The sequence below is a fragment of the Actinomadura litoris genome (assembly GCF_009733595.1).
Classification (GTDB): Bacteria; Actinomycetota; Actinomycetes; order Streptosporangiales; family Streptosporangiaceae; genus Spirillospora; species Spirillospora litoris.
The window spans coordinates 346,406-403,144 of the sequence record NZ_WOFH01000005.1; the positions used below are offsets into that span (position 1 = coordinate 346,406).

General features: G+C 68.4%; 48 protein-coding genes, 1 tRNA gene and 2 pseudogenes. 23 read left to right on the forward strand and 28 right to left on the reverse strand.

Annotated elements, in window-relative coordinates:
* Positions 1-67 precede the first annotated feature (67 nt).
* The 4 genes from GNZ18_RS16345 to GNZ18_RS16360 all read left to right on the forward strand — a co-directional run bounded on the left by GNZ18_RS16345 (position 68) and on the right by GNZ18_RS16360 (position 3,758).
* Positions 68-604, forward strand: coding sequence for an RNA polymerase sigma factor (locus GNZ18_RS16345; RefSeq protein WP_156217310.1), 537 nt, complete (start codon positions 68-70; stop codon positions 602-604).
* Positions 597-1,781 (forward strand): CU044_5270 family protein, encoded by a 1,185-nt coding sequence (locus tag GNZ18_RS16350; RefSeq protein WP_156217311.1) that lies wholly within the window; start codon positions 597-599, stop codon positions 1,779-1,781. Before GNZ18_RS16345 ends, GNZ18_RS16350 begins: the two co-directional genes overlap by 8 nt.
* Positions 1,782-1,908: 127 nt before the next feature.
* Complete coding sequence (locus tag GNZ18_RS16355; RefSeq protein ID WP_156217312.1) at positions 1,909-2,556, forward strand: RNA polymerase sigma factor; 648 nt, start codon at positions 1,909-1,911, stop codon at positions 2,554-2,556.
* Positions 2,553-3,758 (forward strand): hypothetical protein, encoded by a 1,206-nt coding sequence (locus tag GNZ18_RS16360; protein WP_156217313.1) that lies wholly within the window; start codon positions 2,553-2,555, stop codon positions 3,756-3,758. Before GNZ18_RS16355 ends, GNZ18_RS16360 begins: the two co-directional genes overlap by 4 nt.
* A gap of 110 nt (positions 3,759-3,868) precedes the next feature.
* Here GNZ18_RS16360 and GNZ18_RS16365 read toward each other — a convergent pair whose 3' ends face one another.
* Positions 3,869-4,576: a TetR/AcrR family transcriptional regulator gene (locus tag GNZ18_RS16365; protein WP_156217314.1), complete on the reverse strand. Its 708-nt coding sequence runs from the start codon at positions 4,574-4,576 to the stop codon at positions 3,869-3,871.
* Positions 4,577-4,690: 114 nt separating this feature from the next.
* On the opposite strand from GNZ18_RS16365, the gene GNZ18_RS16370 reads away from it, so the two are divergent.
* The 3 genes from GNZ18_RS16370 (at position 4,691) to GNZ18_RS16380 (ending at position 7,950) form a co-directional block, all read left to right on the forward strand.
* The gene (locus GNZ18_RS16370; RefSeq protein WP_156217315.1) at positions 4,691-6,187 is read left to right on the forward strand and encodes an MFS transporter; all 1,497 of its coding nucleotides are present in this window, start codon (positions 4,691-4,693) and stop codon (positions 6,185-6,187) included.
* A gap of 85 nt (positions 6,188-6,272) precedes the next feature.
* The gene (locus tag GNZ18_RS16375; RefSeq protein WP_312874564.1) at positions 6,273-6,863 is read left to right on the forward strand and encodes an RNA polymerase sigma factor; all 591 of its coding nucleotides are present in this window, start codon (positions 6,273-6,275) and stop codon (positions 6,861-6,863) included.
* 1 nt (position 6,864) lies between these two features.
* Positions 6,865-7,950 (forward strand): CU044_5270 family protein, encoded by a 1,086-nt coding sequence (locus GNZ18_RS16380; RefSeq protein WP_156217316.1) that lies wholly within the window; start codon positions 6,865-6,867, stop codon positions 7,948-7,950.
* Positions 7,951-7,953: 3 nt separating this feature from the next.
* Here GNZ18_RS16380 and GNZ18_RS16385 read toward each other — a convergent pair whose 3' ends face one another.
* Complete coding sequence (locus GNZ18_RS16385; protein ID WP_156217317.1) at positions 7,954-9,507, reverse strand: 3-hydroxyacyl-CoA dehydrogenase; 1,554 nt, start codon at positions 9,505-9,507, stop codon at positions 7,954-7,956.
* A 126-nt stretch (positions 9,508-9,633) separates the two neighbouring features.
* Between GNZ18_RS16385 and GNZ18_RS16390 the strand changes: the two genes are divergently transcribed.
* The gene (locus GNZ18_RS16390; protein WP_156217318.1) at positions 9,634-10,842 is read left to right on the forward strand and encodes an acetyl-CoA C-acetyltransferase; all 1,209 of its coding nucleotides are present in this window, start codon (positions 9,634-9,636) and stop codon (positions 10,840-10,842) included.
* A 7-nt stretch (positions 10,843-10,849) separates the two neighbouring features.
* Here GNZ18_RS16390 and GNZ18_RS16395 read toward each other — a convergent pair whose 3' ends face one another.
* Positions 10,850-11,464 carry a TIGR03086 family metal-binding protein gene (locus tag GNZ18_RS16395; RefSeq protein WP_312874565.1) on the reverse strand — a complete coding sequence of 205 codons (615 nt, stop codon included), beginning with the start codon at positions 11,462-11,464 and terminating at the stop codon, positions 10,850-10,852.
* Between the two features lie 250 nt (positions 11,465-11,714).
* Here GNZ18_RS16395 and GNZ18_RS16400 point away from each other — a divergent pair, with 250 nt between their 5' ends.
* Together GNZ18_RS16400 and GNZ18_RS16405 are read left to right on the forward strand one after the other, a co-directional pair.
* Entirely contained in the window at positions 11,715-13,865 is a 2,151-nt protein-coding gene (locus GNZ18_RS16400) for a (Fe-S)-binding protein (protein WP_308165805.1), read from the forward strand.
* Between the two features lie 123 nt (positions 13,866-13,988).
* Complete coding sequence (locus GNZ18_RS16405; RefSeq protein ID WP_156217320.1) at positions 13,989-14,744, forward strand: ZIP family metal transporter; 756 nt, start codon at positions 13,989-13,991, stop codon at positions 14,742-14,744.
* A gap of 74 nt (positions 14,745-14,818) precedes the next feature.
* Here GNZ18_RS16405 and GNZ18_RS16410 read toward each other — a convergent pair whose 3' ends face one another.
* From GNZ18_RS16410 to dcd, 4 genes and pseudogenes are all read right to left on the reverse strand, one after another.
* Entirely contained in the window at positions 14,819-15,697 is an 879-nt protein-coding gene (locus tag GNZ18_RS16410; RefSeq protein ID WP_156217321.1) for a glycine betaine ABC transporter substrate-binding protein, read from the reverse strand.
* Positions 15,698-15,777: 80 nt separating this feature from the next.
* Positions 15,778-16,485, reverse strand: a pseudogene (locus tag GNZ18_RS16415) (ABC transporter permease); the annotation flags it as partial.
* 145 nt (positions 16,486-16,630) lie between these two features.
* Complete coding sequence (locus GNZ18_RS16420) at positions 16,631-17,845, reverse strand: quaternary amine ABC transporter ATP-binding protein (RefSeq protein ID WP_312874566.1); 1,215 nt, start codon at positions 17,843-17,845, stop codon at positions 16,631-16,633.
* A 159-nt stretch (positions 17,846-18,004) separates the two neighbouring features.
* A complete protein-coding gene (dcd, locus tag GNZ18_RS16425) occupies positions 18,005-18,580 on the reverse strand; it encodes a dCTP deaminase (RefSeq protein WP_214615488.1) in 576 nt (191 codons plus the stop codon).
* 88 nt (positions 18,581-18,668) lie between these two features.
* Between dcd and GNZ18_RS16430 the strand changes: the two genes are divergently transcribed.
* Positions 18,669-18,739, forward strand: a tRNA-Gly gene (locus tag GNZ18_RS16430).
* A 90-nt stretch (positions 18,740-18,829) separates the two neighbouring features.
* Here GNZ18_RS16430 and GNZ18_RS16435 read toward each other — a convergent pair.
* From GNZ18_RS16435 to GNZ18_RS16470, 9 genes are all read right to left on the reverse strand, one after another.
* A complete protein-coding gene (locus GNZ18_RS16435) occupies positions 18,830-20,173 on the reverse strand; it encodes a tyrosine-type recombinase/integrase (RefSeq protein WP_156217325.1) in 1,344 nt (447 codons plus the stop codon).
* Positions 20,173-20,430 carry an excisionase family DNA-binding protein gene (locus GNZ18_RS16440; RefSeq protein WP_156217326.1) on the reverse strand — a complete coding sequence of 86 codons (258 nt, stop codon included), beginning with the start codon at positions 20,428-20,430 and terminating at the stop codon, positions 20,173-20,175. The genes GNZ18_RS16435 and GNZ18_RS16440 overlap by 1 nt, the downstream gene beginning before the upstream one ends.
* Positions 20,427-21,782, reverse strand: a complete 1,356-nt coding sequence (locus GNZ18_RS16445) for a replication initiator (protein WP_156217590.1) — start codon at positions 21,780-21,782, stop codon at positions 20,427-20,429. Before GNZ18_RS16445 ends, GNZ18_RS16440 begins: the two co-directional genes overlap by 4 nt.
* Before the next feature lie 141 nt (positions 21,783-21,923).
* Positions 21,924-22,079, reverse strand: coding sequence for a hypothetical protein (locus tag GNZ18_RS40840; RefSeq protein WP_173390784.1), 156 nt, complete (start codon positions 22,077-22,079; stop codon positions 21,924-21,926).
* A gap of 186 nt (positions 22,080-22,265) precedes the next feature.
* Positions 22,266-22,673, reverse strand: coding sequence for a hypothetical protein (locus GNZ18_RS16450; protein ID WP_156217327.1), 408 nt, complete (start codon positions 22,671-22,673; stop codon positions 22,266-22,268).
* A gap of 19 nt (positions 22,674-22,692) precedes the next feature.
* Entirely contained in the window at positions 22,693-23,517 is an 825-nt protein-coding gene (locus GNZ18_RS16455) for a DUF2637 domain-containing protein (RefSeq protein ID WP_156217328.1), read from the reverse strand.
* A complete protein-coding gene (locus tag GNZ18_RS16460) occupies positions 23,514-23,807 on the reverse strand; it encodes a hypothetical protein (protein WP_156217329.1) in 294 nt (97 codons plus the stop codon). Before GNZ18_RS16460 ends, GNZ18_RS16455 begins: the two co-directional genes overlap by 4 nt.
* A 91-nt stretch (positions 23,808-23,898) precedes the next feature.
* Positions 23,899-25,236: an FtsK/SpoIIIE domain-containing protein gene (locus GNZ18_RS16465; protein WP_156217330.1), complete on the reverse strand. Its 1,338-nt coding sequence runs from the start codon at positions 25,234-25,236 to the stop codon at positions 23,899-23,901.
* A 15-nt stretch (positions 25,237-25,251) separates the two neighbouring features.
* On the reverse strand, positions 25,252-25,623 hold the full coding sequence (locus GNZ18_RS16470; RefSeq protein ID WP_214615596.1) for an SCO3933 family regulatory protein: 372 nt from the start codon (positions 25,621-25,623) through the stop codon (positions 25,252-25,254).
* Between the two features lie 137 nt (positions 25,624-25,760).
* Between GNZ18_RS16470 and GNZ18_RS16475 the strand changes: the two genes are divergently transcribed.
* From GNZ18_RS16475 to GNZ18_RS16485, 3 genes are all read left to right on the forward strand, one after another.
* On the forward strand, positions 25,761-26,156 hold the full coding sequence (locus tag GNZ18_RS16475; RefSeq protein ID WP_214615597.1) for a winged helix-turn-helix domain-containing protein: 396 nt from the start codon (positions 25,761-25,763) through the stop codon (positions 26,154-26,156).
* A gap of 270 nt (positions 26,157-26,426) precedes the next feature.
* Positions 26,427-27,461: a P-loop nucleotide/nucleoside kinase family protein gene (locus GNZ18_RS16480; RefSeq protein WP_156217331.1), complete on the forward strand. Its 1,035-nt coding sequence runs from the start codon at positions 26,427-26,429 to the stop codon at positions 27,459-27,461.
* Positions 27,458-28,048, forward strand: coding sequence for a guanylate kinase (locus GNZ18_RS16485; protein WP_156217332.1), 591 nt, complete (start codon positions 27,458-27,460; stop codon positions 28,046-28,048). The genes GNZ18_RS16480 and GNZ18_RS16485 overlap by 4 nt, the downstream gene beginning before the upstream one ends.
* Positions 28,049-28,715: 667 nt before the next feature.
* Here the strand turns inward: GNZ18_RS16485 and GNZ18_RS16490 are convergent.
* The gene (locus tag GNZ18_RS16490; RefSeq protein WP_156217333.1) at positions 28,716-28,955 is read right to left on the reverse strand and encodes a hypothetical protein; all 240 of its coding nucleotides are present in this window, start codon (positions 28,953-28,955) and stop codon (positions 28,716-28,718) included.
* A 148-nt stretch (positions 28,956-29,103) separates the two neighbouring features.
* Here GNZ18_RS16490 and GNZ18_RS16495 point away from each other — a divergent pair, with 148 nt between their 5' ends.
* Positions 29,104-30,036, forward strand: a complete 933-nt coding sequence (locus GNZ18_RS16495) for an AAA family ATPase (RefSeq protein WP_156217334.1) — start codon at positions 29,104-29,106, stop codon at positions 30,034-30,036.
* 199 nt (positions 30,037-30,235) lie between these two features.
* Here the strand turns inward: GNZ18_RS16495 and GNZ18_RS16500 are convergent, their stop codons facing one another.
* The 5 genes from GNZ18_RS16500 to GNZ18_RS16520 all read right to left on the reverse strand — a co-directional run bounded on the left by GNZ18_RS16500 (position 30,236) and on the right by GNZ18_RS16520 (position 39,069).
* On the reverse strand, positions 30,236-33,292 hold the full coding sequence (locus GNZ18_RS16500; RefSeq protein ID WP_156217335.1) for a type I restriction endonuclease subunit R: 3,057 nt from the start codon (positions 33,290-33,292) through the stop codon (positions 30,236-30,238).
* Positions 33,289-34,524 (reverse strand): restriction endonuclease subunit S, encoded by a 1,236-nt coding sequence (locus tag GNZ18_RS16505; RefSeq protein WP_216651317.1) that lies wholly within the window; start codon positions 34,522-34,524, stop codon positions 33,289-33,291. The genes GNZ18_RS16500 and GNZ18_RS16505 overlap by 4 nt, the downstream gene beginning before the upstream one ends.
* Positions 34,521-36,101 carry a type I restriction-modification system subunit M gene (locus GNZ18_RS16510; RefSeq protein ID WP_156217336.1) on the reverse strand — a complete coding sequence of 527 codons (1,581 nt, stop codon included), beginning with the start codon at positions 36,099-36,101 and terminating at the stop codon, positions 34,521-34,523. Before GNZ18_RS16510 ends, GNZ18_RS16505 begins: the two co-directional genes overlap by 4 nt.
* A gap of 1,220 nt (positions 36,102-37,321) precedes the next feature.
* Positions 37,322-38,671, reverse strand: a complete 1,350-nt coding sequence (locus GNZ18_RS41220) for a tyrosine-type recombinase/integrase (RefSeq protein ID WP_156217337.1) — start codon at positions 38,669-38,671, stop codon at positions 37,322-37,324.
* Positions 38,671-39,069: an excisionase family DNA-binding protein gene (locus tag GNZ18_RS16520; protein ID WP_246249887.1), complete on the reverse strand. Its 399-nt coding sequence runs from the start codon at positions 39,067-39,069 to the stop codon at positions 38,671-38,673. The genes GNZ18_RS41220 and GNZ18_RS16520 overlap by 1 nt, the downstream gene beginning before the upstream one ends.
* Positions 39,070-39,186: 117 nt before the next feature.
* Here GNZ18_RS16520 and GNZ18_RS16525 point away from each other — a divergent pair, with 117 nt between their 5' ends.
* Entirely contained in the window at positions 39,187-39,966 is a 780-nt protein-coding gene (locus tag GNZ18_RS16525) for an aminotransferase class IV family protein (RefSeq protein WP_156217338.1), read from the forward strand.
* Positions 39,967-39,993: 27 nt separating this feature from the next.
* Positions 39,994-40,988: pseudogene (locus GNZ18_RS16530) on the forward strand (SUMF1/EgtB/PvdO family nonheme iron enzyme).
* Between the two features lie 1,051 nt (positions 40,989-42,039).
* Here the strand turns inward: GNZ18_RS16530 and GNZ18_RS41225 are convergent.
* Positions 42,040-42,213, reverse strand: coding sequence for a hypothetical protein (locus GNZ18_RS41225; RefSeq protein WP_216651319.1), 174 nt, complete (start codon positions 42,211-42,213; stop codon positions 42,040-42,042).
* 951 nt (positions 42,214-43,164) lie between these two features.
* Entirely contained in the window at positions 43,165-44,289 is a 1,125-nt protein-coding gene (locus tag GNZ18_RS16540; protein WP_246249888.1) for an MFS transporter, read from the reverse strand.
* Positions 44,290-44,501: 212 nt separating this feature from the next.
* Between GNZ18_RS16540 and GNZ18_RS16545 the strand changes: the two genes are divergently transcribed.
* Positions 44,502-44,873 carry a MerR family transcriptional regulator gene (locus tag GNZ18_RS16545; RefSeq protein ID WP_156217340.1) on the forward strand — a complete coding sequence of 124 codons (372 nt, stop codon included), beginning with the start codon at positions 44,502-44,504 and terminating at the stop codon, positions 44,871-44,873.
* Between the two features lie 637 nt (positions 44,874-45,510).
* On the opposite strand, the gene GNZ18_RS16550 is transcribed toward GNZ18_RS16545, so the two are convergent.
* Both GNZ18_RS16550 and GNZ18_RS16555 read right to left on the reverse strand, forming a co-directional pair.
* On the reverse strand, positions 45,511-46,443 hold the full coding sequence (locus tag GNZ18_RS16550; RefSeq protein ID WP_156217341.1) for a formylglycine-generating enzyme family protein: 933 nt from the start codon (positions 46,441-46,443) through the stop codon (positions 45,511-45,513).
* A 69-nt stretch (positions 46,444-46,512) separates the two neighbouring features.
* Entirely contained in the window at positions 46,513-47,919 is a 1,407-nt protein-coding gene (locus GNZ18_RS16555; protein ID WP_156217342.1) for a sulfatase family protein, read from the reverse strand.
* 1,784 nt (positions 47,920-49,703) lie between these two features.
* Here GNZ18_RS16555 and GNZ18_RS16565 point away from each other — a divergent pair.
* The gene (locus GNZ18_RS16565; protein WP_156217343.1) at positions 49,704-50,090 is read left to right on the forward strand and encodes a hypothetical protein; all 387 of its coding nucleotides are present in this window, start codon (positions 49,704-49,706) and stop codon (positions 50,088-50,090) included.
* 772 nt (positions 50,091-50,862) lie between these two features.
* Here GNZ18_RS16565 and GNZ18_RS16570 read toward each other — a convergent pair.
* Both GNZ18_RS16570 and GNZ18_RS16575 read right to left on the reverse strand, forming a co-directional pair.
* Positions 50,863-51,291, reverse strand: a complete 429-nt coding sequence (locus GNZ18_RS16570; protein WP_216651321.1) for a hypothetical protein — start codon at positions 51,289-51,291, stop codon at positions 50,863-50,865.
* A gap of 510 nt (positions 51,292-51,801) precedes the next feature.
* Positions 51,802-52,278 (reverse strand): DUF3237 family protein, encoded by a 477-nt coding sequence (locus GNZ18_RS16575; RefSeq protein ID WP_156217345.1) that lies wholly within the window; start codon positions 52,276-52,278, stop codon positions 51,802-51,804.
* A gap of 74 nt (positions 52,279-52,352) precedes the next feature.
* On the opposite strand from GNZ18_RS16575, the gene GNZ18_RS16580 reads away from it, so the two are divergent.
* The 4 genes from GNZ18_RS16580 to GNZ18_RS16595 all read left to right on the forward strand — a co-directional run bounded on the left by GNZ18_RS16580 (position 52,353) and on the right by GNZ18_RS16595 (position 56,561).
* A complete protein-coding gene (locus tag GNZ18_RS16580; protein WP_156217346.1) occupies positions 52,353-52,964 on the forward strand; it encodes a TetR/AcrR family transcriptional regulator in 612 nt (203 codons plus the stop codon).
* A gap of 259 nt (positions 52,965-53,223) precedes the next feature.
* Entirely contained in the window at positions 53,224-53,721 is a 498-nt protein-coding gene (locus tag GNZ18_RS16585; RefSeq protein ID WP_156217347.1) for an SRPBCC family protein, read from the forward strand.
* A 545-nt stretch (positions 53,722-54,266) separates the two neighbouring features.
* Positions 54,267-55,361, forward strand: coding sequence for a collagen binding domain-containing protein (locus GNZ18_RS16590; protein ID WP_156217348.1), 1,095 nt, complete (start codon positions 54,267-54,269; stop codon positions 55,359-55,361).
* A gap of 198 nt (positions 55,362-55,559) precedes the next feature.
* Positions 55,560-56,561, forward strand: coding sequence for a zinc-binding dehydrogenase (locus GNZ18_RS16595; RefSeq protein ID WP_156217349.1), 1,002 nt, complete (start codon positions 55,560-55,562; stop codon positions 56,559-56,561).
* Positions 56,562-56,739: the final 178 nt, after the last annotated feature.

A 56,739-nucleotide genomic window follows, 5' to 3' on the forward strand; every position in this document is an offset into this window, starting at 1 on the left:
GGGCCCCCCCCCCCCGGCGGCGGCGCCGCCCCGGCCCCCCCGGCGCCCCCCCCCGCCGCGGTCGTCCCTGCACGACCCCGACCGGTTCGGCGACGTCTTCGACGCCCACTTCGCCGAGATCCACGGGTACGCCGCCAAGCGGCTGGGCCCGGACGCCGCGGGGGACATCGCGTCCCAGACGTTCCTGGAGGCGTTCCGCAACCGGGACCGCTACGACCCGGCGCGCGCGAACGTGCGGACGTGGCTGTACGGCATCGCGACCAACCTCATCGGCAAGCACCGGCGCGCGGAGGTGCGCGGCCTGCGGGCCCGCGAACGGCTCCCCGCCCCGGGCGCGGAGGGGCACGCCGACCGGGTGGACGCCCGGGTCAGCGCGCAGGGCCTGCGCGGACGGCTGGCCGGGGCGATCGCCGGGCTGCCGGACGGCGAACGGGACGTGCTGCTGCTCGTCGCGCTCGCCGACCTCAGCCACGAGGAGGTCGCGGCGGCGCTCGGCGTCCCCTACGGGACGGTCGGGTCGCGGCTGAGCCGGGCCAGGAAGAGGGTGCGCGAGGCACTCGGCGGGACGAATCCGATGCGTGAGGTGGAGGACGACCATGGATGAGCTGGAGACGATCCGCGAGGCGTACGGGGAGCCGGCACCGCCGACGCTCCGGGAGACGACCGAGGCGCGCGCCCGCGTGCTGGGGAAGCGGCCGCCCCGGCGCTCCGGCCTCGGCCGGCGGCTGAAGGCGGGGATCGGCGTCGCCGCCGCCGGCGCGGCCGTCGCCGTCGGGATCACCGTGACCGGCTCCGGCTCGCCCGCGCCGCCCTCGCGGACCTCGCCCGCCCCCTCGGTCGACCTGGGCAGGCAGGCCGTGCTGGCGGCGGCGGGCAGGGCCGCCGCCCAGCCGGGCGGCAGGTACTGGTACTCCGACAGCGTCGGCGGCCAGTCGTACCTGGTGCGGCCCAAGACGGGCGCCTACGCGATCGTCGGCGCGCACACGGAGTTCTACAGCTGGGCCGGGGCGAAGCCGGGCATGGGCGCGGGGAGCTACGGCCGCGACATCCCGTCCCGGCCGCTGACGAAGGAGGACGCGGAGCTCTGGAAGAAGGACGGGTCGCCGTCGAGGTTCCGGGTCTGGTCGAACGACCACTACGGCACCTACGGCCTGGGCACCTCGAAGTGGGAGATGGACCCGCCGTCCCCGGAGGGCGGCGGGAGGTGGCGCGGCATGACCGCCGAGCAGCTCCAGGACCTGCCGACCGACCCCGAGGGGCTGACCAGGGAGCTGTTCTCCGCGGAGGCCCGGTTGAAGCACATGGATCCGCACCTCCCGGCCGCCGGCCGCCGGAACCTTGAGGAGGGGATCAAGGAGCGGCCGGTCGATCCCGCGTACACCTTCGTCGCGGCCGGCGAACTGCTGCGGGACGCGCCCATCCCGCCGGGCGTCCGGGCCGGTCTCATGCGGGTGCTCACCGCGCTGCCCGGGGTGACGGCGATCGGCACGGCGACCGACGCGCTGGGGCGGACCGGCCCCGCGCTGGCCAGGACCATGGAGACCACGAGGGTCACGGCGGAGGACGGCGCGCCCGCCGCCGAGCGCGGTGACTACGACTCCCGCCAGGAGCTGGTCTTCGATCGGCGGACGGGTCGGCTGATCGCCTCGCAGAACGTGCTGACCAGGCCGGGCGGCCCGTACCGGGACCGCAGGCCGGGCTTCGTGATCAACTACGAGGCCGTCCGGGACGCGGGCTGGACGGACGCCAAGCCGGTGCCGCCCGCCCGGTTGCCCTTCTGAGCCGTTTCACCAGCGCCCCCGCCCGGCATTCCGGGCGGGGGCGCTCGCGCGTGAAGGCGGGACGGGGGATCGGTTGAGAGCGGGGTGACCGTGATCGTGCACTCCCCCGACAGCGAGGATCTACCCCATGGCCCTACACGACCCGCCGGATTCCGGTGGGGCCGACTTCGAGGCGGCGGGCGCGTCCGGCGCGTCCGACGCCAACGCGTCCGACGCGGCGGCGATCACGCGTTCGCGGCGCGAGCCCGCCGCGTTCGCGGAGATCTTCCACCGGCACTTCACCGCGATCCACGGGTACGTGGCCCGGCGGCTCGGCGCGGACGCGGCCGACGACATCGCCGCCGAGACCTTCCTCACCGCGTTCCGCAAGCGCGACCGGTTCGACCCGGCGCGTGGAACGGTCCGGCCCTGGCTGTACGGCATCGCGACCCGGCTGATCGGGCTGCACCGGCGCTCGGAGGGCCGCCGCTACCGCGCCCTCGCGCGCACGCCCGCCCAGCCGTTCGAGGACGGCCACGAGGACGTCGTCACCGCGCGCGTCACCGCCGGCGGCGCGGGGGCGGAACTCGCGGACGCGCTGGCCCGGCTGCCGCGCGGGGACCGGGACGTCCTGCTGCTGGTCGCGCTGGCCGACCTGTCCTACGAGGAGGTCGGGCAGGCGCTCGGCATCAAGACGGGCACGGTCGCCTCCCGCCTGCACCGCGCCAGGCGCCGCCTCCGGGAGTCGCTCGGCGGCACCAACCCCACCTTGATCGTTGAGGAGACGCCCGCGTGAACAGGAACGAGATGGACCAGGTCAGGGGCCTGTTGGGCGATCCGCCCGCCCCCTCGGCGAGAACGACGAACAAGGCCCTGACGATGCTGGAGGACGAGATGGCGGGCAGGACGGCGGGCAGGCGCGCGCGGACGGGACGGCGCCGGATCGCCTGGCCGGTCGGGCTCGGCGCGGGGCTGGTCGCGGCGGGCGCGGCGGCGGCCGTCGCCATCGCCCTCACGGGCCAGGGCCCGGCGGGCCCGTCCGGCTCGCCGGAGGCGGCGGGGAACGTCGACCTGAACAAGCAGGCGGTGCTCGCGGCGGCCGCCAAGGTGGAGCGGACGCCGGTCGGCGAGTACTGGTACAGCGACAGGATCGACGGGCAGTCCTACGTCGTCCGGGCGAAGACCGGCTCGTACGCGATCGTCGGCGCGGCGAGCGAGTCCTTCCACTGGGCCGGCATGAAGAAGGGGGACGGCGAGGCGTACTACGGCCGCGACCTCCCGGCCCGGCCGCTGACGAAGCGGGACGGGGCGCTGTGGCGCAAGGCCGGGTCGCCGTCCAGCTTCCGGGTCTGGTCGAACGACCACTACGCCACCTACGCCGCCAAGGGCACGAACTGGACGTCGAGCGGCCCGGGGGTGGGCCTCGACCCGCGCGGCGGCGGCGAGTTCCTGGGCAAGCCGGTCGAGGAGTGGCGGAACCTGCCGACCGACCCGGCCAAGCTCGCCGAGCGGTTCCTCAGCGAGCAGGAGATGCGGCGGGCGGGGGGCCCGGCGGGGAAGGCGCTGAAGCTGCGGGACTCGGCGTCCGCCTCCGGCGGGATCTGGCGGACGGCGTCGATCCTCGGCGGCACCCCCGTCCCGCCGAAGGTGCGGGCGGGGCTGATGCGGGCGCTGGCCGGACATCGGGGCATCACCGCGATCGGCGAGGCGACCGACCCGCTGGGCCGACGGGGCGTCGCGCTGGCCTCCGCCGAGCGCACCGCGACGATCACCGGCGAGTGGGGCACGCCGAAGGACCACCAGGGGACCTACGCGTCGCGGACGGTGATCGTCTTCGACGAGAAGACCGGTGACGTGCTGTCCGTCCAGGACACGCTGACCAAGCCGGGCGGCCCGTACGCGGAGATGGGGCCGGGCTTCGTCATCAACTACGTGGCCATCCGCTCGACGGGCTGGAGCGACACCAAGCGGCAGCCCCCGGCGGAGCAGCCCTTCTGACCCTCCTGTGCACGGGGCCGGCGACCGCTGCCGTTATCCCCCGGTGAGTACCGCCGCCCCGCCGATGCCCTCCGCCCCGACCGGGGGCGGAGGGCATCGCCGTCCCGGCCCTAGGGTCTGCGGGATTCGAGGCCGTCCAGCACGCAGCCGAGGCCGAAGGAGAAGCGCTCCTCCAGGACGGCGCGGGTCTCCTTCATCCAGATGTCGCGGATGTGGGCCGCGAGATCGGGGCGCTCCGCGTCCAGCCGGTCCAGGTACGGGCCGAGGTTCTCCACCCATTCGGCGGCGGACGTGCCGTGCTGCTCGCGCTGCCAGCTCGCCTCGCTGCCCGCCGCGCCGATGACGTAGTCCACCACCGCCGACCAGGCGTATTCGAGGTCGAAGCCGGTGAAGCCCGCCGACCCGAACGCGGTGAGCACCTCGTCCAGGACGCGGGTGGCGTTCGGGCCGATCATGGGGCGGCTGCCGAACAGCGTGACCGTCCACGCGTGCCGGTGGATCATCGCGCGCAGGCTGTGCGCGTAGCCGTCCGCCGCCGCGCGCCAGCCGTCCCCGGCGGGGACCTCCACCTCGGCCATGACCCGGTCGAGGGCGAGTTCGAGCAGCTCGTCCTTGTTCGCGACGTGCCAGTACACCGACGTGGCGCCGGAGTTCAGCCGGGTGCCGAGGCGGCGCATGCTGAGCCCGTCCAGGCCCTCGGCGTCGAGCAGGCCGAGCGCCGCGTCCACGATCTGGTCGCGGGTGAGCGTGGGCTGCTCGCGCCGCGTTCGCGGCGGGCGGGTCCAGACCGATGTCGGCCCCGCCGGTGCCTTGGCCATGGGCCTCCTCCTCGCGGCTCGTGTCGTCTCGTACAGGGTACCGGGACTTGAACAGTGTGCGAGGTAGCTCGTACAGTGTGCTGGTCTACTCGAACACTGTACGAGGAGGGTGCCATGAGCCCGCATCCGAGGCGCTGGCGGATACTTGCCGTGCTCTGCCTGAGCCTGTTCGCGGTCGTGGTCGACAACACGATCCTGAACGTCGCGATCCCGTCGCTGCTGGACGATCTGGACGCCACCACGTCCGACGTCCAGTGGGTGATCGACGCCTACTCGCTGGTCTTCGCGGGCGCGCTGCTCACGGCGGGCAGCCTCGGCGACCGGTACGGCCGCCGCCGCGCGATGCTGATCGGCTTCGCGCTGTTCGGCGCCGGCTCGCTGCTGGCCGCGTTCGCCGCGAACCCCGCGCAACTCGTCGCCACGCGCGGGCTGATGGGCGTCGGCGGCGCGTTCCTCATGCCCGGGACGCTGTCGATCATGGCGCAGGTGTTCGGCGAGGACGAGCGGGCCAAGGCGTTCGCGATCTGGGGCGCGACGTCGATGGTCGGCATCGCGGCCGGGCCGACGCTCGGCGGGTTCCTGCTGGAGCACTTCTGGTGGGGGTCGGTGTTCCTGGTGAACGTGCCGGTCGCGCTCGTCGCCGTCGTGGGGCTGGTCGTCCTGGTCCCGGAGTCGCGGGGGCCGCGCCGCCGCCCGGACGTGCTCGGCGCCGCGCTGTCCACGCTCGGCATGTCGGCGCTGGTCTGGGCGATCATCTCCGGGCCCGAGCACGGCTGGACGGGCCCGCGCACGCTCGGCGGGCTCGCCGTCGCGGCCGCCGGGCTGGGCCTGTTCGTGCTCTGGCAGCACCGCAACCCCGAGCCGATGCTCGACCTGCGGCTGCTGGCGCACCGCCGGTTCTCCGGCGCCGCCGCCGTCATCGCGATGTTCGGGTTCGCGCTGGCCGGGACGATGTTCGCGCTCACCCAGATGTTCCAGCTCGTCCTCGGCTACGGGCCGCTCAGGGCGGGGCTCGCGATGCTGCCGGTGGCGGTCTCGGCCGGGGTCGGCAACGGCCTCGGCGCCGCGCTGGAGGCGCGGATCGGCGGGTCGAAGGCCATCGCCGCCGGATTCGCGATCGCCGCCGCGGGTTTCGTGGCGCTCGGCCTCGTCGGCCCCGGCGACGGCTTCGGCGTGATCGTCGTCGGGCTCGCCGTGTTCGGTCTCGGCGCCGGGCTCGGCACCCCGGCCGCCTACAACACGCTGATGGCCGCCGTCCCGCGCGAGGAGGCCGGGGTCGGCTCGGCCGTCAACGACGCCGGGCAGGAGCTCGGCAACGCGCTCGGCGTCGCCGTGATCGGCAGCATCATCTCCGCCGCGTACCGAGGCGGCCTCCCGGGCGGCGTGCCCGCCCCGGCGCGGCACTCGCTAGGCGAGGCGCTCGCGATCGGCGACCCCGGCCTCGCCGCCGCGGCGCGGGACGCCTTCGTCCACGCGCAGTCGGCGGGCTCCTTCACCGCCGCCGCGACGATGCTGGCCGCCGCGGTCTTCGCGCTGGTCGTGCTGCGCGGCGACCGCGCGCCGGACCGTCCGGCGGAGGGCCGGACGCGGGCGGCCGTCCCGCACGCGTGAAAGCGATCCGGGGGCCGAGCGGAGTAGATGATGACACCAACTCCCGGAGGTAGCCCATGCCCGACCCCAGCCGAGGGGCCGACGGGTGACGGCCCCGCCCGAACTCGCCGAGCCGGAGGCCGCGCGCGACGACGCGGCGCTGCTCGCCGCCTCCCTCCAGGACGGCGAGGAGTTCACCGCCCTGTACGACCGGTACTTCCCAGCGGTGTACCGGTACGTCGCGGGACGTCTCGGACGTGAGGCGGCCGACGACGTCGTCGCCGAGACGTTCCTGGCCGCGTTCCGCCGCCGCGCCGCGTTCGACCCGGCGCGCGGCGCCGTCCGGCCGTGGCTGTACGGGATCGCGACGAACCTGATCGCGCAGCACCGGCGGACGGAGACCCGCCGCTACCAGGCGCTCGCCCGCATCGGCACCGAGCCCGACCAGGCGGGCCACGAGGACCGCGTCGCGAGCTCGGTGACCGCCGAGCGCCTCCAGCCGCACCTGGCCCGCGCGCTCGCCGGGCTGTCGCGCAAGGACCGCGACGTCGTCCTGCTCAAGGCGCTCGGCCAGCTCGGCAACGAGGAGATCGCCGCCGTCCTCGGCGTCCCGTACGGGACGGTCGGCTCCCGTCTGAACCGCGCGCGCCGCAAGCTGCGCGCCGACCTGCCCTTCGACGGCACGGAAGGACCCTGACATGGACGGTGACATGGACGGTGACATGGACGGTCTGGACGAGTTCCAGATGATCGCCACGATGCTGGACGAGCCGCCGGAGCCCGGGGCGGCCGCCGCCGGACGCCGCCGCCTCACCGAGGGGATCCGCGGGCCGCGCCGCCGTCCGCTCCGGTCGAGGTGGCCCGTCCTGGGCCTCGCCGGTGTCGCGGCGGCGGCCGTCGTGGGCGCGGTGCTGGTGTCGTCGGGCACGTCGCCGCGGGCGCCCGATCCCGTGGACGCCCGGCCGGTGTCGGCGCGGGAGGTGCTGCTGTCGGCCGCGGAGCGGGCGGAGTCCTCGCCCGACATCGGCCGCTACTGGCACCGCCGGACGCTCGCGACCACGTCGGTCGAGGTCGGCCCCGAGGGCGGACGGTACCAGGTGGAGCAGCGGCGGGTCAGCGAGACCTGGGCCCGCCCGGACGGCCAGGTCTGGATCGCCGACCGCGACGCGGGTGCGCGCCCCCGCACCGCCGCCGACCAGGCGGCCTGGGAGCGCGACGGCAGGCCGACCGGCTGGAAGGGCCGGTCGAGGCTCGGCGGCGGCCGCCTCACGCTCGCTCCCGGACCCGGCACGGTGATCAAGGCGCGCGGCCCGCGCTCGTTCACGGTCTGCGACAAGGAGATGTCGTTCACGCAGGTCCGGGCGCTGCCGACCGACCCCGCCGGGCTACGGGACGCCATCCGGAACGCGATGCTCCACAACGACGACGGCCCCGTGCCCGCCGACGCCCAGACCGGTTTCGTCAGGGAGTGCCTCACCGGGCTGCTCTCCGACGTGCCCGCCCCGCCGAAGGTGCGCGCCGCCGCCTACCGGGCCCTCGCCGGCATGCCCGGGGTGAAGGCCACCGGCGCGGCCGACGACGGCACCGGACGCGCGGGCGTCGGCATCCTCATCCAGGACCGCGGCGGCGCCGGGACCCGGCTGACGATCGACCCGAAGACCTCGTTCGTGCTGGCCGAGACGCGGGAACCCGGCGGCGCGCCGCTCCCGGTCAAGGGCCACACGCTGATCCACCTCCAGGTCGGCTGGACCGACGAGGGCCCGCGGATCCCCGCCCTTCCCTGACCGTCAGCCCACCAGGTCGAGCGGGCCGGTGCCGGTCTCCGCCAGCGGCAGGCCGAGCGCCGCCCGCTCGGCCAGCCATCCGCTCGGACGGTAGCGGGGGTCGCCGGTGGCCTCGTGCAGCCCGCGCAGGACGGCGAGCACCCGCGCGGCCCCCACGCCGTCGCCCCACTCCAGCGGGCCGCGCGGGTATCCGAGGCCGAGCCGGGCGCCGGTGTCGATGTCCGCCGGACGGGCGAGACGCTGCTCCGCGATGCCGCACCCGACGTTCACCACCGCCGCCATGAGCCGCTGGGCGACGCTCGCGGGCGCGTCCCGGACGACGCTCACCGTCCGTCCCGTCGCGACGAGGGCGGCCAGCGCCGCGCGCCCCGCGTCCCGGTCGACCCCCGGATGCACGGCCAGGGTGAGACGGGTGAAGAACCCGCCGAACGGGTCCACGCCGAGGGTCCGCTCCAGGGGGAGGCCGTCCGGGACGCTCCGCGCGACGTCCAGGACGCTGCGTCCGAACGGCGCCACCAGCACGATCGCCTCACCGGACGGCACGTCCCCCGATTCCACCTGCACGCCGCCCTCGGACAGGAGCGCGCCCAGCCCCTCCCTTACGCCGGGCTCCGCGTCGTGGATCCAGACCGGGCGCGGCGCCACGTCCGGCGCGGAAACCTCGTCAGGTTCCTGCTTGGCGCCGTCCACGTATTTGTAGAAGCCCTCACCCGTCTTGCGCCCGAGGAGGCCCGCCTCCATGCGCGCCCGCGCGATCCGGGACGGACGCAAGCGCGGCTCGGTGTAGAAGCCCGTCCAGATGCCCTCCATCACCGGTTGCGACACGTCCAGGCCGGTGAGGTCGAGCAGCTCGCACGGGCCCATCCGCAGGCCGAGGACGTCCCGCGCGATCCGGTCGACGTCCACCGGCTCCGCCGCGCCGTCCGCCAGGATCTGGAGCGCCTCGGTCACCAGCCCGCGCCCGGCGTGGTTGACGAGGAACCCGGGCGCGTCCGGCGCGAGGACCGGCTCGTGCCCGAGGCGCCGGACGAGATCGGCCAGCGCGTCCGGCACCCATCCGGCCGTCCGCGCGCCGGGGACCACCTCGACCAGCCGCATCAGCGGAACCGGGTTGAAGAAGTGCAGCCCCGCCAGCCGGGACGGGTCCGCCAGCGCCGCGCCGATCGCCGTCACCGGCAGCGAGCTGGTGTTGGTCGCGAGCACCGTGTGCTCGGGGCACACCTTCTCCAGCGCCGCGAACAGCTCGCGCTTGGCCGCGAGGTCCTCCCGGATCGCCTCCACCACGAGGTCGCAGTCCTGGAGCGGCGTCAGCGGCTCCCCGACCGGGCGCAGCCGCGCCTTGGCCTCCGCCGCCTCGGCGGCCGTCGTCCGCCCCTTCGCGGCGAGCCGGTCGAGCATCGCGCCGATGTGCTCCACCGCGTCCGCGACCGCCTCCAGCCGCTCGTCGGCCAGCTCCACCGTGAGCCCGCCCGCCGCCGCCCACTGCGCTATCCCGCGTCCCATCGCCCCGGTGCCGATCACCCGGACCGTCGTCGCCCGCCCTGCCCACTGCTGCATCCAGACCTCCTCGCTCGTCCGCACATTCAACAAGAGTCCGCTCGGCGGAAACCCGCCCGTGAGTCGCGATCGGACACGTCGTAGCCTGCCAAGTACCCGCCAAACCCGGAGAAAGAGGAGCACACCATGCGCGACGCGGTGATCTGCGAGCCGCTGCGTACCCCGATCGGCCGGTTCGGCGGGGTGTTCAAGACCGTCCAGCCGACCGAGCTCGCGGCCACCGTCATCAGGGCCCTGGTCGAGCGCACCGGGCTGCCCGGCGACGCGATCGACGAGGTCATCCTCGGCCACTGCTACCCGACCTCCGACGCGCCCGCCATCGGACGCGTCGCCGCGCTCGACGCCGGGCTCCCCGTCGAGGTCGGCGGGATCCAGATCGACCGGCGCTGCGGGTCCGGGCTCCAGGCCGTCGTCAACGCGGCGATGCAGATCCAGACCGGCGTCAGCGACGTGATCATCGCGGGCGGCGCCGAGAGCATGAGCAACGCGCCGTTCTACACGACCGAGGCGCGCTGGGGCATCCGGGGCACCGGCCTCAACCTGCACGACTCGCTCGCGCGGGGCCGCGTCACCGCGGGCGGCGCGAACCACCCCGTCCCGGGCGGGATGCTGGAGACCGCCGAGAACCTGCGCCGCGAGTACGGCATCGGACGCGAGGAGCAGGACGAGCTGGCGGTCCGCTCGCACCGGCGCGCGGTCGCGGCGCAGCGCTCGGGCGTGTTCGCGGAGGAGATCGTCCCGGTGACCGTCCGGTCGCGCAAGGGCGACACGGTCGTGGACACCGACGAGCACCCGCGCCCCGACACCACGCTGGAGGGGCTGGCGCGGCTGCGTCCGGTCCTCGGCAAGAGCGACGACGCCGCCACGGTCACGGCGGGCAACTCCAGCGGCCAGAACGACGCCGCCGCCGCGTGCGTCGTCACGACCCCCGAGCGCGCCGCCGAGCTGGGCCTGCGCCCGCTCGTCCGGCTGGTCTCGTGGGCGCGCGCGGGCGTGCCGCCGCGCACGATGGGCATCGGGCCCGTCCCGGCCACGGCCAGGGCGCTGGAGGCGGCCGGGCTGGCCTTCGCCGACCTCGACCTGATCGAGCTGAACGAGGCGTTCGCCGCGCAGGTGCTCGCCGTCACCCGCGAGTGGGACCTCAAGGACGCCGACTGGGACCGCGTCAACGTCCACGGCTCCGGCATCTCGCTCGGCCACCCCGTCGGCGCGACCGGCGCCCGCATCCTCGCGACGCTCGCCCGCGAGATGCACCGCCGCGAGGCCCGCTACGGCCTGGAGACCATGTGCATCGGCGGCGGCCAGGGCCTCGCGGCGGTGTTCGAGCGGGTCTGAGCCGGGGTCAGGCGGGCGGCGTCCAGGACGGGTCGCGCCCGGTCATGGCGATCATCCGGTCGAGGGGCCCGGCGCCGTCAGGGGCGGTGTGGGCGGCGCCGAACAGCCCCTCGACGGGCGCGCCGCCGCTGTTTTCGACGGCCGCGCCGACGAAGTTGAGACACAGGTCGACCTCCGCCTCGTCGACCTCGTAGGGTCGGCCGAGCGCCCTGGCGACGTCCCAGCCGTGGACGACCAGCTCGTTCAACGCGACGCTGCCGGCGACCGAGGCGGGCAGGTCGACGCCGCCCGCGCGGGTCATGCCCTCCCACGCGGCCGGGTCGCCCCACGCGGCGGCGAGCGCGTCGAGCTGCTCGGGGATGCTCTCGCGCCAGCCGTCCGGCAGCCGGGACGCGTCGCCCGACGGCGGGGCGGACTTGTCCGCCGGCCACGCCTTCGCCGCCGTCCAGGCGAGGCCGACCGAGAACCCGTTCACGTGGTCGATCAGGTCGCCCAGCGTGTACTCCTCGCACGGCGTCGCCGCGCCGAGCGCCGAGTCGGGGACGCCGGCGATCAGGCGGCCGAGCCGCCGCGCCGCCGGGGCCAGGTCCGGGGAAGAGGTCGTGCCGGTATCGGTGCTCACAGGGCGCTCCTTGATTGGTCCTCGTAGATATTGACTCCTGGACGGGACGATTCTCATCGCCTCTCCGGATCTCTATGGTGTGGGGATGACGCGAGCATCGGCAGCGGATCACGGTGGCCGGGAGCGGCCGAGCGCTGACCTGCGGAGCGGCGCATAAGCTACTACCGAGTAGTATTCGGCCCCCGGATGATGCGCGGTATGCGGCGAGTCCTACGCTGACTGCCATCGCCCGTAGCAGGAGGACGGAACCGTGTTCTGGACCACTTTGATCATTGGGCTCGCAGGGACGGCGGTCGCGCTGGCGCTGGCCGGACGGCGCGTGCTGTTCCTCTACGCGATCGCGCGCGGCGGCCAGCCCGACCCCGAGCGGGTGCTCCAGGTCAGGCGCGACCCCAAGAGCGACGTCGAGGACCAGGTCACCGAGGTCTTCGGCCAGCGCAAGCTACTCAAATGGACCGTCGCCGGCCTCGCGCACGCCGCGGTCATGTGGGCGTTCATCCTGCTGATCACGGTCTACCTGGAGGCGGCGGTCGCGCTGCTGTTCGGGTTGGACGAGCACATCCCCGGGCTCCAGACCTGGGGCCCGATCGGCTTCGTCCAGGACACCATCGCGCTCGCCTGCGCCGCCGGACTGCTCACCTTCACCGCGATCCGGATCAAGAACTCCCCGCGGCGCATCGGGCGCGACTCCCGCTTCAAGGGCTCGCACCTCAGCGGCGCCTGGATCACGCTGTTCATGATCTTCAACGTGATCTGGACGATGTTCTTCTTCCGCGGCGTCGAGTGGGCGAGCGGCAACCTCGACTACGGCAAGGGCGCCTACTTCTCCTACGCCGTCGGGCACCTGTTCGACGGGATGAGCCACGACACCCTCGAAGTGCTGGAGTCCGTCGGGCTGCTGCTGCACATCGCGGTCGCGCTGGTCTTCCTGGTGTTCGTCGTCCACTCCAAGCACCTGCACATTTTCCTGGCGCCGCTGAACGTCATGTTCAAGCGCCGCCCCGACGGCCTCGGCGCCGCCCAGCCGATGATGTCGGGCGGCAAGCCGCTCGACTTCGAGGAGGCCGACCCCGACGAGGACGTCTTCGGCCGGGGCAAGATCGAGGACTTCACCTGGAAGGGCTTCCTCGACATGGCGACCTGCACCGAGTGCGGGCGCTGCCAGTCCCAGTGCCCGGCCTGGAACACCGGCAAGCCGCTGTCGCCGAAGATGGTCATCCTCGAACTGCGCGACCACGCCCTCGCCAAGGCGCCCTACTTCACCGCCTCCGAGGAGGCCCGGGAGAGGTTCACCGACGAGCAGAAGCTCGACATGCAGGTCGACAAGGAGCTCGTCGGCGAGAACGGCGTCATCCACCCCGACGTCCTGTGGTCGTGCACCAACTGCGGCGCCTGCGTCGAGCAGTGCCCGGTGGACATCGAGCACATCGACCACATCCTCGACATGCGCCGCTTCCAGGTCATGATCGAGTCCTCGTTCCCGTCCGAGGCGGGGGTGATGCTGAAGAACCTGGAGAACAAGGGCAACCCGTGGGGCATGTCCGAGACGAAGCGCCTCGACTGGGTCGGGGAACTCGACTTCGAGGTCGAGGTCGTCGAGGAGAAGCTGCCCGAGGACACCGAGTACCTGTTCTGGGTCGGCTGCGCGGGAGCCCTTGAGGACCGCGCCAAGAAGACGACCAAGGCCGTCGCCGAACTGCTGCACATCGCGGGCGTGAGGTTCGCCGTCCTCGGCCCGATGGAGGCGTGCACCGGCGACCCCGCGCGCCGGCTCGGCATGGAGTTCGTCTTCCAGATGCTCGGCCAGCAGAACGTCGAGACGCTGAACGAGGCGGGCGCCAAGAAGATCGTCGCGACCTGCCCGCACTGCTTCAACACCCTCGCCAACGAGTACCCGCAGATCGGCGGGAACTACGAGGTCGTCCACCACACGCAACTGCTCGCGCACCTCGTCGAGGAGGGCAGGCTCACCCCGGTCACCCCGATCGAGGAGAACATCACCTACCACGACCCCTGCTTCCTCGGCCGCCACAACAAGGTCTACAAGCAGCCGCGCGACATCATGGCCACCGTCCCCGGTGTCAGGACGCAGGAGATGCACCGCCACAAGGACCGCGGGTTCTGCTGCGGCGCCGGAGGCGCGCGCATGTGGATGGAGGAGCGGATCGGCAAGCGCATCAACACCGAGCGCGTGGACGAGGCGCTGGAGACCGACCCCGACACCGTTTCCACGGCCTGCCCGTTCTGCCTCGTCATGCTGGGCGACGCCATCAACGAGAAGAAGAACTCCGGTGAGGCCAAGGAGTCGCTGGAGGTCGTGGACGTCTCGCAGCTCCTGATCCGCTCCATCAAGGGCGAGGGCGGCTCGGCCCCCGCGAAGGAGGCCGTCGCGGCGGAGTGACTTCTGGGGCCTGCGGGGCAGGAGTGACGCCCGGGGCCGCCTGGCCTCGAATTCATGTCGCGGTCAAGCGACCCATAGCGGTCCATGATGCTCGGAAGGCCGCCGAACTGGTATGACCAGGGGATGGCCGTGCTCGTGTCCCTCCTGGCGTTCCTGATGACGCTCGCCGGCGGTCTCGCCGCGATGCGCGTCCGGGACCACCGGCACCTCGTCCTCGGGCTCGCGGGCGGGCTGATGCTGGGCGTCGTGGCGTTCGACCTCATCCCCGAGTCGCTGGAGATGACCCACGACCGGCCGCTCGGGGTCCCCGCCCCGATGATCGGCTTCGCGTGCGGGTTCCTGCTGCTGCACGTGGTGGAGCAGGCCGTCGCGATCCACCGGGGGCACGAGGGCGAGTACGCGCCGCACGACCATCCCGGCGGCCACGCGCACGGCCCGGCCGAGGGGCGGGCCGGGCTGCTCGCCGCGGCCGCGCTCGTCGGGCACAGCCTGGTGGACGGCCTCAGCATCGGCCTCGGCTTCCAGTCCGGGATGGAGACCGGCGTGTTCGTCGCCCTCGCCGTGATCACGCACGACTTCGCGGACGGCTTCAACACCTTCACCGCCGCGTCCCTGAACCGCGAGAACAACCGTCCCGCCCTGCTGATGCTGCTCGCCGACGCCGCCGCGCCGATCGTCGGGGCCGCGCTCACGCTGCTGGTCTCTGTCCCGGACGCGGTCCTCGGCCCCTATCTCGGGGTGTTCGCGGGGGTCCTGCTCTACCTCGCCGCCTCCGAGATCCTCCCCGAGGCGCACAGCGGGCACCCGCGCGTGATGACGCTGTGCGCCACCGGAATCGGCCTGCTCGCCGTCGTCTTCAGCGTGGGAGTGGCGGGCTGAGAATGGCGGAGGGCCGTCCGGAGACCCGGACGGCCCTTCTGCCGTTCTCCTGTTTGGAACGTTCCGAACAGGGGTCAGCCCGTCATGGACCGGGCGAAACCGGGGTTCGCCTTCAGCCATTCCGTGACGGCCTGGTCCGGCTGCCCCTTGTACTTGTTCTCGATGAGGTCCTCAAGCGAGCCGAGCTGCTTGTCGTCCATCCGGAACTTCTTCAGCCAGCCCGCGACCTCGGGCTTGTCGTCGCCGAAGTCCTTGCGGGCCACGGTGTTGATCCCGTCTGGCCGGCCCATCGCGCCCTTCGGGTCCGCGAGGTCGCGGACGGGGAACTTCGAGTACGCCCAGTGCGGCCGCCACAGTGTGACGACGATGTCCTTCTTGGCGTCGGTGGCCTTCTTCAGCTCGGTGAGCATCGCCGCCGTCGAGGACGTCGTGACCTCGTACTCGTCCTTCAGCCCGTAGGCGGGCAGCATCTTCTCCTGCGACACCCGGTAGAGCCCGGAGCTCTTCTCAATGCCGACGATCTTGCCTCCGTACCGGCCGCCCTTCCCCTTCAGGTCGTCGAGCGACCTCAGCGGCGAGTAGTCCGGCACCGCGATCGTCAGCGGCGCCTTGTCGTACCAGACGCCGATCTTCTCCAGCTTCTTCCCGTACTGCTTCCAGTAGTCCTCGTGGGTGCCGGGGAGCCAGGAGTCGATGAACAGGTCCACGTCCCCCTTCGCCATTCCCGTGTAGAGCGGCCCGGTGTCGAGGGTCTTGACGTCGACCTTGTAGCCCTTGTCGGTCAGCAGGCGCTTCCACAGCGCCGTGGCGGCCTCACCCTCGGCCCAGCCGGAGACCACGCCGATGGTGACCTCCTTGTCGTCCTTCTTGTCACCGGAGTCGCACGCCGCGGCCCCGATTCCCATGGCCAGTGCGACCGCCGCGATCGCCGATCCCTTGAACGTGAAGCGCATGCCCTTCCCTTCTTCGTCCTGCGTGAAAGCCGACCAGGGTCAAGCCGGCCGCGAGCGGCGGCCGGGAAGATGACCGGTGGTCAGAAGATGTTCGCCATGGCGCGCGACACGGTCGTCCGGTCGCCCAGCGCCCCGGTGACGCGGTCCAGGAAGATCGCCAGCACGACCACGGCGACGCCGCCCTCGAAGCCCTTGGCGACGTCCACCCGGTTGATGCCCTCCAGCACCTCACCGCCGAGCCCGCCCGCGCCGACCATGCCCGCGATCACCACCATCGACAGCGACAGCATGATCAGCTGGTTCACGCCCGCCATGATCGACGGCATCGCCAGCGGGATCTGGATGCGGGTCAGGATGCGGCCCGGCGGCGTCCCGAACGCCTTGCCCGCCTCGACCATCTCCGGGTCCACGCCGCGGATGCCGAGTTCGGTCAGCCGCACGCCCGGCGGCAGCGAGAAGATCACCGTCGCGACCACGCCCGGCACCACGCCGATGCTGAAGAAGAAGATCGCCGGGATCAGGTACACGAACGCCGGCATCGTCTGCATGAGGTCCAGGGCGGGCCGGACCACCCGGCTCACCACGTCGCTCCGCGCCGCCGCGATGCCGACCGGGATCGACACCGCCACCGACACGACCGCCGACACCAGCACCAGCGCCAGCGAGTCCATCGCCGGCTCCCACAGCTCCATGCTCTCGATCAGGCCGAACCCGAGCAGCGTGAACAGCCCGAGCCTCCACCCGCGCAGGAACAGCGCGAGCAGCGCGAACACGACGGTCAGCGCCAGCGGCGGAAGCACGGTCAGCACGTCGGTCAGCCCGTCGACGGTCGTCTCGACCGCCGAGCCGATCCCGTCGAACAGCCACCCGAGGTTGTCGGTGCACCAGGTGACCAGGTCGTCGAACCACTCGCCCACCGGCACGCGGGGAAGATCACTCATCGACGGCCGCCTTCACCGGCGGCCGGGCGCTGATCGCGCCGAGCGCCGCGAGCAGCGTCACCCGGGGGATCACGCCGAGCAGCGTCCCCTCCGCGTCCGCGACCGGCACCGGCAGGTCGCTCTCCGCGCACCGCGCGAACAGGTCGGCGACCGGTGTGTCGGGCGCGACGGGCGCCAAGTCCTCGGGGTCGAGCAGGCTCTCCAGCGACTGGACGCCGTCCTGCACCGCGTCCGTGATCGCCACCGCCTTGACCTTGCCGACCAGCCTGCGGTCGCGCCCGACCACGAACGCCGCGTTGGACTGGTGCTCGCGCATCGTCCGCAGCGCCGTCCGCGGCCCGGTGTTCGCCGGGACGGTGACCAGCGGCTTCTCCATCACCGAGGCGGCCGTCAGTACTTTGGTACGGTCCACATCCGCGACGAACCGGGCGACGTAGTCGTTCGCCGGGTCCGTGAGGATCTCCTCTGCCGTCCCGATCTGCACGATCCGGCCCTCCCGCATCACCGCGATGCGGTCGCCGATGCGCATGGCCTCGTTCAGGTCGTGGGTGATGAAGACGATCGTCTTCCCGAACCGCCCCTGCAGATCAAGCAGCAGGTCCTGCACCTCGCGCCGGATCAGCGGGTCCAGGGCGCTGAACGCCTCGTCCATCAAGATGATGTCGGTGCCCGCCGCGAGCGCCCGCGCGAGCCCGACCCGCTGCCGCATGCCACCGGACAGCTGACCGGGGAGCCTGTCCTCCCACCCCTCAAGTCCGACCAGCCCCAGGAACTCCCGGGCTGTGCGCTCGCGTTCCTCCTTGGGCACGCCGCGCACCTCCAGCCCGTACGCCGCGTTGGCCAGGACCGACCTGTGGGGGAACAGCGCGAAGTGCTGGAAGACCATGCTGATCTTGTCCTGCCGCAGCGCCCGCAGCGCCCTGGGGGACAGCGTGGCGATGTCCTGCCCGTCGACCTCCACGGACCCGTCCGACACGTCCAGCAGCCCGTTCAGCATCCGGATCAACGTCGACTTGCCGGACCCCGACAGGCCCATGACCACGAAGATCTCGCCCTGCTCGACCTCGAAGTCGGCGTCGAGGACGGCGGGGGTGACACCCAGCGCCCGGACCTCCTCCGGCGTCGCACCAGCCCTGAGTCTTCGCTGCGCCTCGACCGCCTTGCGGCCGAAGAGCTTGGTGACGCTTCGCGCGCGGAGTATGGACACGATCTCCTTCCGTGTTCCCACGTCCGGGGTGAGAACGGGTTCACGCCCGGACAGGACTCAACTCACGCAAAGAGATGCCAACCGGACGCCGATGTCAGACGTCGGTCGAAACTACCCGTATCGCGAAGATGTTTCATCTTTTGGTGATCCGCGTCACGATCACACCCTGGTGCGATGGAAGTTCAGGTACGACCGCGACGGCGTCGGCCCCCGCTGATCCTGGTACCGCGACCCGTACTTCTCCGACCCGTACGGATACTCCGCCGGCGAACTGGTCCGGAACAGGCACATCTGCCCGATCTTCATCCCCGGCCACAGCTTGATCGGCAGCGTCGCCACGTTCGACAGCTCCAGCGTCACGTGCCCGTTGAACCCAGGATCGATCCACCCCGCCGTCGAGTGCGTCAGCAGCCCGAGCCGCCCGAGCGAACTCTTCCCCTCCAACCGCGCCGCGAGATCGTCCGGCAACGCGAACACCTCGTAGGTGGACGCGAGCACGAACTCCCCGGGGTGCAGCACGAACGCCTCGTCCGCCTCCACCTCCACGAGCCGCGTCAGATCCCTCTGCTCCACGGCCGGGTCGATGTGCGGATACCGGTGGTTCTCGAACACCCTGAAGTACCGGTCCAGCCGCACGTCCACACTGGACGGCTGAACCATGCCCGGCTCATACGGGTCGATCTTCACCCGTCCGGACTCGATCTCGAACCTGATGTCACGATCGGAGAGCAGCACGTCCAAAAGCTACCGCCCCCGCCCACCGCACGCGCACACCGCCGATCCGGTACGATGTCCGAACGACGGCGGCCCCCACACCGCCCACGCGGGTGTAGTTCAATGGCAGAACTTCAGCTTCCCAAGCTGACAGCGCGGGTTCGATTCCCGTCACCCGCTCACCACAAAGGCCCAGGCCAGGGACATGATCCCCGAACCTGGGCCTTGATCGTTTGTGGCTGTTGTCAGTGACGGGCCATTAGCGGGCCATTAGGCCACGGGCACCAGCACCCCGGCCGCGCCGTCGTCGTCTTCGTCGTCCTGGTCGTGCTCGGCCTGGACCAACGCGTCGAGGCCATCGGCGATGGCGCGATCACCCTTGGCCGACTTGTGCTGGTAGCGCAGCGCGGCCCGCTCGTTGTCGTGGCCCATGCGCGCCATCAGGTTCTTGGTCGAGACGCCCATGTCGGCCGCGAGCTGGTTACCGGTGTGGCGAAGATCGTGGAAGTGCAGGTTCGGTACGCCGAGCGCTTTGACCACGTGCTTCCAGTTGGTGACCTTGTTGAAGCCGCTGCGGCGGAGCGGCCCGCCCTTGACCCCGGTGAAGACCAGGGCATCAGCGTCCGGCTTGGTATAGATCTCCAGATGCGCGGCCAGGGCAGGGACGATCGCGGCCGGGATCGTGACCGTCCGTACGCCCGCCTTGGACTTGGGCGGCCCCAGCAGCATCCGGCCGTTGGCCTGTTCGACGTAGGCGGCTCGGACCCGGACGGTACGCCGGGCCAGGTCGATGTCACAGCGGCGAAGCGCCGTGATCTCGCCCCACCGCAGACTGGCGAAGGTGGCGAGCAGGATGAACGCGCGTAGCCGGTCGTCCCGGATCACGTCGGCCTGACCGTCCTCAGCCAACTTCCACAGCGCCCGTTCCGCCTCCGCGCGGGTGGCGAAGGTCAGCGGGAACCGCCGCATGATCCCGCCCTTGACGCGGTACCGGAGCCGGTACTCGCCGGAGTCCAGCTTGCGGAAGTTGCCGACCGGCCGCATGCCGACCCGTTCGGCCAGCTCGAAGACTTGCGGAATGGTGAGCGTGGGCCGCTCTTCGGCGTACTCGCTACCGGCCCCGCGCACCTGGCAGGGGTTACGCGGGAGGATCTCGTCTTCCACGACCGCCGTCATCAGGACGGCCCGCAGCAGCCGGTACGCCTTGGCGCGTGACGTCGCCCCGACCCCGTCATTGGCGAGGGTGGTCAGCCACTCCCGGATCATCGGGGTAGTGAGCTTGCCCAGGCTCACGCCGCCCAGGTGCGGAGCGATGTGCTTACCGAGCAGCCAGGCGTACAGTTCGCGCGTGCGCGGTCGGAGCATCTGACGCTGGTCGATCCACCGTGCGGCATAGGTGCCAAGCTTGACCTTGGCTAGCTCAGGGTCTGTCCAGGTGCCGTTAAGGATCTTCGCTTCGATCAGCGTCAGGGCGCGCTCTGCTTCGGTCTTGGAGGCGAATGTCTGGGGCGCGGTCCGGATGCGTCCATCCGGTCCGGGATAGCGGACCTGGTAACGGCCGGAATCGCGCTTGCGGATGTTGCCGAATCGGCGGTGTCCGCCTTTGTTCGCCATCAGGCAGCCTTCCAGAGATCGGATGCGGTCATGGGCTCGACCAGCCCGGCCGAGACGTACTCGGCGAGGGCGGATTCTGGGATGCGGATGTGACCGCGCTTGCCCGCTTCGCCCAGGCGGACGAAGCGAATGCGCCGTTCAGCGACGAGGCGACGCGGAAACCGCGCGGAGGTGTTCAGGTACTCGGCGGCCTCAGCGATGGTCAGCAACCGCTCGCCCAGGCCGATCGGGGGAGTCTGCGTCTTGGCCCTGCTCATGCGGTCGTCCTGTCTGTGCTGAGGGGTGGCAGGGGTTTGCCGGTGAGTGCTGCGGTGAGGAGGGCTTCGCCGGGGGTCATGCCTTGTCCGAGGTAGCGCCAGTGCGCGATGACAAGAACCTGGTCGTCATCGAAGGGCAGGCGGCCGGTGGTGACCTGGTCGTGTTGGCGTTGGTTGTGTTCGACGCGGTCCGCGCGCAGTTCCCCGAGGGTGGTGGAGTAGTGGCGTGATTTGGTGGAGTAGTGGCCGCGGAAGCCGAGCATGTGTGCCCATTCGGCCAGTCGGAGCCCGGCGAGTTCTTCGAGGGTGCCCAGGTGGAAGCATGCGGCGATGAGTCGTCGGGCGTGTGCGGTGACGGGTAGTTCGGCTAGGTCGTCGGTTGCTCTGATGGGGCGGTCGAGGGTGCCGACGCATTCGGCGGCTTTGGTGGCGTATTTGGCGATGTAGCCCGCCACCGCACCATCGGTCAGGTCCCCGGAGGCGGTGATGGGCCGCACGTCGATCTGCGCACCCCACCTATGGGTCTTGGCCGGGACTCCGGCCGCCGCCGGGGTGGTGACCTTGACCGCGCCCGCCGTGTGGTCCACGGCCGCGCGGATTTGGTCGAGGGTGGCCCAGGCGGGCGGGGACGCGTGGGGGCCGCCCGGTCCGTCCAGGCGGATGACGGCATGGAAATGCACCAGGCCGCGCCGCTGGTATTCGGCGACCTTGGCGAACGACACCGTGAGAACCTCGCGCAGCTCCCCCACACGCAGCCCGGCCGACCGCGCGAGGTGGCGGCGGACGGCCATGGTGAAGCGGCGCCAGAGTTCGGGGGCGTTGGCGTTCCAGAGCACGGCGCCGGGGTAGTCGAAGCAGTCCGGGCAGATCGGTTGCCCAAGCCGCCCGTCATCTGCGGAGTGCCGGAGGGTGCAGGAGACCGGCCGTCCGTGCTCGCAGGTGCCGCCGCCGCGCCGGGGATGGCAGGGCGCGACACCTCCGCCGGCCCCTGCCCGGTGGGAGTGGACGGGGCCGAAGGAGGGGGCGGTGAGGGTGACGAACGCGGCCGGGTGGGTGGTCACGGTCGCGGGGACGCCTTTGCCGCCGATCAGGCCCGCACGGACGAGTTGGTAGGTGTCGGCGCGGTAGGTCTCGGCGCAGGCGGGGCAGCGGGAGGCGCGGCGGGTCTTGCACGCCACCCGCAGCACCCCGCCCGGCTCACGAGCCGTGGAGTACCGGTGCAGGACCGCGCCGGTGAGCGGGTCGCGGTATTCCACGCGTCCGCGTAGGTGGACGGGTTGAGCGCATCCCCCGGTGGCGCGGGCGCGGGCGGCCCACCGGCTGAAGTCGGGCCGGTTGAACCGCATCGCCATGTCCCGTGCGGCAAGGCCGGTGATGGAGGGTGCTGGGTGGGGCACGATGGAGGGGTCTCCCTATCCGGTGATGTGGTTAGTGGGGAAGGGCCCCGGCGCGGCTGGATTGCTTGGCGGCTTGAGAGCCGCGCCGGGGCGCGGTCAGAACGCTTCGATGAACCGGGAGAGGGCGTCGGCCAGCAGGGCGAACCCGCCGCCGATGGTCTTGACCGTCTGGGCTCCGGTCTCGGGGTGGCGGATCACGAACACGGTCAGGGCGATCCAGAAGGCGATGGACGCGGTACGGCGCAGGTACATGACGGGTTCTCCTTTAGAGGTGGCCGTGGCCGTGGCAGGCGGAACAGGTGGAGCCATCGGAGGCGACGCCGCCCCCGCCGCAGGACCCGCACACCCAGCCCCACACCAGCGGGAGCAGCAGAACGGGGAGGGGCGGCCGGTCGTCCGGGCGACCCTGTAGGGGACGGGTCGGGTGCGGTGTGGTCATCAGGCCGCCTGCCCGGCGTCGTCCTGGTCGCCGTCGGTGCGGATGTTGTCGAGGTAGCTCCGCCGCGCGTCGAATTCGCGGCGGACACGGTCAGGAATGTGAACCAGGCGGTAGGTGATCCGGCCGAAGGAACGGGCGGCGATGTAGTGCCCGCCCTGCGGACGGTCGTCCTGGACGAGCACGCCCAGGAGTTCGGCGACCTGGTCGACGACCGCAGCCGAGAGGGTCTCGTCAACCTCGCGGGGAAAGACGTCGAAGCTGTCGCCGTACTCGGGGACCGGAACGGCCGGGTTGTCGGCCAGGAAGTCGGCCAGGGCACGCAGGCCGGTGATGACCTGGTGACGGGCGAGCAGGTCACCCGGAACGACGCCGTCGGTCGGGTCGGTGGGGTTGGTGTGGGTGGTCATGGTGCGGTTCCTCCAGTGGTCAGGCGACGGGTGCGGTGTCGGTGCGGATCTGGCGGAGCAGGTCCGAGGCGAGTTGGTTGGAGACCCCGAGCCGTGCGCGTAGCGCGTCCCGGGTGATCGGGCGCCCTTCCCGGTTCTGGTGTTCGGTGGCGACCCGCCGCGCGAAATCCACCAGCGGAGCCGCCGCTGGGGCCGGATCGGGCGAAGCAGCCGCGGATTGTTCGGCGGCCGGGACGGGGATCGTGGTTTGGCCGTCCTGCCCGTGTTCGCCGTCCTGGTCGTCGCCGACCGGCTTTGCGGACGAAGCGGCGGCGGCCGGGTCGGCTTCCCACACCACCCACGACGACGAGGACGAGGACGGGACGGCGGACGAGGGAGACGCGGTCGAGGACGGGCGGTCGAAGGTGTCCGGGGCGGCCGCGCCATCGGGGACGGGAACCGATGGGGTCCGCTCAGTCGTCGGGGTGGCCGTACGGCGTTCGAGCATGGAGACGGCGACCAGGAACGCCCCGGCCGGAGTACCGGCGGTGATCCAGCCCCACACCGACGCATCGGCTTGCGCCAGGTTCGCCGCAAGGGAGAGCAGGACGCCGCCGACCAGGACCAGCGTCGGCCACGACACCGGCCCCGTCTCCCGCCCGGTGCGCTTATCCCGCTGGCGCTCCCCCGCCGCCATGACGCAGGTCAGGTCGATGCACACGGCGATGGCCCAGGCCATCCACCCGCGCTGGCCATGGTCGGTGGCGGTGTCGCGGATGTGGGTGAACGACCCCGCCGCCGCGATCCCCGCCAACACCACCACCGGCCCCGAATCGGCCAGCGCCCCGAGGATGCGGCGGGTCATGCCGCCCGCCGGTCAGTGACGAGCGCGAGCAGCGCGGCCAGCTCGGCGTCACAGCGGTGGGTGTCAGCCCACCGGTCCACCTCGGCCCAGGACGCGGAGGCGAAGGAGCCGGCGCAGCGCTGACACCGGGCGATGTGCAGGGAGCGGAACTCGTCCCACTCGACCCCGACCGGCCACACATCCCAGGACGACACCGACGCCGACCAGGACGAGGACGGGGACGGGACGACGGCCAACCGGGGACGAGGACGGGCAGGACGGGGACGAAGGACGCGGATGCGAGCAGCCATCGGGCTACCTCCAGGGGCGGTTTCGGGCATGGGTCGGGTAGGGACGTGGCGCGGATTGAGGGCTCACGCCGAGCCGCAGTGAAGTGGGGGCCTATGCGGCGGGTCGCACGTCCGGGACGGAGCCGACGAGGACGTTCCAGTCCAGGGTCAGGTGTGCGTAGTCGCGGGCGGCTTGCTCGGCCGCAGCTTCAGGGACGAAGACCGAGCGGGCACGGTGCCAAGCACCGTCCTGCCCGGCCAGGATGCACACGCCCGGAGTCTCGGCCGGTATCGCGCGTGCAGCGTCCAGGGCGGCGGGGTCCAGGTCGCCCAGGGTCATGTTCGCGGTCTCGGGGTCGTTGACCCGGTGGCACACCCGCCCCGACAGTTGCGCCCGCAGGGCGGTGACGCCGGGCCCCAGGTCGGAGCCGATGCGTTGCCCGCAGACGATCAGGGAGACCGCGAACGCCCGGCCGAGCTGGGCGATCCTCAGGAGCGAGGTGGCGGTCTTGGACACCTCGTCCTTCTCGGTCTTGTCGGCCATCAGGAACAGTTCGGCGACCTCGTCCACCAGGGCGACGATGGGAACGGGCCGCAGTTCCTCGGGGAGTGTCCAGATGTTGCGGGCCCCGTGCGCACGGCAGGTCGCCATGCGGTTCTCCACCTCGGCCATCAGGTCGGCCAGCAGATCGACGGACTCTTTGCGGGTGGTGGCCAGCGCCGAGAGCCGGGGCGCGTAGGGGGTGAACTCGACGCCGCCTTTGAGGTCGAACCCCACCAGCGCGACCGGTTGCGGCGCCAGAGCACAGATGATCGCGTTGGCCAGGTTGGACTTACCCGACAGGGTCGCCCCGGCGATGAGCCAGTGCGGAACGACACGCAAGTCCATCACCCAGTCGCGCCCGTTCTCCAGCTTCCCCGGCCGCACCCGCAACAACTTCCAGGGCTCTGGCGACACCGACACCTCGGTCAGCGGATCGGCCATGGTCGCCCACAGCGTCACGAAACCGGGGCGCACGTCCACTACCCGTACCGAGTGCACGCGCCAGGCATGCGCGATGCCCTCCGCTGCCTTCTGGTAGTCGGCCGGAACTTGGCCGTCGTGCAGGCGTAGCCGCATCCGCCACCCCAGCCGGGTCGGCCGCAGCAAACCCAGCCGGGGAGCGCGCTCCACATCGACGCGCCGCACCCGCCGCTTGTGCTCGACCACCGCCGCCTCAGCGCGGGAGGCCCCGCCGACGACCGGGACGGCGTCCAGGGTGAGCCGCAGCCGCCGCCGGTGACGAGTCAGCCTGCAACCCGAGGCGACGTGATGCCAGCTCAGGTACACCAGCACCGCCCGCGCCGGGAAAGCCACGCCGTACCAGAACGAGACCGGGTGGAACCGGCGCCAGGCCCAGAGCCCGGCCGCCGCAGCGGCCAGGACCCCGAACACCAGGTAGTCGCTCATCACCAAGGCCGCCGCTCAGGCCACGTCCGCCGCAACCGACGCGGCCGAACTGTCCGGTGCCGAGACCGGAGCGGCCAGCGTGATACGCGAGGCCCGGTAGGCGACACCCCACCGCTTCTGACCGCCGATCACCTGCTCCCACGGGAACGCCACCAGACCGACCGGAGTCACGATCTGCCCGATCGACACCTCCTGATCACCCGGCACCGAGACGTTCACCAGGTCGACCCGACCCGTGGCGTCGGCAGCCGACAACCCGACCGTGAACACCGTCTTCCCGTCACGGTCCACCTTCACCTCCCCCGTCTCCTGACTCACCAGCTTGGGACGCGGCGCCGACACGCACACGAATGTGAGCGCCGACAGGTCCACCGGGATGCTGCGCACTAGGAACCTCCAGAGTTGCGTGAACTACTTAGACAACATAGTCGACCTAGTCTTCCATGTTGTCAAGGACGCCATGGTTTCCTTAGCCGGTCGGGTGTGCTGAACTTGGGTCGAAGCCCCCGACGGAAGGCGGACGAGTGGTCGAGAGGACCGGACGGCCCGGATATCTGCAAATAGCCGATGACCTGCGGCAACAGATCCGGGATGGCCGCCTGGTGGCGGGGGAGGCCCTACCGTCGACGGCCCGGCTCCGCGAGGAGTACGACGTGTCCGCCGGGGTCGTGAAGGCCGCTATCAGCGTGTTGCGGACCGAAGGCGCGGTGATCGGCCAGCAAGGTAAGGGCGTGTTCGTCCGCGACCAGGCCGACGCCCGCCCGTCCGGCGAGGCCCCACCGACGACCGGTGACGACGACGTGACGATGAAGCAGCTCACGGAGGTACTCACCGCGATCCGTGATCTCGGAGAGCGCGTCGCCCGGATCGAACGGGCTGTGTTTCCAGAGCCTCCGAAAGCTGGTCAGTCCGGCAAATGAGTTCGTCCAGCTCTACCAGAATCAGCGCCAACTGTTCATGCGGAGTCCCTTCCTGCTCGCCGCCTTCCGGCACCGCCGATCGCCTCCCGATGTGATTCGCTCTGTCATCCGGCACTCAGCAATGTTCGCGCCAGGAGGCACCGCCAGCCCATCACTGTTCCCTCGTCGGGTTCTTTCACGTTCGCTTATACGTCCACTTTCACACCCCCATGGCAGACGCTCGGGATATGCGCACATGTGCCGACGTCTACGGTGAAACGGAAGGCCAGAATGAGCACGACCAAGCAGCGCCCCGGCTGGAAACCCACGAAGCTGCGCGAGCGCCGAGAGACCCACGGGCTGAGTCTTGAGGCGGCCGGGGACCAGTTGCGCACGGTCGCCGAACGAGGCGGACTCAGGGTCGCGGCGAACTTCCAGACCTTGTGGGGCCATGAGAACGGCAGCATGTACCCGGGTCCGCACTACCGCCGCGCCTACTGCCTCATGTACGAGGCCACCGAACCTGAACTCGGATTTCGCCTTCCGCTCCCCGGCGAGGCGACGGGAGACCTGACGCTGCCCCTCCCGGCGCCGCTCAGCCCGGCCGCCACCGAGGAGGCCGCCAACGCCATCACGCAGGGACTCGACCGGGTCTCCGACCAGACGCAGGGCCAGGACGCCACCGCAGGCGACGCGCTCAAGGCTCGTGTCGTCAGCGCATGGCGGGGCCGAGCCATGAGCGGCAGCATCGGAACGACGACGCTCGCCCTGGTCGGAGGCTATGCCGGGTCAGGTAAGACCGAATTTGCACGCTTCCTCGGCGACGTGTCCGGGTGGGCATTCCTGGACAAGGACTCCCTAACCCGTCGCCTGACCGAACGCCTTCTCGTCTCCATGGACGGCGACCCGCACGACCGCCACACCGACCTCTACCTGAACGAGGTCAGGCCCCTTGAGTACAAGTGCCTCATGGACACCGCCAACGACAACATTGATTGCGGCATATCCACAATCCTCGCCGCCCCGTTCATATCAGAACTGAACGACGAGGCATGGCTAGGACGACTCACCAACCGATGCAAGGCCAAGGGCGTGGACGTCGCGGTGATCTGGGTCCGGTGCGACGTCGACTCCATGCGCGAGTACATCGAGTTCCGCGACGCGCCGCGCGATGCCTGGAAGCTCGCCCACTGGGACGAGTACGCCGCCGGGCTCAACACTGAGACCAGCCCGCCCGGTGTCCACCTCACCGTCGACAACCGGCTAGGCGCGGCGATCAGCATTGCCGACCAGACGCGCGAGGCACTGCGTAGAGTCCTGCCATGACCAGTCCGGGCGTGATCCTGTACGGCCCGCCGACCAGCGGCAAGGACACCGTCACCGCCGAACTGTCGCGCCTGGACGACCGGTACGCCCTACTGCCGAAGCTCAAGACCGGGACCGGCCGAAGCACCGGCTACCGGCTCGTCTCGGAAGCCGAGCGCGAGGCGCTCCACACCGCGGGCCGCCTGGTCGTAGAGACCCACCGCTACGGCAACGTGTACGCCATTGACCGGCAGGACATCGCCGCCCTGGTCGACGCCGACCGCGTCCCCGTCGTCCACATGGGCAACGTCGCCGACCTGCGACGCCTACGGGCCGCCGTCCCGCTTGCCTGGACAAGCGTTCTGCTCTGGGTTCCGCGCAAGGTCTGCGCCAAGCGCTCGGAACACCGAGGCGACCTCGATACCCCGAGCCGCGTCAAGGCATGGGACGAAACCCGCGCCGACCTACGTGCAACCGCCGACACGCCCGTCTTCAACACGATCATCCGTACCGACCACACCGACGGGACCGAGGCGGCCCGCCGCATCATCGCCGCCGTAGCCGCCGGCCCCGGCGAGCCCATCGCCGTTCTGGCCGACCTCGCATAGAGAACCGCGCGGCAGGGCTCGTCCGCGACACCCAGCCGCCTACCCTGCCGCGCGGCCGTTCTTGGGCCAGGGCCATCCGTCCGGCACCTGAATAGCCTTGGCCAGCTCTTGCGGCGAACGCGCCTCCACCAGGCGCCATCGCCCGCACGCGGGCACCATCGCCCAATACGTCCGCGTGTACTTCCCCCGCCAACACCACACCCCGAAACGCGCCCGAAGCTCATCCAGCGCCGTCCGGGCAGCCATCACGTACCGTCCCCACCCCGAGACCGCAAGGCCGCCAACCACGGCGAGCCCAGCGAAGCCGAGACCGAAGCCGCGGCCAGGCCGACGCGGCGGCACGGCGCTACCAGCTCGCCGGTACTCGACTGGAACCACCAGTCGCCATCCGCACGGACAACCGTGATGCTCTCCCCAAGAGATGGCGTGTGCGCCGAGTACACCCGCAGAATCACCGGCCACTCGGCATACCGCCGCTCGACCATCCACCCCCGCCGCCGCAGCGCCCGCCGCAGCCGGTTGAGCCGACGACGCGCCTGCCACGGTCGAGGCGACGCGGCCAGTGCGCTCGGGGGAACCTGCACCGACCGCGCCACCTCAACCTCCCCCGGGGCCGCCCCGGACTTATCTGCGGCCCCGTCCGGTGATGGGACAGGAACAGCGGCCATCACCGGACCCGCTTAGCCGCACGGGGCACGCGCTTGCGCTCTTCGACGAGCGCCGCCCGCAGCTCGCCAGCGTTCGGCCGGATTACCGTCGGGTCGACGCCTGCCGCCGAGTCGTGCAGGGTCGCCACCCAGTCACCGGCTTGCCCGCCGCCGCGGCGAGACCTCCAGATCCGATGTCCGGTGAAGTCGTCCCGTAGCTGGCGAAGGGCTCGGTCTTCCTGCTGCGCTCGCGTTTCCATCGCGGTTGTCCTTGGTGATCGACGGCGAGCCCGGCGAGCAGGCCCGTACGGCATGACGACCAGCGTTGCGCCGTACCGCGATTAGCAAAGGAGCCTGACAGGGGGCCAGGTGTGGGCCACACTCGGTGAGGGGAGGTGGCCACACCGCATGACCACCGAGAAGCGCCAGGAGTTCGGCGCCTACCTGCGACGCCTACGGGGCAGCAGAAGCCAGACCGCGCTAGCCGCCGAGCTATGCGCCCTGACCGGCTCCAACACCCTGACCCGACACGAGATCTCCCGCTGGGAACGCGGCGACCGCATCCCCGACGACTGGTTGCCGCACCTGGCCCGCGCTCACAACGTCCCCCTCACCGTCCTGGAACGCATGGCCGCCGAAGTGCGCGGCAAGACCCCAGGCCCGGACGGCATCCCGTTCGACCTCTCGCCGTTCTTCCCCGACACCGTCCCGCTGACCACCCGCATAGCGAACGCCTGGCACGGCCGAACCGTCGCCAACGCGGGCGGCAACCCCACGCTCGTCCTGGTGGGCGGTTACGCAGGCTCCGGGAAAACCGAGTTCGCCCGCTTCCTCTCCGACCTCTCGGGATGGGCGTTCCTGGACAAGGACGCCCTCACCCGCCGCCTGACCGAACGCCTACTCGTCTCCCTCAACGGCGACCCCCACGACCGCCACACCGACCTCTACCGCACCGAGGTGCGCCCGCACGAGTACCGATGCCTGATGAGCGCCGCCTACGGCAACGTCGAGTGCGGAGTGTCGATCATCCTCGCGGCCCCGTTCGTCAACGAGCTGAACAACCCGTCATGGCTCCCACGCCTCACCCACCGGTGCCAGGCCAAGGGCGTAGACGTCACCGCGATATGGGTGCACAGCGACGTCGACACCATGCACGAGTACATCGAGCTACGCGACGCCGCCCGCGACGGCTGGAAGCTCGCCCACTGGGAGGAGTACACCGCCGGACTCAACACCGAAGACCCGCCCCAGGCCGCGCACCTCACCATCGACAACCGCCTCGGCGCCGCCGTCAGCCTCGCCGACCAAACCCGCCGAGCCCTAACCAAGCTCATCCCGTAACCCCAGGTCACCCAGCCAGCACCCACAACGGATGAGAACTTTCTCTACGTCTTCAAGGGCGCCCGCTACGCGGCCGCCGCCGGTAGCTCCGGGCCGGGCATGCGGCCTCTCCGGGCCGACCCGCCCCAGCCGACCGGCCCCACCTGGGCAGGAAATACGCATCGAATAGCTCATTCAGCAGTCCTTCGGCGGATATTGCTCACTCATCAGACGCGGAAGCTCTATCCGCACCAAGCCCGAAGAAGCGGTCGAAGAACGCGCCGAGCTTGGTCAGCACGCGCTGCTTCTTATCGCCAAAGGCACCGCCGGAATTGAAACGCGATACTGGTGGAAGCACCCTCGTTATAGCCATGCCAGCAGTCTGGATAGCGCCATCACGGAAGGCAGCCTCGATAAACCTGCGGGTCTCGTCGGCTCGCAATCCCTCTTCAGCGATAATCTGGTTGAGTTCGGCCTCACGCTTGGCGGCGACGAACGCCAGCCACTCCTCATCGACCGCACTGCTGGCCGATACAGCGTCGACGAACGCCTCAACGAGATCCTTCTTGTTGCGCAGCGTCGGACTAGCGTCGACGGCGCGGGTGATCGCGGCGCGAATTTCCTTGTCTGTGCCGTCGCCCTTGGCGGCCTTGTACTTCTGAACCAGCATCAGGATGTAGTCGACGTTGATCTCGATCTGCTTGATCAGTTCGATCTCAAAGACGACGTCGTCAATTATTGATTCCTTGTCTGCGTCCTGAATCCGGTGGAATTCTGCATAGAGGTCAAGGTAGATGCTACGGTAGTCCTGAGCCTGGCGATCAGTCAGGACTTCGTTGCCGGCGAACTCATCGAAGCTGGTCAGGATGTTCTGCAGCCGCAAGATGGAGCCAAACAGGGCGATGAAGTACTTCTGCGCCTGTTCGCCAAGGATCTGCTGGCCGAGCGGGAACCGGTCGAGCAGTTCGGTTACCTTGTCTGAATATTCGCTGCAGTAGTCGCCATATGGCTTAAGCAGCACAATGCCGCCAGCGTCCTTGTTGCCGAACAGCGCAATGGCGTCGTTAGTCTCTTCCTCCAAGTCGCGAAAGCTAATGATATTGCCGTAGGTCTTAACCGAGTTCAGGATACGGTTGGTGCGTGAATATGCCTGGATCAGGCCATGGGCGCGCAGGTTTTTGTCGACCCAGAGGGTGTTGAGGGTCGTTGCGTCGAAGCCGGTCAGGAACATGTTGACCACAATGACCAAGTCGATCTCACGATTCTTCAGACGCAGCGACAAGTCCTTGTAGTAGTTCTGGAACTTGTCCGCCGAAGTGTCGAAACTCGTGCCGAACATGGAATTGTAATCTTGAATCGCAGCTTCGAGGAAGTCGCGCGATGACTTATCGAGTTCGCCGGTCTCGAACCCTTCTTCGTCGAGCGCCCCGTCTTCAATCGCCTCGTTGGCAGCGTACGAATAGATTAGGCCGACTTTTAGGCGACGATCCGGTAGAAGTGATTCCTGCTGGATTCTGAACTCGGTGTAGTAGAGCTTGGCAGCCACAATCGAGGCGGTTGCGAACAGGGCGTTAAAGCCGTGCACACGCCGCTGGCCCAGTGTGTAGTGCTCGGCGCGCTTCGTCTTCTGATTGAAGTGCTCCAGCGTGTACTCGACAACCTGCTGCACGCGGTCTGGCGCCAGCAAGGCCCGCTCGGTGTCGATGGCGGAAACCTGCTTGTCCTGGATTCCTTCCGGCAGCCTGATGGTGTTGACGTAGTCGATACGGAACGGCAGGACGTTCTTATCGTTGATGGCATCAACGACCGTGTAGGTATGCAGCCTATCGCCGAAGGCCTGCTCAGTGGTCTTGAGCTTCGGGTTGCCGCCGCTTCTGGCGTTGTCAGCGAAGATCGGTGTGCCGGTGAAGCCGAACAGGTTGTAGCGCCTGAAGGCCTTGGTGATGGCCCTGTGCATGTCGCCGAACTGCGAGCGATGGCACTCGTCGAAGATGATCACCATGCGACCGTCGTAGACCTCGTGGCCCTTGTTGCCCGAAATGAAGGTCGCGAGCTTCTGGATCGTCGTGATAATAATCTTGACGCTCGGGTCTTCGAGTTGCTTCTTCAGGACCCGGGTCGACGTGTTGGAGTTTGCTGCTCCCCTCTCGAAGCGGTCGTACTCGCGCATCGTCTGGTAGTCGAGGTCCTTGCGGTCGACCACGAACAACACCTTGTCGATGTCCGCAAGCCGTGAGGCCAACTGCGCGGCCTTAAACGAGGTCAGGGTCTTACCCGAGCCGGTGGTGTGCCAGACGTAGCCGCCCGCGGCCACGGTGCCGAGTTTCTTGCAGTTGGTCGACATCTCGATCTTCTGCAGGATCCGCTCGGCCGCCACGATCTGATAGGGGCGCATGACCAAAAGCATCCGGTCGGCAGTGAGGACGCAGTACTTGATCAAAATATTGAGCAGCGTGTGGCGCGCGAAGAAGGTCACTGCGACGGCCGTCAGATCCTGAATCGGCCTGTTGCTCGCATCTGCCCACCATGAGGTGAACTCGAAGGAGTTGCTAGTCTTCTTGGCCTTCTTGCTACCGGTCGTCTCCGAGATGTGCTGACGGCGAGTCGTGTTGCTGTAGTACTTCGTGTGCGTGCCGTTACTGATCACGAAGAGCTGCACGTAGTCGAACAGGCCTGAGCCTGCCCAGAAGCTGTCGCGGTGGTAGCGGTTGATCTGGTTGAACGCTTCGCGGATGGCCACACCACGACGCTTGAGTTCGATCTGAACCATCGGGAGGCCGTTGACCAGCACGGTCACGTCGTAGCGGTTGCCGTACTTTGCTCCGCCTTGGCCCTGTGCGATCTCGTACTGATTGATGACCTGCAGGCAGTTGTTGTGAATGTTGGTCTTGTCGATGAGCCGAACATTCTTGGTGGTGCCGTCGTCGCGTTTGAGTAGCTGAACGTAGTCCTCCTGGATGCGCACCGTCTTCTCGATGACGCCTTCCTTCTCACCAGCGATGCGCTCCTTGAAGAAGCTTTCCCACTCAGTTTCGGAGAACGTGATGTGGTTTAGAGCCTCAAGGCGGGTGCGGAGATTGGCGACGAGCTCTGCCTCCGAGTGGATCCGGAGGTACTCGTACTCCTGCGACTGCAGGAGCTTGATGAACTCTTTCTCCAGGTTCGCCTCAGACTGGTAGGCAGTAGCGGTCGTGGCGTCAGGGACATACTCTGCAACGACCGTGCTCTCGGAGCTGACTGCGATCGGCTCGATACGAGTGGTCTTGCCCTCGGTCATACCGACACTTCCTCGAAGGTCAAGAGTTTGTCGCGGTAGTACTCGAACTGCTTGCGACGAGCAATAAGCTCGTCACGCAGAGCCGATTCCAGTGCGGCGACAGTGCCAAGTACACGCAGCAACTCCTGCTGGGCCGACACTGACGGCAACTCGATCTGGAATGCTTCGAACTGCTCCTGCTTCCAGCGCCGGCGGCTCCTGGTTGAGCCGCGCTCAACGCCCGTAACCTCCGCTGACACCCGTTTGAGCGTGTACTCATCCTGGAAGTACAGCAGCAGCCATTCCGGTATTACGCGCGAATTATCCAGGTCGTATATCGGGAATTCGCTAGATACGACCCCATTGGCGAGTTCTGGAGTAACGACTGCAAACGACCCTTCGGTTACAAACATCCGGTTATAGATGAACTGTCCCGGCTTTACTCGATAGAGCGTAGTCCCCTTGATGGCGCTGCCAAGTTTCGGCTCGCGAGAGAAGGCGCCTTCTCCGTACCATTTCACGCCGAGATTCGTATATCTCTCGTCTGCTTGCACGAGCAATGGCTCGACATATGGAGTTGCTATCTCGCCCAGTCTTACATGCTCTGTGGTATTTGAACTTAGGGCTCTAATGTATGGTACTTCCGGAAGGATGCGTGCGAATGCGAGGCGCTGCTGTTTGCGGGCTTCCAACTCCGCAACCAGTTCTGCCTCCAACGATTGGAACGAGTCGAGCACTCTCACAATCTCGCGCTGCACCTCGATTGGCGGCAAGGGAATTCTGAGCCTTGCCAGTCCGTTGCTGGATAGCCGCTTTACCTTTGCACGCGCAACGAAAGCTTCCTTAGCTTTGTTGAAGGCATCTGACTGCATGAGGTAAACGACGAATTTTGGATCGAGCGAGGAGCGAAATATGAAACAGTCGTCGTGGACCGCCACTTGCTCAGTTCCGAGCCAGGCCACTGCCTTTCCGACGTCCTCGACCGTCTCGCCCACCGCTGCAATGATGACGTCGCCGGGGCGGGCAAACCGTAGCGTCGGCGCGAGGTCGGTACGTACGTGAGAGATCGTGTCCGATGTTGCGACTCCGTAATGCGTATATATTTCCCCGTAGTGGATGCTCGGCAGGCCCTCGTCGACTCGGTCAGCCTTGGTGAACCTACGTCCACGGATGAAGACTCCAACCTCGCCGAGTGGCTGGATGGGTACTCCCTTAGGGGCCAACTCCTTGATCAGGTCGTCGATCCGGCTCACGACCCGCCCTCCAGTTCGGTGACGATGGCATTGATCTGCTCCCGCAGTTCCTGCTGCCGCGTCACGAGTTGCTCAATCTCAGCGTTCAGTTTCTGGATGTCGACAGCCTCGCGGTTGTCCTCGCCCTCAACGTAGGAAGAGACTGAAAGGTTGTAGTCTGCCTTGGCAAGCTCGGCATTAGTCACGAGCTTCGCGAAGTGTGCAATATTCTCGCGTGCCGCGAAGGCATCAAGGATCTTCTGCTGGTTCACTGCGCTGAGCTTGTTCTTGCTGCCGGGGTGCACGAACTCGGCAGAGGCGTCGATGAATAGTACTGAGTTGTCCTTCTTGGACTTCTTCAGCACGAGGATGCAAGTCCCGATGCTGGTGCCGAAGAACAAGTCTGGCGGGAGCTGGATGACCGTGTCGACATAGTTATTGTCGACGAGGTACTTGCGGATCTTCTGCTCTGCGCCGCTGCGGTAGAGGACGCCTGGGAACTCAACGATGGCCGCCGTGCCGTTAACGGCCAGCCAGGACAGCATGTGCATCGTGAAGGCAAGGTCAGCCTTGCTCTTCGGAGCTAGCACGCCGGCCGGCGCGAAGCGCGGGTCGTTGATCAGTAGCGGGTTGGCGTCGCCCGCCCACCTGATCGAGTACGGCGGATTGGAGACGATCGCTTCGAACGGCTCGTCATCCCAGTGCTGCGGATCGATGAGCGTGTCGCCGTGCGCGATGTCGAACTGCTCGTAGTTCACATCGTGCAAGAACATGTTGATCCGGGCCAGGTTGTACGTGTTGAGGTTGATCTCCTGGCCGAAGAAGCCCCGTCGGACGTTCTCCTTGCCTAGAACTTTGGCGAACTTCAGTAGCAGCGAGCCCGAGCCGCAGGCCGGATCGTAGACCTTGTTGACCGACTTCTTGCCCATGACAGTGATACGAGCAAGGAGCTCGCTCACCTCTTGCGGTGTGTAGTACTCGCCGCCGGACTTGCCAGCATTCGCCGCGTACATCTGCATGAGGTACTCGTAGGCATCACCGAAGAGGTCGATGGCGTTGTCCTGGAAGTCTCCGAGGGGCAGGTCGCCGATGGCGTCTAGCAGCCTGACGAGCTTCTCGTTACGCTTGGCAACGGTGTTACCGAGCTTTGCACTGTTGACGTCAAGGTCGTCGAACAGACCCTTCAGGTCATCCTCGCTATCGGTGCCAACAGCTGACCCCTCGATGTTCGCGAAAACCTTCGCCAGCGTCTCGTTGAGGTTCTCGCGGAACTTCTCATCAGTGTCAGCCCGCCAGCGAACGTTGGCAAACAGCTCGCTCGGCAGGATGTAAAAGCCCTTCTCCTCAACTGTGTCTTTGCGGCCGAACTCGGCATCCTGGTCGCCAAGCTGGGCGTAGTCGAAGTCAGCGTCGCCAGCCTCGTGCTCCAGCTCGTTCAGGTACGCGGTGAGGTTCTCGGAGATGAACCGGTAGAAGAGCATCCCGAGCACGTAGCTCTTGAAGTCCCAACCATCCACGCTGCCTCGCAGGTCAGTAGCGATGCGCCAGATCGTCTTGTGGAGCTCGGCACGCTGCGCTTCTTTGGTCGTCGGAGCCATTACCGCGTCACCACCCTAGTCTTGAAACTGGTGCTGCAAGCTTCCGTCGGGCGGCTCATCGTCAGCTGATCTCCTTCACGCGGTGATCGTGCCTTGGTCTACAGGCCTCGTGGCTCAACCTAGCGGGGCGCGCTGACTGGTTCACTCCTTGCCGCGCTGCTGTCGTCACAAGTTGGTCGCCGGCGGCTTGGTAGGACGTTCGGAACCCACGCTTTGCTTGGTCAGCGCTGAGCAAGCTGGGAAGCCTCTCGGCGCCGAGGCTAAGCGGCAGCCTCACGTAGAGGAGCGGGGGCCAGGTCTAGTCAGCGCCCCCGCCTCGACCTAGCCACCTGTACCGTCTAGGCAGCGGAAGGTCGCCTGGTCCAACGGGCGGGCCGTGACCGACTGCTGTACAGCACGGAAGTACAGCAACACCGCCGCACAGCACCTGTCGTAGGCGCACGCCAGCACACGTCCGAGTGGGGCGCGCCAGCACCGACCTTGCTCGCGCAGGTAGTTCGGGACGAAGAGGTGCTGGTGGCTCGCCTGATTGGCTGAGCGAGCGCGAAGCGGGGATCTCGCGACCCCCAGCCCCCCGCGAGCCGGCGGGCACGCCCGCGCGAAACGGTCTGTCACACTGTCTCGCCGTTCGCGCGGGCGCGCCCTCCGGGACGTCGTGCGTGCTAACGCGGGTGCTAACAACGACTCTGGATGACCTCGGATTGGCGTGGATGCAGGGGAGGGTGCGCCGCTAGTCAGGGGATGGATGTGGACGGACCTGGATGCCCCTGATCTTTCTACGGATCAGACGGTGATGGGTTGCGCCCGACGATCGCCACAGCGTGATTAAGGTCAGCGCGTGGTTGGGGGCGATCGCTGCCGCGGGGCTTCCGGTGCTCGGGCCGTGGCCGGCCCTGCGCTCCGGGTCCCCTTGCCACCGGAGTATGCGGGTGCTGTTGCCGCTCCGAGCAGGCCGAGGATGCGCAGGTCGACCGTCATGGCAGCGGGCCATTAGCGGGCCATTAGCCAGGGTGATCGAGGGACATTCACGGTCACTTGCGGTACGACGCTGCGCCAGGTCAGCGGGATCAGCAGGCAAGATCGGGACTATTCCCAAGCTGACAGCGCGGGTTCGATTCCCGTCACCCGCTCACCACAAAGGCCCAGGCCAGGGACATGATCCCCGAACCTGGGCCTTGATCCTTTGTGGCTCAGAACGCCGTCGTGCAATTAGCGTGCAATTAGGCGACCGGCACCAGTGATCCCGCCGCTCCGTCGTCATCGTCGCCGTCCCGCTCCTGGGCGGCCTGGACGAGCGCGTTAAGCCCGTCCGCGATGGCACGGTCAGCGCTGTTGGATCGGTGCTGGTAGCGCAGCGCGGCCCGCTCGTTGTCGTGGCCCATGCGCGCCATCAGGTTGCGCAGCGAGACGCCCATGTCGGCCGCCAGGGTGTTGCCGGTGTGCCGAAGGTCGTGGAAGTGCAGGTTCGGGACGCCGAGCGCCTCCACCACCGGCTTCCATCGCGTGATCTTGTTGAAGCCGCTACGCCGCAGCGGGCCGCCCTTGATGCCCGTGAAGACGAGGGCGTCGTCATCCTTCTTGGTGTACTTGGTCAGGTGCGCGACCAGGTGAGGGACGATCGCATCGGGGATCGCGACCGTGCGTAGTCCTGCCCGTGACTTGGTCGGCCCGAGGGTCATCCGTCCGTTTGCCTGCTCGATGTAGGCGCCGCGTACGTGAACCTTGCGGTTAACGAGGTCGATGTCACGGCGCTTGAGCGCGGTCACCTCACCCCACCGCAGGCTTGCGAACGCGGCCAGGAGGATGAGCGCCCGGAGGCGATCGTCACGGGTCACGTCCGCGTGCCCGTCCTCCGCCAGATTCCACAGCACCCGTTCGGCTTCTTGCCTGGTCGCGAAGGTCTGTGGGAAGCGCCGCATGTGCCCGTTCTTGACCCTGTACCGAAGCCGGAACTCGCCGGAGTCCAGCTTGCGGATGTTGCCGACCGGCCGGACGCCGACCCGTTCCGCCAGCTCGAAGACCTGGGCCACGGTGAGGACGGGACGCTCGGGGGCTTCCTCGGTGCCAGCGCCCCGCACACGGCACGGGTTGCGAAGGAGAATCTTGTCCTCCTCCACCGCCGTCATGAGGATGGCCCGGAGCAGCCGGTACGCCTTGGCCGCCATGGTCGTAGAGACGCCGGAGCCGAGGAGCGTCGCCCGCCACTCGCGGATCATGGCCGTGCTCAGCTTGCCCAGCGCGACCCCGCCCAGGTGCGGCACGATGTACTTGTTGAGGAGCCAGGCGTACAGCTCCACCGTCCGAGGGCGCAGGCCCGCGCGTTGCTCGATCCACTGTGCGGCATAGTCGCCCACCTTGACCTTGGCCCGCTCAGGGTCGGTCCACTCGCCGCTGAGGATCTGAGCTTCAGCGAGCGTCAGCCACTTCTCGGCGTCGCTCTTGCGTGCGAAGGTCTCAGGCGCCGGACGCCGCTGACCATTCGGAGCGATGTAGCTCGCTTGAAAACGCCCAGACGGCAGCTTCCGGATGTTGCCGAAGCGACGGTGACCTGACTTGTTGCCCTTAGCCACTACACGGCCCTCCAGACGTCGGATGCGGTCATGGGCTCGACCAGCCCGGCCGAGACGAACTCCCGAAGCGAGGACTCGGGGATGCGGACGAAGCGCCCGAGCTTGACGAAGCGGATACGTCTCTCGGCGACGAGCCGCCGAGGGAACCGTGGTGAGGTGTTGAGGTACTCGGCCGTCTCGCGAGCCGCGATAGGGGCGTCGGCCCCGTGTACCCGAGCCGTGATCTGCCGCGTCCGTGTGTGGAGTTCATCGAGTTCCGCCGTGATCTCGGCGAGTTCCGCAAGCAGGATCTGACGCTCTTCCTCACTCAGCCCACCGCCCCGCCCCGTGTCACCGCTCTGCTGACGCGGCATGGCGAGCCGCACGACCTTGTCTCCCGAACGCACACGACCGCTCATGCCAACCACGGTGCCGTGTTGATCACGCCGCTCCCATGTCCTGGCACCGACGCAGCACTGAACTTGTCCTGCACCCGGACCTGTGGACGGCCTATACCTACTGCCACACTGGGCCCCATGGCTGAACTCAACGGCGTACCTGTCACCCCGGATGAGCTCAAAGCGCTAGCTCTTGTGAACTACGGACATTTCACGTCGATGCGCATGGAAGACCAGCGCATCAGAGGCTTTTCGCACCATCTAGAGCGACTTGTCCGGGACTGCCGCGTTCTCTTCGGCCACGAGCTGGACCGCCAACAGGTCCGGGAGTACGTCCGACAGGCCACCGCCGGACGAGACGGCGCATTCGTCGTCCGCGTGACGATCTACGACCCCGACCTTGAGCTAGGCCACCCCGGAGCCCAGGCCGAACCGAAGGTCCTCGTCACGACCCGCCCGGCCGGGGCTTGGCCGATGGCCCCGATCCGGGTGCAATCCGTCCCCTACGTGCGCGAGCTGCCCGAACAGAAGCACGTCGGCCTGTTCGGCGCCCTATGGCATCGCCGTAACGCTCAACTGGACGGATTCGACGACTGCGTATTCACCGACGCGGACCTGTACATCTCCGAGGGCGCAACCTGGAACATCGGGTTCTTCGACGGTCAGCACGTCATCTGGCCTAACGCCGAGGTTCTCCAAGGCGTGACCATGCGCCTACTGCATCAGGTGCACGAATTGACTTCCCTTGGCCCCGTCAATCTCTCCGACCTACCACGCATGGAAGCCGCATTCGCGACCAACACCGCCGTCGGCGTGCGCGCGATCACAGCCATCAACGAGGTTGAGTTCCCAGACGTCCATCCGGTTCTAGAGACACTTCGCAAGGAATACGAAGAGATCCCGGCCGAAGCCGTCTGAGCACCGCCCCGCTACGGAGAGCATGACATGGCCCCCACAGTCTCACGTTGGACCGGCAAGGAAGCACGTGCCCTACGCGACGCCAAGCGCGTAAGCCAGGTCGAGTTCGCGGCGGAACTCGGAGTAAGCGAACGGATGATCGTCAGATGGGAAAAGGGAAACGTCATCCCCCGGCCGATCAACCAGCAGGGCCTAGACACCGTCCTGGCCGCTTGCAGCCGCGAGGTGCAGGAACGCTTCGCGGAGATGATCGGCTTGACGACCCCAGCCGCTTCCGCCCAGGATCCGGGCGTGTCCTCAGAGCAGCCAGCAAGCCCCGAGCCCGAGCCGGACGTGCCCGTCGGCGACGAAGACCAGGCCAGGCACCCCATCGACGGGAAGTTGATGACGCTCGTCCCGGCGGGCGTCTACTTCGCCGGCGAGAACGCTGAGCCTACCTACCTCCCGGCGTTCTACATCGACGTGTTCCCCACCACGAACGCCGACTACGCCCGATTCGTCACCGCCACCGACCACAAGCCGCCGCAGCACTGGGAGAACGGCCAGATCCCCGACGGACTCGACAACCACCCGGTGGTCTTCGTCACATGGCACGACGCCCAGGCTACGCCCAGTGGTCCGCCAAAGCCCTTCCCAGCGCTCAGCAATGGGAAAAGGCAGCCAGAGGGACGCGCGGCGAAATCTATCCCTGGGGCAACCAGCGGACTCCCGCGAAGGTCAACTGCCGAGAGGGCGGTAAGCGCAGCACCACCCCCGTTGACTGCTACGCAAGTGGTGTCAGCCCGTACGGCGTCTACGACCTGTGCGGCAACACCTGGGATTGGTGCTCGACCGAGTCCGAGCCCGGCCGCTACGAGCTGAAGGGCAGCGCGTTCACGAGCCCCTTCCTGCGCTGCGCGCCATCCACGTTCAACGACGCCTCAGCGGACATGCTTGACGACGACACCGGCTTCCGCTGCGTGACCCCGGCCGAGACCATGCGAGCCCTACTCAACGTGAAGAGTCAGCCGACCAAGCCCTGATCACACCCAGTGGACCGGGCCGGATGAGAACTTTCTCTACGTCTTTAAAGGCGCCCGCTACGCGGCCGCCGGGGCCAGCCCGGGACGGCGGGCGTGCGGCCTCTCCGGGCCGGTCCCGCCGTCCCGCGCTGTCCCTGGCAACAGGGCGCCCGAGCGTAAGAGAGTGCAAGCGACCGGGCAACTCTGGGATGCTTCGGGTGTGCTCGGCGCCCGGATCTGTCTTGATCGTTTCAGCGACACGCCGGGGTCTCGGGGTCTACCGGAGGCTTGCTGAAATCGCAGTCCATGTACGGCCGCCCGTGCGCCAACCAGCCAGCGGCTTTACCATGGAATCTCATCGCCCCTACGAGGGTTCGCAACACAGCCCTTTCTATGGCGCGCATCTTGCGAGTCAGGTCCTCATTGCCCCTGCGAGGGTTCGCAACGTCAGCAGCCCGTCCAGGACCTCCAAGCGCGCCTGAGGTCCTCAACCCCTGGGAGGGTTCGCAACTTCTGTCATATTCTGCCTTTCGGGTTGGTTGGGGCTCGTCCTAATCGCCCCTATGCGGGTCGCAACGCGGTGTGCGCGACCAACAGCTCTCGCTCCAGATCCTCATCGCCCCTACGAGGGATCTCAGAACCACATCCGGGACGAGTCGGAAGGCGCTTGAGCGTGCGCGAACCAGGGGGCTCCGCCGCCCCCTGGACCCCCGCGAGCCGGGGCACTCGTTCGCGCGAAACGGTCTGTCACGGTTGCGCGCCGTTCGCGCGAACAAGCACCCCGGAGCGATGCGCGCCCGTGCCGCATGTGGGTCGTGGATGAGACGAACGGCCCAGGTCGGGCGCGGGTCGCCGTGCCATTAGCGTGCCATTAGGGGCGGACATTGAGGGGCACTCACGGTCACTGGAGGCACAGGCGATTGCCAGGTCAGCGGAGCCAACAGGCGTGATCGGAACTATTCCCAAGCTGACAGCGCGGGTTCGATTCCCGTCACCCGCTCCCACACAAAGGCCCAGGCCAGTGACTCTTCACTGACGCTGGGCCTTTCGCGTTCATCGGCCGCCGTGCCCGCTACGTGCCCGATGCCTCGCCGGAGCCGTCGCCCTTCTTCCGGCGCTTCTTGGCCTTCTTCTCCTTCTTGAGTTCGCGCGCGGCCGTCTTCCCGAGCGTCGAGGCGATCTCCCGGTCACTTTCCTTCCGCGCGTGCAGGTAGACCTGCGCTGCCCGCGTGGACGAGCGGCCCATCCGGCTCATCAACTCGGCGAGCGAGGCGCCCGACGCTCCGCGGCCGCCGGGGCCAGCGCGGGACGGCGGGCGTGCGGCCTCTCCGGGCCGGTCCCGCCGTCCCGCGCTGCCCCTGGCAGCAGGGCGCCCGAGCGCAAGAGAATGCGAGCGACCGGGCCGCTCTGGGATGCTTCGGATGTGCCCGCCACCGGAAGCGGTCTTGATCGTTTCAGCGACACGCCGGGGACTCATGCACTACCGGAGGCTTGCTGAAATTGCAGCCCATGCACGGCCGCCCGTGCGTTACCCAGCCAGCGGCTTTACCATGGGGGTCCTCATCGCCCCTACGAGGGTTCGCAACCGTGCGCGGCTTCGCGCAGCTGCTCCCACTCCACCCCCCGTCCTCATTGCCTCTACGAGGGATCTCAGAACCGCACCAGGACGAGTCGGAAGTCGCTTGAGCGAGCTCGAACTAGGGGCTACGCCGCCTTGTAGGCACCCGCTTGGCGGTCGCCGACGGCCGTGCCCGGCTCTGCGCGCCGGGCATGCGGCCTGTTCCATCCGGTCCCGGCGCGCAGCCCGTGCGCGGTCGCCCCAGCGCAAGTGGGACCCTGAAGCCCAGGCTTTTAACCGGTCGAGCAGCCTCCCCGCTTCCGGTGCCAAGGTCAGTTCTGTCGAGCCGCTCGATGGCCGGGATCGATGCCGCTGGCCGGTTCCCGACTTGTACGGGGCCCGCGCGGCGCCTCGTGACGGGCCAATGCGGGCAGGCAGGTGCTGCCCGTCCGCCGGGTCCCCTGCCCCCGCACAAGTCCGGAACCGTCCAGCTTCGAAGCGCAGGGAGTTGTCGGAATCGTCGCAGCTCCATGGTTCTGTGTTAGAAGCGCGGTGCCGCTCTGCGGCTTCTACCGGGAAATCGAAGGTCTTGCGGCTTGTCGCTTGCCCCAAGGCGGATGCGGGAGGCAACGCCAGTGATCACGGCAGCGCGCCCTTTTCGGCTGTCTGGATTCGCGCGTCCGGTTCGGGGGCGGTCTCGCGTTCCAATGTGCGGCCGGTGAATCCGTGTCGATGTGCGCCGATGACGATAGCGAGCGCCGGGAGCAGGAGCGCGAGTGTGATCCAGCTCAAGGAGGGGGGTCCCAGCACGTTGAGGGTGATACCGCCGATGATCCCGCCTGCGGCGATCGCGATGTTCCAGCATGTGGTGAGGAGTGCTTGTGCGACGTCGCCCGCTGGGCCTGCGGCGTCAGCGATCGCGGTTTGCAGCAGGGTTGAGGCGCCGCCGAACGCGAGTCCCCACAGGGCTGCACTGGCGTACACGAGGGCGGGGTTGCCAGAGAAGACGCTCAGGATGAGAGCGGCTGTGGCCAGGAGCGCGCAGGCCAGGATCATGAGCATGCGCAGGTGCCGGTCGATGAGCACGCCGGTGAGCCAGATGCTCACGAGCGAGACCAGGCCGAAGGTGAGCAGCACCGAGTCGACCTGACCCTCCATGTCGAGCGGGGCCAGGAACGGGGCGATGTAGGTGAAGAGGATGTTGTGCGCGAACACGAACGTCATCGTCACGATGAGGATCGGGGCGACACCGGGCAGACGGAACGTGTGGGCCAGCGGCAGTCGTGCGCCCTTGGATTGGCCGGGGAAGTCCGGAACGGTGGCGGTCACCCACACGATCAGCGCGAAAGTGACCAGCGTGATGACCCCGAACGCGAATCGCCAATCGACGGCCTTGGCGAGGAACGCGGCTGCGGGGACACCGACGGACAGTGCAACGGTCCCGCCCGCCATCGCGATGGCCATGGCCTTGCCGCGTTGGTGCGCGGGAACCATCCTCCGCGCGTAACCGGCAAGGAGCGCCCAGAGCATGCCGCCGACGATCCCGCCGAGGAACCGCGCGGCCAGGGTGAGCGCGAAACTGTCGGAAAGGGCCGTGACCGTGTTGGCGACCGCGAACCCGGAGATCGCGAACAGCAGGAGGTGCTTGCGCCGCCAGCCGATCGTGGCTCTCGTGAGAGGGACCGCCGCGAGAATCGCCCCGATCGCGAAGACCGTGACGCTCTGCCCCGCAGCCGCCTCGCTCACTCCCAGGTCGCGGCTCATCTGCGACAGCATCCCAGCGGGCATCGTCTCCGTCAGGAGCGTGATGAGCCCCGTGGCAGCCAGAGCCAGCAGACCCGCGAGCGGGAACCGTGCGTCAGCGGCGGAAGGGGGCGGTGATGTATCCGTTCGTGGCATACCCGATCATCAATGTGTGACATTGGTGTGAGGGTCAAGTCCGGCTGCATCGCAGCCCAGACGCGAAGGGTGTGGGGATGAAGATCGGTGAGCTCTCCCAGCGCACGGACACGCCGGTGCGGATGCTCCGCTACTACGAGGAACAGGGGCTGATCCACTCCGAACGGCTGCCCAACGGGTACCGGATCTACGAGGACTACGTTGTCGACCGGGTGCGGCAAGTGCGGGGCCTCCTCGAAGTCGGCCTGCCCACCCGGATCATCAAGCAGATCCTTCCCTGCCTGGACAGCTCAAGGGCGATATACCTGCCGTACGTCACCCCGGACATGATCGCGACACTCGAACACGAACGCGACCGTATGGCAGAGAAGATCGAATGCCTCACGAAAAACCACCGAGCCATCAACGACTACCTCGACGCCGTGAGCCGCGATATCCGAGACTCCTGATGAGACGCCCCAGTACGTCTTGAGCCGCCCGGGTTCGTTGAAGACTTGATCGAGCGGATGATCGAGTCATGGCACGGAAGCCCCCTACTTTCCTGAGTTGCGGCAGCGTGAGGTGCGTCCGCGGTACGACAACGAGATGGCCGCGATCAAGTCGGTGGCCTACAAGCCGGGCATCGGGTCCGCGGTGGCCATGCTGTACAGGCTCACGGATCACACGACCCCACACGCCGCCACCTGGGCGAGAGCGCTGGTAGCTCGGGACGAAGTGGTCTTGCAAACTCCGGTGCTAACAAACGGGCTCGGACGAGCCTGGGCGGTTGTGGGGTCGGCGAAATCAGGGGAGGGTTCCCGCGCAGGTCAGGGGACAAACGCTCCCCGGCTCAGCCCTAAGATCGCCATGGCGTGGTTGAGGTCGGTGCGCCACTGCGGGCGATCGCTGCCGCGCGGCTTCTGGTGCTCGGGCCGTGGCCGGCCCTGCGCTCCGGGTCTGCTTGCCCTCAGGTCACGGTCACTTGGGGTACGGGCGGAGGGCAGGTCAGCTGTACGGCAGCGGTTGGCGAAGCAGTGGCACGGGAGCCGGCGGAGCGGTTTGCAGCCATGGCGATCGCCGCTCACCACCGTCGGCGAAGGTCTCCCGTTAGAGTCCCCTAGCGACGCGGAAGCCGATGTTGCCTGCGGAACTGTCGGGTGTATTGGACGACCTGGCCGCGACGCGATAGCGGTTGCAGTAGGACGCGTGGCACATGTGCGAACCACCGCGCATCACCCGTGTCGTGCCCTCGGGTGGACCCACCGGGTCCCTGCGTGGCCCGGTGCGGTGGAAATCGGCGCTGAACCAGTCGGCACACCACTCCCAGACGTTCCCGGCGACGTTATAGAGGCCGTAGCCGTTAGGACGGTAGGACTTCACCGGCGCCGTGCCGAGATGGCCGTCCTCGCCGGTGTTGAGATTCGGGAAGTCTCCCTGCCAGACATTGCACATGTGCCGTCCGCCCGGGGTCAGTTCGTCCCCCCAGGGGTAGCGGCGCTGTTCCAGTCCGCCTCGCGCGGCGTACTCCCATTCCGCCTCGGTGGGCAGCCGGGTTCCCGACCAGGCGCAGTACGCCTGTGCGTCGTTCCACGAGACGTGCACGACCGGATGGTTCTGCCTGGAGGTGATGGACGAGCCAGGCCCCTCTGGCCGCTTCCAGAAAGCACCCGGGACGGCACGCCACCAAGGAGTCGCGTGGACAACCTGGGAAGCGCGCGTGTTCTTCTCACTGAGAAAGCTCTCGAAAATAAAGGAGAACCCGAATCGTTCGGCCTCGGTGACATGGCCGGTGGCCTTGACGAATGCGGCGAACTGGGTGTTGGTCACCGTGGTCGTCTCGATTCGGAAGGGGGTCAGCTCGATCCGCCGGACCGGCCCTTCTCCGTCGGCCCGGTAGCCCTCCTCGTCGTCGGTGCCCATGAGGAAGGGCCCGCCGGAAAGCTGGACCATGTGCTTGTGGCGCGGCGTGGCCGACCGCGGGGGCGCGGTCGGCAGGGTGCCCGCCGGCTCGCGGCCGGGGGTGCAGCAAAGGTCGTACATGGGTTCTCTCCGCTCGGCCAGATGACCGCGGCCCGCCCGCGAACGCGGGCCGCGGTCCTGGCTGTGTGGTCAGCTCTGGCGGTCCGCGGCGAGCTGAGCGGCCAGCGCGGGGATGCCGAGGCTCTGCTCGTCGGCGGGGCTCGCCTGGTAGAGCTTGTTGGTGAGCTGGTACGGGTCGTTGACGAGGTCGTAGTACTCCCGGAAAGTGACCTGTCCGGTGCCGGAGACGCTGCCGCTCGCGTCGGTGTGCAGGTCGTAGTACTCGACGTACTGCCTGTTCTTGGCGACGTAGGACGCCCAACTGTCCTTGACGCCCGCGGTGCCCTGCTTCCACCATTCGACCAGCAGGTGATCGCGGTTGAATCCGGACAGCAGCGACTCACCGTCCTGCGGCGTCGGGGAGGTGATCCCGGCGGCGGCCAGGATGGTCGGTGCGATGTCGATGTTGGCGACAATTCGGTTGTCCGTGGTCCCCGAGCCCAGGCCGCCCGCGGGCCAGGACAGGTAGAACGGCACCTCGTGGGCCGGGGAGTAGGGCGTCCCCTTGCCGAGGAGGCCGTGATCGGCCCATTGGAATCCGTTGTCGCCGATGTAGATGACCAGCGTGTTGTTGAGCTGGCCGAGGTCTGTGAGCTTGTCCTTGAACGCCTGCACGGCGTCGTCCACGGACAGCAGAGTCCGCAGTTGCCGCTGTCGCACCGCCCGGCCGTCGGCCAGCGTGTTGGTCGCGTTCTTGACATAGGCCGGCTTGTCACTCCGGTCGGCCTCGGGGACGGAAGGACGGCCGTTCCAGGACGGCACGACCGTGTCGGCGTACTGGGCGGCGGGAATGTTGGGCTCGTGCGAGGCGTACGGTGTGACATACGCGAACCATGGGCGCGTGTCGGTCGTGGATTTGCTCAGGAAGGCCAGCGTCCTGTTCTTGACGATGTTGGTCGTGTACCCGTTGATCGTCTGAACGGTGCCGTTGACGTTCCACTGGGCGTCCACGTATCCGGGCTGGAGCAGCGCCCATTCCTCGAAGTGCGGTGGGTTGTCGGCCAGCGTCCAGGAGTTGAGGTACTTCCCGAACAGCCCGGTACGGTAGCCCGCTTGCTTGAGGTGGTGCTGCACCGTCGTGCTCTGGTCCAGGCTGTGAGAGGCGGCGTTGTTCCGCACGCCGTGGTTGTGCGCGTAGCGTCCTGAGAAGATCGATGACCGCGAGGGGGCGCACAGCGGCGTGGTGACGTGGCCGTTGTTGTAGGTCACGCCGTGCCCGCCGAGCCAGGCGATGGTCTTCTGGATCGCCCAGTTCGTCTGCTTCGGGTTGTCGTCGGTCACGATCAGCAGGATGTTCGGACGGGCGGCCGCGGACGCCGTCCCGCCGATCCCCGGAAGCGCCGAGGAGGCGGCCGCCACCGCGGCCGCCGCGGCGGTGCCGGCGAGAAATTGCCGCCGACCGACCCCGCTTCCGCGCTCTTGCTGTTCCTCGTTCATGTTCCCCACTCCTCTCGCTGACGGCGACCTGCCGCCTCCGGACGAAAATGAATCACTCGATAGACGCACGGGACGCCGAGAAAGAGAAAGGGAAAACGGGCCCGCGGCACGAAGAAATTCGAGCCGCATCGGAAGGTGATCTCAAACCTGGAGCCCTGGATGCGAAATCACAGGGGGCCTGGCCGGCGGCATGGCAATGTGCTGCCGTTCCGACTGCTATAGGGCGAAGGGCGGACAGAGCGCGCTCGCCTGCCGCTTGAAATCGACATGCAGGCGAGCGACCAAAAAGTCACCCGAAGTCATAAGCGAACGGTAATGAACTGCCCCCCGCCGCGTCAATCCCGCGAGCTGACCTATTTCCGGAAGAAGGTGGACCCCGCGACCATGGGCCAATGTTGAGACGGCGTACGCCTACGCCTTAACTTCACAAGGGGGCGGCTATGCGCATTGGCGATTTCGCACAGAGTTTGGCGGGTGCCCGCAGATTCGAGCACGGCCGACGCGCCAGCCCCTCGGCCAGGCGCTCGCACAGCCTTCCGGAAGCCGTCTGAAGCGGCTTCGATACGAACAAAAACGATAGGAAAAGTAGAATAGATTGTCAACACTTCGGCTCAGGGCCATGTCGACCACTGTGGCGCACGCCCGAGCCGGGAAGCGACCAGGCCGCCCGCGCGCCGTCCAGCCAGCGGCTTTGGCATGGGTCCTCATCGTCCCTACGAGGGGTCGCAGCGGTGCCTCGTGACGGTGGATCAGGCTGCGCGCCGGTCCTCATGGCGCCTGGGAGAGAGCGGCGGGCGTGTTGGGAGATCGGTCGGCCGGCTCGTCGTCCCTGGTGGTGGGTGCCGGCCCGGGGCGATCCGGTCGCGTCCGGCTCGGGGGTGCAGGGTGGGCCATCGGCTCGGCTTCTTGAGCACTCTGGGGCGGTGCCGAACCGACTCGGGCTGTCACGCTGGTGCGGATGATCCGCACTCCCTTGAGGTAGGAGATGCGGCGCCGGCCACTTGCCGGGCACGATCGATGTCACCGCACCAGCATCGGCGACACGCCCGCCGGCCGCGTACCTGCCCTCTCAGGGCAGTACACCAGGCCCCGTTCGGACAGACATGTCGCGCCATACGGCGAGCAGCGCCTACGGCGTCGTTGATCGGAACCTGACGCTCAGCGCGGTCCCGAGAGAAGTGCCGCCTGGAGCCAGCGGCTGAACTCGGCGATCGCCTCCGGGATGAAGAAGTTGACGAGGTCGTCGTCGGGGTCGCGGAACGGCAGCGCCCGGTTGCCCCCACGGCATCGTGGTCGGCTCGGTGGCGAACTCGCCGACGTATCCGGTCAGGTCGCCGTGCGTCCGGTCCACATTGTCGGCGGGCCTGGACGCGCTCGGCGTGAAAGCGGTCCGGTGCGGGGTGCTCGCGATGGGAAACACGTCCCGATCTGCCGGCCGCGTGCTCACCCTCCTCGATCTGCTCCGGTCCGGCGGCACCCGGACGATCGCCGACCGCCCCGGCGGCGAGGGCGGACCGTCCGGCGGTATGTGGACCAGCTGCTCGACCTCGGCGTGCCCGTCGAGGCGGTGCGCGGCCGCTACGGCGGGTACCGCCTCGCCCGCGGGCGAGCGAGACGGCGGCGGCGAAGATCCGGCGGGTGCTCCCTCTCGCCCTTGCCCGCGGGCTCGACGCCGTCCTGGAGTCGCTCGCGTTTCACCCGGCCGTCCGGCGGGCCCGCCGCGTGCATCCGCGCCCTGGGCCGTCACTTACCGAGCGTCAGTACTTAACCGTAATGTGCACCGCATGGGCTACGACCTGCACATGACGCGGAAAGACAACTGGTCAGAGGAACTCGGAGCGGAGATCAGCACCGACGAGTGGGCTGAGGTGGTTGCGGCTGATCCTGACCTGGTTATGTGCCGAACAGCGCAGGCGGTCGTGGACGGTCAGGAGTTGACGTACGAGCACAGATGGTTGGCTCAGATGGTGACCCACCCCGAACGAGACGAGAAAGGCGCTTGGCTCGACTGGTCGAACGGCCGCATCGACGTGAAGAACCCCGATGACCTCCTGGTGGAGAAGATGCGTCAGATAGCCCGGAGGCTGAACGCTCGGGTCCAGGGTGATGACGGCGAGTACTACGACGAATTCTCCTCCAGCGGACGGCCAGGGTCGGCTGAGCGTGCGTGACTGGGGAACCCGTGGTTCCCAGACCCACTGAGGAGTCACCCGTTCGCGCAAACGATCACCCCGGAGCGATGCGCGTCTGCGCGGCCAGGTGTCGAAAGAACGACAGGGAAGCCGGGGGCCGACCCGATGCAGGTCAGCGGAGCGAAAGGCATGCAAATAAAAGGGTGTCAAGGGGGCGGTCGCGGCCACTCGTGGTGCGAGCAGAGGCCAGGTCAGCCGCCATGACGGCTTAGATCGGGTTGGTTCCCGAGCTGACAGCGCGGGTTCGATTCCCGCCACCCGCTCCCACCGCAAAGGCCCAGACCAGAGACCAGCTCTCCACCCTGGGCCCCGGCCTTCCGAAGACCCGCCAAGGGGCGCCATCCCCCGGGCGCCAGTGCCCCACCTGCGCCACCGTCGCGGCCCTTGAGGTGCCCATCCACGCGAACGAACCCTGACGTCACGCCCCGAGGACCGGGCCGGATGAGAACTTTCCCTACGTCTTCAAAAGTGCCCGCTACGCGGCCGCCGTTACCAGCCCGGGACGGCGGCGTGCCGCCTTTGCGGGCCGGTCCCGCCGTCCTGTGTCTCGGTTTGTGGGCCTTTGGCCACAGCAGTGCCCCCGCAGCGACTGCCGGACTCATGAGGAGCGCCAAACGCCTGCGACGAACCAGCGGTCTCACGCAGAACCTGGCTCGCAGCTAGCGCATTAGCCGACCGGGAATGTGTGTTGGTTGCCTATTCGTTCGCGGTGGGCTCGGTGCGCGAACGCACCGGCCGAGCGGCGAGGTGGTCACGGACGAGGTGGTGCGGTGGTGGTCGGGGCCTGCGATTTCACGGTGCCGGCGATCGCCGCCATGATCGCCGTCGAAACACTGAAGATGACCGTCATTCCCATGGCGGCGCCGTTGCCCTTCTGGAAGCCGAAGAGCCACTTGAGCTGACCACCGAAGGTCGTGGTCCCCCCTAGCGGCTGTACGAACAAGATCGCCACTACGTAGAGCATGCAGAGCGCGTACAGTGCCCACACGCCGGCGATCCTGCGGGCGAACGCCAACGCCGCTGCGATGAACAGCAACCCGGCGCCGATGGCGCCGCCGACCACGTTCTCCACCACCGGGCTCGGTGAGGGGTCGGCCGACCCGCCGACGGTGGCGATGTTGTAGAGCGCGAACCAGATGAGCATGCCGGCGCTGAGCAGCGCCAGGTTGCCCGCGGCCATCGCCGCCGCGGCATTCGCCCTCGGTTTGGGCGGCCCCGCGAACGGGCCTGGTCCGCCACCCCGCGGCGCGGGTCCGCCTGGCATCGGCGGCTGACCATACTGAGGAAACCCGGGCTGCGGTGGATTCGGTTGCACCCGCACTCCTCGCCTGTTCCGGCGGCACGGGACCGCCGCCTGTCGGTGTTCGTGATCATCAGAGCGAAAGTCCGCGAATGGTGGTTGGCCGGTGGCGGCACGCTGACTTCGCGGCGCGGCGACTGGGGCTGGGCTGCGGCAGCGTCGCGACCTGGCACCGTCCGAGCGGAACCGTCGCGAAGACCCTGGTTCGGGATCGCGGTGGCCATGTCGTCGATGGGCTGGACTGCCGAGAACTCGTAGCAGCCCAACGCGATATCGACCAGGTCGGCTGGGCCGGGCCTGGTGTAGCGCAAACGCGGCCGTAAGCGCACGCTCGGATCGCTGTGTTTCGACCTGCGTTGCTGGTCGAGCCATGTTGACCGTGCGGTTTCCTCATCTCAGCTCGAAGTATTCGTCGTGGTACAGGGCGTCGGCGGTGCCTTGGTCGGTCATGCCGGCCCGGTAGACCGCCTGCAACCTGTTGAGCCACCGGTAGCGTTCGGCCCCGGTCTCGAACATGCACGCTCCCACGATCTTGCCGCCGAAGCCCGGCGAGGTGTTCATCCGTCCGGTCCCGTACATGTAGATGAGCGCGTTGTCCTCGGTGACGACCCGGCCGCGCCAATCCAGTGTCCCGGTGCCGTCGGGACCGATGACGAACCAGTCGGCGGCTGCCCCCTGGAGACGGGCGGTGAGGCCACGGCCTTCGATGATCCCGTCTGTCAGGTCGATGATGACCCGGGTGCCCGCGGGTGTTCCGCCGAGGGTCGCGTAGGGAGCCGGTCGCCACACCCCCCGGAACAAGGGGGTGTGGGACGCCGGGGTGGAAGTCCCCGGCAGGTCGTGGACGATCTGCTTGAGCGTCAGCACGGGCCACCCTTTCTGCACTACTTTGACCCCCCAAGGTACTCGTTAACTTTGGAGTGTCAAGGTAGGGTCGGTGGATGCAGCGACGAGTGCGACGTGATCCCGGCGAGGCCAAGCGGCTCATTCTCCAGGCGGCCGAGCAACTGCTGGCCGACGGTGGGCTCGGCGCCGTGCAGGTAAGGGCTGTGGCCGCCAAGGTCGGAGTCACCGACGCCGCGGTGAACCACCATTTCGGCGGCCGCGATCAGCTCCTGGCCGCGCTGCTCAAACATGGCGGTGCCCGTGTGCGGCAACGCATCGGTCAGGTGGTCCAGGGTTGGATCAGCGCCGACGCCGACATCGGCGAACTCGTCCAGGCGCTCGCGGAGATCTACGCCGACGGTTATGCCGAACTGGCCCTGGCACTGCACCAGTCAGGATGGCGCGACCAGGGAAGCGGGATGCTGGACGAGGTCGTCGACGCACTCCACGAACGCATCACCGCCAGAGCACGGCAGCGCCACCGCCCCTTGCCCGACCGCCGCCGCACTCAGCTCACCGTCGCCGCCCTTCATCAGGCACTCGCGATGGAACCGATCGTCGGCCGGCAGTTCCGCCGCAGCGCGGGCCTGACCGGACCATCCCAGCAGGACACGGCGGACACCCTCACCTGGTGGCGGGATCTGGTGAACCACATGCTCGACCCATGAAGTGGTCGGCTCGCCCTGGGCGGGGGCTGGTCGATCTGACTTGCTCCTGCATGGTCGGGGTCTGATGCCCAAGCGATCCGGCAGCACCGTTCGCTGAATCGTGGTCGATGGCCTGGGTGCGGTAGCCCTCCCAGGCCGTCTTCACGTCCGGTGTGTGTCGTGTCCGTACGGCCTGAAAGTGCCGGCTCCAGGAAATCTCCGACCGGCGGCGGCGTCCTCGTGCACTGAGCAACCGATTCGACGAGCAGAGGAGCATGACATGTCTGACAGGCCGACTTTTGTGTACGTCACCTTCATCCAAGCCACGCCGGAGCAGGTTTGGCACGCGCTGACCGACGCCGATGTGACCGCCCAATACTGGGCCGAGCACAGCAATGTCTCCGACTGGCAGGTCGGCTCGGCCTGGGAGCACCCGCGCACCGACGGTTCCGGGATCGTCGACCTCGTCGGCACGGTCCTGGAGGCTGCGCCACCCAGGAAACTGATGATCACCCGGACCGGTCCGAACGAGGAGCGGCCCGACGGTCCCGGCCAGGTCACATTCGACATCGAGCCGCATGGCGACATCGTCCGGCTCACCGTCACTCACGAGAACCTGGCCGACCACGACGAACACGTCTCGGTCTCCGCCGGATGGCCGTCCGTGCTCGCCAACCTCAAGAGCCTCCTGGAGACCGGGCACGTCCTCTCGCAAGGGCCATGGGAAATGTACGCCGAGATGCGCGCCGCCCGAATGGCGCGCAACGACCCTCGGTAACCCCGCGGGCCTGATTCTTTTCCCTTGCTCTCGTCCAACCGCGGATTCGCGAAGGTGGCGAACAGGTTGAAGGCGCGTAGCCGGTTGACTTGGGCCGCGTTCACGTGCCCAGCATCGGTCAGCTTTTTCGCTGGCCTGCTCGGCCTGCGTACGTGTCGCGAGGGGCCCGTAAGCCTCACATGGCGCCGTCCTCGACTCGATAGTGCAGTCGGTACTTCCTAGCCTTCGGCCCCGAGGGTCGGGGGCACGCGATGCGGGAGACGGGCTGCTATGCCTTGCGCGGCGCCTGGGTGGGTGCTGGGCACGTCGGATCTGGGCCGGTGCGAAGTTCGTTCGGCAGCTGGTGATGAATGGGTCGTCGGTTCGATTCCAGCGGGCGGTTGCGTCTCAAGACCTCTTGAGCTGGAAGGGCTCGTGGGGGACTGCCGGGCTGGGCCGCCCCTGGAGTCGGTCCACATCTGGCCATTCGGGCAAATTCGGCGTCGGCTGAGGCGTCCTCATTGTGCAGATCGAACATGCGATGGTTCTTCATCGACTCTAGGTAGGTGCTCATCTTGCGACGAAAACCTCTGCTCGGGCCTGGTGTTCTCGTTCTCGCGATCGCATTGACCGTGAACCTCGTCACGGTCCGCGGCGCCGACGCCACGGAGAAGATCCGGCCGACCATCACGCTCGCGGCGGACAGGAACCCGCTCGACGTCGGCCATCGGACGGCGGTCGTGACCGGCACGGTCACCGCGACCATGCCCGATGGGAGTACCGGGCCGCTCGCCGACCAGCAGGTCGAGGTCACCCCCGATGTCGGAGCGAGCCAGCCACAGACGCTGACCACGGACGGCGACGGACACTTCAGCCTGTCCGTCACCCCGGACGACCGGTACACGATCGTGGAGGCGGCGATCCAGGAGACCGATCAGGTGGCGGCGGCGAGGGCGCCGCAACTGTGGCTGGAGGTCCGGCAGACCGCGGCCAGTGCTCAGTCCTGCGAGGTCACCCCCGCCCGGGTCACCAGGACCACACCCATCACGGTCACCGGCACCGTCACCTACGACACCGGCGCCGGGCCCGTGCCCTTGACCGGTCGAAACGTCGTGGTAAGGGATGACAAGAACTACCAGAGGCTGGGAACCGGTCCGCTGAACGCCGCCGGAGCATTCAGCGCCACGGTGCCGATCACGGCGGACCCGGGCTACCACCCCCTCTACGTGGCACCCGACATTCCGTCGGACGACCTCTACTTCTATCCGGTCAACTGCGGCAACTCCGAGGGCAAGGTTCCGGTTGTCCTCGCGCCTGGGAAGCCGCGGTTCGTGAACTTCAGTGTCGCGTTCAACGAGCCCGGACGAGCGGGCGTCTTCGGGGCCATCGAGAGCCCGCTGGGACCGAACGGCGAAGTGTTGTTCTCCGACATGGAGAATCTGCCCATCGTCATCGAGTGGTCGCGCAACGGCAGAAACCACTGGCGGCACCTCGGGCGGTTGACCTCCCTGAGCAGCAGCGGGGTCTTCGGCACTCGTGACCGGGGTCTCCCGGAATCGGACAGCGACCCGTTCCCCTCGCGCGGGGGGTACTTCCGAGCACGCTTCGAAGGAAACAACTTCCTCTACCCGGCGGCCAGCCCGGTGGTGCGCGCGCGGTAAGCAGGCGTGATGAGGCACAGGCCGGCATGAGCTTCGGAGCGCGGGGTCCTGGGTGGTCCTGCGCTCCGGGGCGTGGTCGCGTCGTCATTCGTGCTGAGGTTGAAGCACGAGGTCCGCGATCGCTGACTCTGGTTTCGGCGGGGCGTCGCGGCGGTGGTCGCTGGAAGATCGTGGGGCGTCTGGACGTTGGCTGCGGGTATGGAGAGCAGCGAGGATCTCGAAGTACGGGCACTGGTCCAGGGGTCGCACCGGGGGCCGAAGGATCTGGTCCTGACGACCGACCGGCGGCGCCCCACCCCTGGGGCTGGTGAGTACCTGATCCGGGTGGGGGCGGCCGGGGTCAACTTCGCGGACGTCATGCAGACCCATGGCACCTACAGAGGCGGGCCGCGGGCGCCGTACGTGGCGGGTTTCGAGGCCGCCGGCGAGATCGTGGGTGTGGGCCCGGACGTGAAAGACCCGCTTCCGGTCGGTACACATGTCATCGGCGCCGGGCGGGGAGCGTTCGCGCAGTACATGACGATGCCGGCGGCGGGTGCGCTTCGCGTGCCCTCCGGGTGGAGTGACGCCCAGGCTCTCGGCCTGGTGCTGAACTGGGCGACCGCGTTGGCGGCGTTGAAGCCGCTGGGCGAGGTCAAGGCGGGTGAGGTGGTGCTCGTTCATGCCGCGGCGGGTGGTGTGGGGCAGGCCGCCGTCCGGCTCGCACGCCATTACGGGGCGCGCGTCATCGCGACGGCGTCACCGGCCAAGCACGACACCGTCAAGGCGCTCGGTGCCGACGAGGTCGTGGACGGTCGGCGTCCCGATCTGGCGGCGGAGATCACCCGCTTGACCGGCGGCGTCGATGTGGTCCTGGAATCGGTGGGGCAGGCCACGTTCGAGGCCAGCCTGTCGGTCGCCAAGCCCTTCACCGGACGTGTCGTCGTGTTCGGTGCCGCTTCCGGCGACGCCACCTTGACCACGGCCGATCTGGTCTTCACCCATCATGCTCAGGTGAAGGGCCTGCACATCGGCGCGCTGGCGGCCGCGGCCCCGGCCCTCTACCAGTCGTTGCTCGTCGAGATCGAGGCGCTCATCGCCCAGGGCGTGTACCCGCCCGGCAACCCCCACGTTCACCCCCTGGAGGAGGGGCCGACGGTACTGCAAGACCTCGAAACCGGCCAGACCCAGGGCAAGCACGCACTCGACCCCTGGCGCTAGCGGCCGCGGTTAGGGCATGCCCGGCCACGGCCGCCGCGGCTTGGGTGTCGTGGGGCCCTCCAACTGGATTTCGGGGGCGCGACGTCCGGTGGTTCGGCGGTCCGGCATTCCCAGCCGCGCAGGGCACCGTGGAGACCGTGCTGATCCGGGCGCGACATGGCCGGACTTCTCTCCTTGG

What these genes read in the sequence shown, in the direction of transcription:
- GNZ18_RS16365 (WP_156217314.1), bottom strand. Translation starts at nt 4,576, where the DNA reads ATGGCCAAGGCACCGGCGGGGCCGACATCGGTCTGGACCCGCCCGCCG.
- GNZ18_RS16525 (WP_156217338.1), top strand. Translation starts at nt 39,187, where the DNA reads ATGGCTGAACTCAACGGCGTACCTGTCACCCCGGATGAGCTCAAAGCG.
- GNZ18_RS16595 (WP_156217349.1), top strand. Translation starts at nt 55,560, where the DNA reads ATGGAGAGCAGCGAGGATCTCGAAGTACGGGCACTGGTCCAGGGGTCG.
- GNZ18_RS16355 (WP_156217312.1), top strand. Translation starts at nt 1,909, where the DNA reads ATGGCCCTACACGACCCGCCGGATTCCGGTGGGGCCGACTTCGAGGCG.
- GNZ18_RS41225 (WP_216651319.1), bottom strand. Translation starts at nt 42,213, where the DNA reads ATGGGCCGCTCGTCCACGCGGGCAGCGCAGGTCTACCTGCACGCGCGG.
- GNZ18_RS16550 (WP_156217341.1), bottom strand. Translation starts at nt 46,443, where the DNA reads ATGTACGACCTTTGCTGCACCCCCGGCCGCGAGCCGGCGGGCACCCTG.
- GNZ18_RS16435 (WP_156217325.1), bottom strand. Translation starts at nt 20,173, where the DNA reads ATGGCGAACAAAGGCGGACACCGCCGATTCGGCAACATCCGCAAGCGC.
- GNZ18_RS16410 (WP_156217321.1), bottom strand. Translation starts at nt 15,697, where the DNA reads ATGCGCTTCACGTTCAAGGGATCGGCGATCGCGGCGGTCGCACTGGCC.
- GNZ18_RS16405 (WP_156217320.1), top strand. Translation starts at nt 13,989, where the DNA reads ATGGCCGTGCTCGTGTCCCTCCTGGCGTTCCTGATGACGCTCGCCGGC.
- GNZ18_RS16540 (WP_246249888.1), bottom strand. Translation starts at nt 44,289, where the DNA reads ATGAGCCGCGACCTGGGAGTGAGCGAGGCGGCTGCGGGGCAGAGCGTC.
- GNZ18_RS16520 (WP_246249887.1), bottom strand. Translation starts at nt 39,069, where the DNA reads ATGAGCGGTCGTGTGCGTTCGGGAGACAAGGTCGTGCGGCTCGCCATG.
- GNZ18_RS16570 (WP_216651321.1), bottom strand. Translation starts at nt 51,291, where the DNA reads ATGGCCGCGGGCAACCTGGCGCTGCTCAGCGCCGGCATGCTCATCTGG.
- GNZ18_RS16545 (WP_156217340.1), top strand. Translation starts at nt 44,502, where the DNA reads ATGAAGATCGGTGAGCTCTCCCAGCGCACGGACACGCCGGTGCGGATG.
- GNZ18_RS16495 (WP_156217334.1), top strand. Translation starts at nt 29,104, where the DNA reads ATGACCACCGAGAAGCGCCAGGAGTTCGGCGCCTACCTGCGACGCCTA.
- GNZ18_RS16485 (WP_156217332.1), top strand. Translation starts at nt 27,458, where the DNA reads ATGACCAGTCCGGGCGTGATCCTGTACGGCCCGCCGACCAGCGGCAAG.
- GNZ18_RS16585 (WP_156217347.1), top strand. Translation starts at nt 53,224, where the DNA reads ATGTCTGACAGGCCGACTTTTGTGTACGTCACCTTCATCCAAGCCACG.
- GNZ18_RS16445 (WP_156217590.1), bottom strand. Translation starts at nt 21,782, where the DNA reads ATGGCGATGCGGTTCAACCGGCCCGACTTCAGCCGGTGGGCCGCCCGC.
- GNZ18_RS16370 (WP_156217315.1), top strand. Translation starts at nt 4,691, where the DNA reads ATGAGCCCGCATCCGAGGCGCTGGCGGATACTTGCCGTGCTCTGCCTG.
- GNZ18_RS16380 (WP_156217316.1), top strand. Translation starts at nt 6,865, where the DNA reads ATGGACGGTGACATGGACGGTGACATGGACGGTCTGGACGAGTTCCAG.
- GNZ18_RS16450 (WP_156217327.1), bottom strand. Translation starts at nt 22,673, where the DNA reads ATGACCACCCACACCAACCCCACCGACCCGACCGACGGCGTCGTTCCG.
- GNZ18_RS16350 (WP_156217311.1), top strand. Translation starts at nt 597, where the DNA reads ATGGATGAGCTGGAGACGATCCGCGAGGCGTACGGGGAGCCGGCACCG.
- GNZ18_RS16510 (WP_156217336.1), bottom strand. Translation starts at nt 36,101, where the DNA reads ATGGCTCCGACGACCAAAGAAGCGCAGCGTGCCGAGCTCCACAAGACG.
- GNZ18_RS16555 (WP_156217342.1), bottom strand. Translation starts at nt 47,919, where the DNA reads ATGAACGAGGAACAGCAAGAGCGCGGAAGCGGGGTCGGTCGGCGGCAA.
- GNZ18_RS16565 (WP_156217343.1), top strand. Translation starts at nt 49,704, where the DNA reads ATGGGCTACGACCTGCACATGACGCGGAAAGACAACTGGTCAGAGGAA.
- GNZ18_RS16490 (WP_156217333.1), bottom strand. Translation starts at nt 28,955, where the DNA reads ATGGAAACGCGAGCGCAGCAGGAAGACCGAGCCCTTCGCCAGCTACGG.
- GNZ18_RS16480 (WP_156217331.1), top strand. Translation starts at nt 26,427, where the DNA reads ATGAGCACGACCAAGCAGCGCCCCGGCTGGAAACCCACGAAGCTGCGC.
- GNZ18_RS16390 (WP_156217318.1), top strand. Translation starts at nt 9,634, where the DNA reads ATGCGCGACGCGGTGATCTGCGAGCCGCTGCGTACCCCGATCGGCCGG.
- GNZ18_RS16580 (WP_156217346.1), top strand. Translation starts at nt 52,353, where the DNA reads ATGCAGCGACGAGTGCGACGTGATCCCGGCGAGGCCAAGCGGCTCATT.
- GNZ18_RS16440 (WP_156217326.1), bottom strand. Translation starts at nt 20,430, where the DNA reads ATGAGCAGGGCCAAGACGCAGACTCCCCCGATCGGCCTGGGCGAGCGG.
- GNZ18_RS16455 (WP_156217328.1), bottom strand. Translation starts at nt 23,517, where the DNA reads ATGACCCGCCGCATCCTCGGGGCGCTGGCCGATTCGGGGCCGGTGGTG.
- GNZ18_RS16385 (WP_156217317.1), bottom strand. Translation starts at nt 9,507, where the DNA reads ATGCAGCAGTGGGCAGGGCGGGCGACGACGGTCCGGGTGATCGGCACC.
- GNZ18_RS16465 (WP_156217330.1), bottom strand. Translation starts at nt 25,236, where the DNA reads ATGAGCGACTACCTGGTGTTCGGGGTCCTGGCCGCTGCGGCGGCCGGG.
- GNZ18_RS16460 (WP_156217329.1), bottom strand. Translation starts at nt 23,807, where the DNA reads ATGGCTGCTCGCATCCGCGTCCTTCGTCCCCGTCCTGCCCGTCCTCGT.
- GNZ18_RS16500 (WP_156217335.1), bottom strand. Translation starts at nt 33,292, where the DNA reads ATGACCGAGGGCAAGACCACTCGTATCGAGCCGATCGCAGTCAGCTCC.
- GNZ18_RS40840 (WP_173390784.1), bottom strand. Translation starts at nt 22,079, where the DNA reads ATGTACCTGCGCCGTACCGCGTCCATCGCCTTCTGGATCGCCCTGACC.